At 70.7% G+C, this 57,220-nt stretch carries 52 protein-coding genes (2 of these 52 running past the window's edge); 41 read left to right on the top strand and 11 right to left on the bottom strand.

Translation table 11 applies throughout. The features are described 5' to 3' along the window. The 3 genes in view from AB0C16_RS14770 to AB0C16_RS14780 are tightly spaced (at most 11 nt apart) and all read right to left on the bottom strand, a layout consistent with a single transcriptional unit that may run on beyond the window. Window positions 1–67 carry the beginning of an ABC transporter permease subunit gene (locus AB0C16_RS14770; protein WP_357682702.1) on the bottom strand. The gene continues 1,310 nt to the left of window position 1, outside the view, so the window shows 67 of its 1,377 coding nt (coding positions 1–67); the start codon lies at window positions 65–67; the stop codon falls past the left edge of the window. Between the two features lie 11 nt (window positions 68–78). Next, entirely contained in the window at window positions 79–1,389 is a 1,311-nt protein-coding gene (locus AB0C16_RS14775) for an ABC transporter substrate-binding protein (RefSeq protein ID WP_357682704.1), read from the bottom strand. Between the two features lie 7 nt (window positions 1,390–1,396). Beyond that, on the bottom strand, window positions 1,397–2,644 hold the full coding sequence (locus tag AB0C16_RS14780) for an ABC transporter substrate-binding protein (protein WP_357682706.1): 1,248 nt from the start codon (window positions 2,642–2,644) through the stop codon (window positions 1,397–1,399). 128 nt (window positions 2,645–2,772) lie between these two features. Here AB0C16_RS14780 and AB0C16_RS14785 point away from each other — a divergent pair, with 128 nt between their 5' ends. The 3 genes from AB0C16_RS14785 (at window position 2,773) to AB0C16_RS14795 (ending at window position 6,338) form a co-directional block, all read left to right on the top strand. Then, window positions 2,773–3,279, top strand: a complete 507-nt coding sequence (locus AB0C16_RS14785) for a PadR family transcriptional regulator (protein ID WP_357682708.1) — start codon at window positions 2,773–2,775, stop codon at window positions 3,277–3,279. Next, complete coding sequence (locus AB0C16_RS14790) at window positions 3,276–4,004, top strand: ABC transporter ATP-binding protein (protein WP_357682710.1); 729 nt, start codon at window positions 3,276–3,278, stop codon at window positions 4,002–4,004. Before AB0C16_RS14785 ends, AB0C16_RS14790 begins: the two co-directional genes overlap by 4 nt. Before the next feature lie 66 nt (window positions 4,005–4,070). Continuing rightward, window positions 4,071–6,338, top strand: coding sequence for an FtsX-like permease family protein (locus AB0C16_RS14795; protein WP_357682712.1), 2,268 nt, complete (start codon window positions 4,071–4,073; stop codon window positions 6,336–6,338). Between the two features lie 147 nt (window positions 6,339–6,485). On the opposite strand, the gene treS is transcribed toward AB0C16_RS14795, so the two are convergent. Both treS and AB0C16_RS14805 read right to left on the bottom strand, forming a co-directional pair. Continuing rightward, the gene (treS, locus tag AB0C16_RS14800; RefSeq protein ID WP_357682714.1) at window positions 6,486–8,174 is read right to left on the bottom strand and encodes a maltose alpha-D-glucosyltransferase; all 1,689 of its coding nucleotides are present in this window, start codon (window positions 8,172–8,174) and stop codon (window positions 6,486–6,488) included. 262 nt (window positions 8,175–8,436) lie between these two features. Beyond that, window positions 8,437–10,071 (bottom strand): asparagine synthetase B family protein, encoded by a 1,635-nt coding sequence (locus tag AB0C16_RS14805; RefSeq protein ID WP_357682716.1) that lies wholly within the window; start codon window positions 10,069–10,071, stop codon window positions 8,437–8,439. A 71-nt stretch (window positions 10,072–10,142) separates the two neighbouring features. On the opposite strand from AB0C16_RS14805, the gene AB0C16_RS14810 reads away from it, so the two are divergent. From AB0C16_RS14810 to AB0C16_RS14855, 10 genes are all read left to right on the top strand, one after another. Continuing rightward, complete coding sequence (locus AB0C16_RS14810; protein WP_357682718.1) at window positions 10,143–11,993, top strand: hypothetical protein; 1,851 nt, start codon at window positions 10,143–10,145, stop codon at window positions 11,991–11,993. A gap of 103 nt (window positions 11,994–12,096) precedes the next feature. Further along, on the top strand, window positions 12,097–12,720 hold the full coding sequence (locus tag AB0C16_RS14815; protein ID WP_357682720.1) for an anticodon-binding protein: 624 nt from the start codon (window positions 12,097–12,099) through the stop codon (window positions 12,718–12,720). 124 nt (window positions 12,721–12,844) lie between these two features. After that, a complete protein-coding gene (gene lysA / locus AB0C16_RS14820) occupies window positions 12,845–14,227 on the top strand; it encodes a diaminopimelate decarboxylase (RefSeq protein WP_357682722.1) in 1,383 nt (460 codons plus the stop codon). After that, window positions 14,224–15,513, top strand: a complete 1,290-nt coding sequence (locus AB0C16_RS14825; protein WP_357682724.1) for a homoserine dehydrogenase — start codon at window positions 14,224–14,226, stop codon at window positions 15,511–15,513. Before lysA ends, AB0C16_RS14825 begins: the two co-directional genes overlap by 4 nt. 149 nt (window positions 15,514–15,662) lie before the next feature. Then, window positions 15,663–18,344 (top strand): LuxR family transcriptional regulator, encoded by a 2,682-nt coding sequence (locus AB0C16_RS14830; protein ID WP_357682726.1) that lies wholly within the window; start codon window positions 15,663–15,665, stop codon window positions 18,342–18,344. A 204-nt stretch (window positions 18,345–18,548) separates the two neighbouring features. Then, window positions 18,549–19,073, top strand: a complete 525-nt coding sequence (locus AB0C16_RS14835) for a hypothetical protein (protein WP_357682727.1) — start codon at window positions 18,549–18,551, stop codon at window positions 19,071–19,073. Then, entirely contained in the window at window positions 19,073–19,645 is a 573-nt protein-coding gene (locus AB0C16_RS14840; protein ID WP_357682729.1) for a MauE/DoxX family redox-associated membrane protein, read from the top strand. Before AB0C16_RS14835 ends, AB0C16_RS14840 begins: the two co-directional genes overlap by 1 nt. Then, complete coding sequence (locus AB0C16_RS14845; protein ID WP_357682730.1) at window positions 19,642–20,217, top strand: hypothetical protein; 576 nt, start codon at window positions 19,642–19,644, stop codon at window positions 20,215–20,217. Before AB0C16_RS14840 ends, AB0C16_RS14845 begins: the two co-directional genes overlap by 4 nt. Continuing rightward, window positions 20,214–20,609, top strand: a complete 396-nt coding sequence (locus AB0C16_RS14850; protein ID WP_357682731.1) for a hypothetical protein — start codon at window positions 20,214–20,216, stop codon at window positions 20,607–20,609. Before AB0C16_RS14845 ends, AB0C16_RS14850 begins: the two co-directional genes overlap by 4 nt. A gap of 85 nt (window positions 20,610–20,694) precedes the next feature. Beyond that, window positions 20,695–21,327 carry a hypothetical protein gene (locus AB0C16_RS14855; RefSeq protein ID WP_357682733.1) on the top strand — a complete coding sequence of 211 codons (633 nt, stop codon included), beginning with the start codon at window positions 20,695–20,697 and terminating at the stop codon, window positions 21,325–21,327. A gap of 21 nt (window positions 21,328–21,348) precedes the next feature. Here AB0C16_RS14855 and AB0C16_RS14860 read toward each other — a convergent pair whose 3' ends face one another. Genes AB0C16_RS14860 through AB0C16_RS14875 form a run of 4 tightly spaced genes read right to left on the bottom strand, consistent with a single transcriptional unit; the run spans window position 21,349 to window position 27,072 of the window. Continuing rightward, window positions 21,349–23,163, bottom strand: a complete 1,815-nt coding sequence (locus AB0C16_RS14860) for a glycosyltransferase (protein ID WP_357682735.1) — start codon at window positions 23,161–23,163, stop codon at window positions 21,349–21,351. Then, on the bottom strand, window positions 23,160–25,136 hold the full coding sequence (locus AB0C16_RS14865) for a glycosyltransferase family A protein (RefSeq protein WP_357682737.1): 1,977 nt from the start codon (window positions 25,134–25,136) through the stop codon (window positions 23,160–23,162). The genes AB0C16_RS14860 and AB0C16_RS14865 overlap by 4 nt, the downstream gene beginning before the upstream one ends. Next, window positions 25,133–26,638, bottom strand: coding sequence for a glycosyltransferase family 2 protein (locus AB0C16_RS14870; RefSeq protein WP_357682739.1), 1,506 nt, complete (start codon window positions 26,636–26,638; stop codon window positions 25,133–25,135). Before AB0C16_RS14870 ends, AB0C16_RS14865 begins: the two co-directional genes overlap by 4 nt. Continuing rightward, a complete protein-coding gene (locus tag AB0C16_RS14875; RefSeq protein ID WP_357682741.1) occupies window positions 26,635–27,072 on the bottom strand; it encodes a hypothetical protein in 438 nt (145 codons plus the stop codon). Before AB0C16_RS14875 ends, AB0C16_RS14870 begins: the two co-directional genes overlap by 4 nt. Window positions 27,073–27,301: 229 nt before the next feature. Here AB0C16_RS14875 and AB0C16_RS14880 point away from each other — a divergent pair, with 229 nt between their 5' ends. Together AB0C16_RS14880 and AB0C16_RS14885 are read left to right on the top strand one after the other, a co-directional pair. Continuing rightward, window positions 27,302–28,378: a glycosyltransferase gene (locus AB0C16_RS14880; RefSeq protein ID WP_357682743.1), complete on the top strand. Its 1,077-nt coding sequence runs from the start codon at window positions 27,302–27,304 to the stop codon at window positions 28,376–28,378. Beyond that, a complete protein-coding gene (locus AB0C16_RS14885) occupies window positions 28,375–29,991 on the top strand; it encodes a glycosyltransferase (RefSeq protein WP_357682745.1) in 1,617 nt (538 codons plus the stop codon). The genes AB0C16_RS14880 and AB0C16_RS14885 overlap by 4 nt, the downstream gene beginning before the upstream one ends. Before the next feature lie 4 nt (window positions 29,992–29,995). Here the strand turns inward: AB0C16_RS14885 and AB0C16_RS14890 are convergent, their stop codons facing one another. Further along, window positions 29,996–31,486, bottom strand: a complete 1,491-nt coding sequence (locus tag AB0C16_RS14890; protein WP_357682747.1) for a glycosyltransferase — start codon at window positions 31,484–31,486, stop codon at window positions 29,996–29,998. A gap of 168 nt (window positions 31,487–31,654) precedes the next feature. On the opposite strand from AB0C16_RS14890, the gene thrC reads away from it, so the two are divergent. The 22 genes from thrC to AB0C16_RS15000 all read left to right on the top strand — a co-directional run bounded on the left by thrC (window position 31,655) and on the right by AB0C16_RS15000 (window position 53,050). Next, window positions 31,655–32,713, top strand: coding sequence for a threonine synthase (thrC, locus tag AB0C16_RS14895; protein ID WP_357682749.1), 1,059 nt, complete (start codon window positions 31,655–31,657; stop codon window positions 32,711–32,713). Window positions 32,714–32,825: 112 nt separating this feature from the next. After that, window positions 32,826–33,734: a homoserine kinase gene (gene thrB, locus AB0C16_RS14900; RefSeq protein ID WP_357682751.1), complete on the top strand. Its 909-nt coding sequence runs from the start codon at window positions 32,826–32,828 to the stop codon at window positions 33,732–33,734. A 456-nt stretch (window positions 33,735–34,190) separates the two neighbouring features. Next, window positions 34,191–36,212, top strand: coding sequence for a transcription termination factor Rho (gene rho, locus AB0C16_RS14905; protein ID WP_357682753.1), 2,022 nt, complete (start codon window positions 34,191–34,193; stop codon window positions 36,210–36,212). 198 nt (window positions 36,213–36,410) lie between these two features. Then, window positions 36,411–36,629: a 50S ribosomal protein L31 gene (gene rpmE, locus AB0C16_RS14910; RefSeq protein ID WP_357682755.1), complete on the top strand. Its 219-nt coding sequence runs from the start codon at window positions 36,411–36,413 to the stop codon at window positions 36,627–36,629. A 90-nt stretch (window positions 36,630–36,719) separates the two neighbouring features. After that, window positions 36,720–37,772 carry a peptide chain release factor 1 gene (gene prfA / locus AB0C16_RS14915; protein ID WP_357682756.1) on the top strand — a complete coding sequence of 351 codons (1,053 nt, stop codon included), beginning with the start codon at window positions 36,720–36,722 and terminating at the stop codon, window positions 37,770–37,772. Further along, entirely contained in the window at window positions 37,769–38,623 is an 855-nt protein-coding gene (prmC, locus tag AB0C16_RS14920) for a peptide chain release factor N(5)-glutamine methyltransferase (RefSeq protein WP_357682758.1), read from the top strand. The genes prfA and prmC overlap by 4 nt, the downstream gene beginning before the upstream one ends. 10 nt (window positions 38,624–38,633) lie before the next feature. Beyond that, window positions 38,634–39,281 carry an L-threonylcarbamoyladenylate synthase gene (locus AB0C16_RS14925; protein ID WP_357682760.1) on the top strand — a complete coding sequence of 216 codons (648 nt, stop codon included), beginning with the start codon at window positions 38,634–38,636 and terminating at the stop codon, window positions 39,279–39,281. Window positions 39,282–39,370: 89 nt separating this feature from the next. Beyond that, the gene (locus AB0C16_RS14930) at window positions 39,371–41,638 is read left to right on the top strand and encodes a hypothetical protein (RefSeq protein ID WP_357682762.1); all 2,268 of its coding nucleotides are present in this window, start codon (window positions 39,371–39,373) and stop codon (window positions 41,636–41,638) included. Continuing rightward, entirely contained in the window at window positions 41,638–42,015 is a 378-nt protein-coding gene (locus tag AB0C16_RS14935; protein ID WP_357682764.1) for a hypothetical protein, read from the top strand. The genes AB0C16_RS14930 and AB0C16_RS14935 overlap by 1 nt, the downstream gene beginning before the upstream one ends. Window positions 42,016–42,124: 109 nt before the next feature. Then, a complete protein-coding gene (glyA, locus tag AB0C16_RS14940) occupies window positions 42,125–43,390 on the top strand; it encodes a serine hydroxymethyltransferase (protein ID WP_357682766.1) in 1,266 nt (421 codons plus the stop codon). Window positions 43,391–43,447: 57 nt separating this feature from the next. After that, window positions 43,448–44,731 carry an MraY family glycosyltransferase gene (locus AB0C16_RS14945; protein ID WP_357682768.1) on the top strand — a complete coding sequence of 428 codons (1,284 nt, stop codon included), beginning with the start codon at window positions 43,448–43,450 and terminating at the stop codon, window positions 44,729–44,731. A 129-nt stretch (window positions 44,732–44,860) separates the two neighbouring features. Continuing rightward, a complete protein-coding gene (locus AB0C16_RS14950) occupies window positions 44,861–45,280 on the top strand; it encodes a hypothetical protein (protein WP_357682770.1) in 420 nt (139 codons plus the stop codon). A 68-nt stretch (window positions 45,281–45,348) separates the two neighbouring features. Next, complete coding sequence (locus tag AB0C16_RS14955; protein WP_189126105.1) at window positions 45,349–45,564, top strand: AtpZ/AtpI family protein; 216 nt, start codon at window positions 45,349–45,351, stop codon at window positions 45,562–45,564. Between the two features lie 67 nt (window positions 45,565–45,631). After that, entirely contained in the window at window positions 45,632–46,423 is a 792-nt protein-coding gene (gene atpB / locus AB0C16_RS14960; protein ID WP_357682772.1) for a F0F1 ATP synthase subunit A, read from the top strand. A gap of 71 nt (window positions 46,424–46,494) precedes the next feature. Beyond that, window positions 46,495–46,725, top strand: a complete 231-nt coding sequence (gene atpE, locus AB0C16_RS14965; RefSeq protein WP_188190622.1) for an ATP synthase F0 subunit C — start codon at window positions 46,495–46,497, stop codon at window positions 46,723–46,725. Window positions 46,726–46,760: 35 nt separating this feature from the next. Then, the gene (locus AB0C16_RS14970; RefSeq protein ID WP_357682775.1) at window positions 46,761–47,312 is read left to right on the top strand and encodes a F0F1 ATP synthase subunit B; all 552 of its coding nucleotides are present in this window, start codon (window positions 46,761–46,763) and stop codon (window positions 47,310–47,312) included. Continuing rightward, entirely contained in the window at window positions 47,312–48,121 is an 810-nt protein-coding gene (locus AB0C16_RS14975; protein WP_357682777.1) for a F0F1 ATP synthase subunit delta, read from the top strand. The genes AB0C16_RS14970 and AB0C16_RS14975 overlap by 1 nt, the downstream gene beginning before the upstream one ends. A gap of 23 nt (window positions 48,122–48,144) precedes the next feature. Continuing rightward, window positions 48,145–49,794 (top strand): F0F1 ATP synthase subunit alpha, encoded by a 1,650-nt coding sequence (gene atpA, locus AB0C16_RS14980; RefSeq protein ID WP_357682779.1) that lies wholly within the window; start codon window positions 48,145–48,147, stop codon window positions 49,792–49,794. A 3-nt stretch (window positions 49,795–49,797) separates the two neighbouring features. Continuing rightward, window positions 49,798–50,700 (top strand): F0F1 ATP synthase subunit gamma, encoded by a 903-nt coding sequence (locus AB0C16_RS14985; protein WP_357682781.1) that lies wholly within the window; start codon window positions 49,798–49,800, stop codon window positions 50,698–50,700. Window position 50,701: 1 nt separating this feature from the next. Beyond that, a complete protein-coding gene (gene atpD / locus AB0C16_RS14990; protein ID WP_357682783.1) occupies window positions 50,702–52,150 on the top strand; it encodes a F0F1 ATP synthase subunit beta in 1,449 nt (482 codons plus the stop codon). 92 nt (window positions 52,151–52,242) lie between these two features. Further along, window positions 52,243–52,644 carry a F0F1 ATP synthase subunit epsilon gene (locus tag AB0C16_RS14995; protein ID WP_357682785.1) on the top strand — a complete coding sequence of 134 codons (402 nt, stop codon included), beginning with the start codon at window positions 52,243–52,245 and terminating at the stop codon, window positions 52,642–52,644. 49 nt (window positions 52,645–52,693) lie between these two features. Next, window positions 52,694–53,050, top strand: coding sequence for a DUF2550 domain-containing protein (locus AB0C16_RS15000; RefSeq protein WP_357683056.1), 357 nt, complete (start codon window positions 52,694–52,696; stop codon window positions 53,048–53,050). 111 nt (window positions 53,051–53,161) lie between these two features. Here AB0C16_RS15000 and AB0C16_RS15005 read toward each other — a convergent pair whose 3' ends face one another. Beyond that, the gene (locus AB0C16_RS15005) at window positions 53,162–53,752 is read right to left on the bottom strand and encodes a cob(I)yrinic acid a,c-diamide adenosyltransferase (protein WP_357682787.1); all 591 of its coding nucleotides are present in this window, start codon (window positions 53,750–53,752) and stop codon (window positions 53,162–53,164) included. A gap of 127 nt (window positions 53,753–53,879) precedes the next feature. Between AB0C16_RS15005 and AB0C16_RS15010 the strand changes: the two genes are divergently transcribed. The 4 genes from AB0C16_RS15010 to AB0C16_RS15025 form a co-directional block, all read left to right on the top strand. Next, window positions 53,880–54,776, top strand: a complete 897-nt coding sequence (locus tag AB0C16_RS15010) for an ATP-binding cassette domain-containing protein (RefSeq protein ID WP_357682789.1) — start codon at window positions 53,880–53,882, stop codon at window positions 54,774–54,776. Beyond that, window positions 54,773–55,882, top strand: a complete 1,110-nt coding sequence (locus AB0C16_RS15015; protein WP_357682791.1) for an ABC transporter permease — start codon at window positions 54,773–54,775, stop codon at window positions 55,880–55,882. The genes AB0C16_RS15010 and AB0C16_RS15015 overlap by 4 nt, the downstream gene beginning before the upstream one ends. A 10-nt stretch (window positions 55,883–55,892) precedes the next feature. Next, window positions 55,893–57,062 (top strand): histidine kinase, encoded by a 1,170-nt coding sequence (locus tag AB0C16_RS15020; protein ID WP_357682793.1) that lies wholly within the window; start codon window positions 55,893–55,895, stop codon window positions 57,060–57,062. Between the two features lie 90 nt (window positions 57,063–57,152). Continuing rightward, window positions 57,153–57,220, top strand: the beginning of a protein-coding gene (locus AB0C16_RS15025; protein ID WP_357682795.1) for an STAS domain-containing protein. Its footprint extends 250 nt past the window's final position; 68 of the gene's 318 nt are visible here — the first part of the coding sequence; its start codon is at window positions 57,153–57,155; its stop codon lies beyond the right edge, outside the window.

Here is a 57,220-nt window from a genome sequence, read left to right on the forward strand (position 1 = left end):
GTCCGGCGGGAGACCCGCCCGAGACTTGCTCGGACGGGTCCTGCGGGCCGTTGAACCGTTCGGTCACGGCCATACCTCTTACTTCCAGGCCTTCTTGGCCTCGGCCTCGAGCGCTTCCTGCGCGCCCTTGATGTCGCTCGGGTCGCGCAGGAAGTCCTGCAGGACCTTCCACTCACCCTTGCCGTCGGTGCCGCCGAAGGCGCTCGGCGCGAGGTCGGACATGTCGTAGCGGACGGCGTCGCCGGCCGAGACGATGGTCTGGCCGAGCGCCTTGGTCAGCGGGTCGGGGTAGTTGTCGGGGGAGACGTTCTTGTTGGGGGACAGGTAGCCGGGGAGCTTGGCCCAGATCTCGCCGCCCTCCTTGGAGGCCAGGAACTGCAGCAGCGCCATCGCGCCGGGAGAGTCCTTCATCGCCACCGCGACGTCGCCCCCGAGCACGACCGGGGAGGTGTCACCGGCCTTGGGGAACGGGAAGTACTTGGCCTCCTCGCCGACCTTGGCGCCTTCCTGGACGGCGGTGACCGCCACGAAGTCGGCCTCGATGACCATGGCCGCCTTCTTCTGGCCGTAGACCTTGCTCACACAGGTCGGGAAGTCCGTCTGCAGCGCGCCGTCGGCGACGAACTCCTTCTTGCCCGCGATCTGCGCGATCTTCTCCAGCGCGGTGGTCACGCTGGGGTCCGTCCACGGGATCTCGTGCTTGGAGAGCTGGTCGTACTTCTCCGGGCCGGCCGTCGAGAGGTAGACGTTCTCGAACAGGTCGGTCAGGGTCCAGCCGGAGGCGCCACAGAAGGAGAAGGGCGGGGTGCCGGAGTCGGCGACGGTCTGGGCGGCCTTGAGCAGCTCGTCCCAGTTCGTCGGCGGCTGCACGCCGGCGTCCTCGAACGCCTGCGACCGGTACCAGACCAGCGACTTGTGCGCGGCCTTGATGAGCACGCCGTACACCTGGCCGCCCGCTGAGCCGAGCTCCTTCCAGTAGGGGGTGTAGTTGGTGTCGATCTCCTTGGTGACGCCCTCGGTCAGCGGCTTGAGGGCGTTCTGGTCGGCGTACTGCTGAACCAGGCCGGGCTGCGGCAGAACCGCCACGTCGGGCGGGCTGCCGGCCTGGATGCGCGGGCCGAGGTAGGCGCCGGTGTCTTCACCCGTGGAGGCGTAGGTCACCTGCGCGCCGGTCTTGTCGGAGAAGGCCTTGAGCACCTGCTCGAAGTTCGCCTGCTCCTCACCGGTCCACTTGGCCGCGATCTCGAGCTTGACCCCCTCGAGCGTCTTGGCGTCGCCCGCCGGGGCGGAGCTCGACGCGGTGGGCTCGCTCGCTGTCGGCGCGTTGCCGCAGGCGGCGACGGCTACCGCGAGCCCCGCAAGGATGGCTGCTGCTCTGGCGTTTCGCATTGCTGCCTCACTGGGTTCTGATGATCTCTTCGAGTTCGGATTTCAGCGAGACCGCCACGTCGTCGGCGGACTCGCTGTAGGGAGGGCTGAGCGCCTTGGTGACCGAGCTGGCGATGACCAGGCTCAGTTGGTTGTAGTTGGCGCTCGCCGGCCGCGGCTTGGCGGCGAGGATGCTCTCCTTGAGCACGGGCAGGTAGGGGAAGCGCTTGATCAGCTCCGGATCGTCGTAGAGCTCGGTCCACACCGGGGGGAAGGAACCCTCGGTGAGGACCCGGCGCTCGTTCTCCAGGCCCGTGAAGTAGCGGATGAACTCCTGTGCGGTGTGCTGGTGCTTGGAGAAGGCGCTGACGGCCAGGTTGATCCCGCCCAGCGAGCTGGAGCCGGGACCGTCGAGGCCGGGCAGCCTGGTCACCGCGAACTTGTCGCCGAGTTCGGCCCTGGCCGGGCCGTACGCGTGCGGCCAGTTGCGGGCGAACGCCAGCCGGCCCTCCTGGAAGGCCAGGCGTGACTCCTCCTCCTTGTAGCTCAGCGATTCCTTCGGAATCCAGCCCTCGCGCAGCCCCTGCTGCAGGAAGGCCAGTGCCGTCGCCGCCTTGGCGGGGTCGAGGGTCACTCGCGTGCCGTCGGGGCTGACGACCTGCCCGCCCGCTGACTGCACGGCTTCGGAGAAGTTGACCGTCAACCCCTCGTAGGCGAGGAACTGTCCGGCGTACCCGTCAATGTCGTGCTTTTTTGTTACTTCTTGTGCTGCCTTGCGAAGTTCCGCCCAGGTGCGAGGCGGCTTCTTGATCAGGTCGGTGCGGTAGTACAGCAGTCCAGCGTTGCTCGTGTACGGCACCGCCCAGAGTTTGCCCTTGTAAACCGCGGTGTCCACGACGGGCGGCAGGAACCTGTCGAGCGGGAAGAGCCCGCGCTCCAGGGGGATGATCCAACCGTTCTCCGCGAACTCCGCGGTCTGCACCACGTCAAGCCCGAGGACGTCGTAGCGCCCGCTTCGAGCCTGGAGATTGGCCACCATCTGGGCGCGCTGCTCGTCGGCGGCCTCGGGCAGTTCCAGGAGCGTCACCTTCTCGGCCGGGTGGGCCTGGTTCCAGCGATCCAGCAGGGGTTGCAGGTACGCCGTGGTGTCGCGCCCGGTGGCGAAGGTGATCGGGCCTGTCCCGCCCGTCCCGGTGTCGCCACCGCCCTCGTCGCCCGTACCCGCGCATCCGGCCGCCAGCAGGACGGCCAGCACGATCGGCAGCGAGCGACGCACGCTGTTACCTCCATGTTTAAAGTGATTACATACGTGTTAGGTAGATGCATTCATGTTATGCACAGATGTAATCTTGGGGTCAACGGATTGCTTTGTAACGCATACGTAACAGAACGGGGAGGTGAGGCGTGCGGCCGCACCTGCTGGCGCTCCTGGCCAAGGAGCCTGCCCATGGATACGAGCTCAAGCAGGCGCTCGAACAGACCTTCGGCAGCGCCTATCCCTCTCCCAACATCGGCCAGATCTACGTCACTCTCGGTAGGTTAGAGAAGGACGGTCTGGTCAGGGCAGTCGACGTGGAGCAGTCCAACCGGCCCAACAAGAAGGTCTACTACCTGACCGCCAAAGGGCGCGACGCGCTCACCGCCTGGGTCGACGAGCCCACCGAGGGGCCGAGGGTCCGCGATGAGTTCTTCATGAAGCTCGTGCTGGCCCCGCTCACCGGCATCGCCGACCGCATGGCGCTGATCAGCCGGCAGCGACGACACTATCTTTCGCTCATGCGCGACCTTAATGACCTCCTGGTTCACACCGCGCCCGACGATCGGGTGGCGATTCTGCTCATCGAAGGTGCCATGCTGCATCTGCAAGCCGACCTCGACTGGCTGGAGCGGTGTCAGGAGGATCTCGCATGAACCCTGTGCTGAAGACCGTCAATCTGGTGAAGATCTACTCTGGCGGAGCCGTGCCCGTGCCGGCTGTGCGGGGCGTGGATCTGCAGGTGGAGCCGGGCGAGTTCGTCGCGATCATGGGGCCGTCGGGGTCCGGCAAGTCGACCCTCGTGCACATGCTCGGCGGCCTCGACGCCCGCACCAGCGGCGAGATCTGGCTCGACGGCCAGCGGGTCGACACCCTCTCCGAGAGTGCCTGGGCGCTGCTGCGGCGCAAGAAGGTCGGGTTCGTGTTCCAGTTCTTCAACCTGGTCGCCAACATGACCGTGGCCGACAACGTGGAGCTGCCCGCGCTGCTGGCCGGGGTCTCGCCCAAGGACGCCCGCGAGCGCCGCGAGAGCCTGCTGGGCGCGCTCAACCTCGCCGAACGCGCCGACGCGGCCCCCGGCCAGTTGTCGGGCGGTGAGCAGCAGCGGGTCGCGCTGGCCCGCGCGCTGGCCAACCAGCCGAGCGTGCTGCTGGCCGACGAGCCCACGGGCAACCTCGACAGCCGCAACACCCGCGACGTGCTCCGCCTGCTCAGCGACGTGCACAAGGAGGGCCAGACGATCGTCATGGTCACCCACGACGCCCGCGTGGCGAGCCTGGCCGACCGCCTGGTGTCGCTGTTCGACGGCGAGATCGTCGACGACGGCCGCATCGCGCGCCGCCGCACGGGCACCGCCGGTGCGGTGATCGACCTCAGATGAGCGCAGCGAGATGAGCACGGCGAGATGAGCACGGCGAGATGAGCACGGCGAGATGAGCACGGCGAGATGAGCACAGCGCTGGCCGGTGGCCGGTGGATCAGGGCCGACCTGCGGGCCAGGAAGGGCCAGGCGGCCCTGACCGTGCTGGCCGTGGCCGGGATCGTGGCCGCCCTGATCACCGCCGTCACCCTGCTCGAAGACGGCACCAACCCGTGGCGCAACCTGTCCGCCCAGACCGACGGCGCCCACGTGTGGCTCTACACCAAGGACAGCCCCCAGGCCGCGCTGGGCGCGATCGACGGCGTGACCGACACCGCGGGGCCCTACCGCTCGGCGCCCGTCACCGTCGCCCAGGACGGCAAGAAGGAGCCCGCGGCGCTGCGCGCGATGCCCGCCGCGCGCCCGAAGGTGGCCCACCCGGTGGTTGCCGAGGGCCGCTGGCTCGACTCCTCCCAGCTCGACGGCGTGGTGGTCGAGCGGTCGTTCGCCACCTCGCTGCGGCTGAAGATCGGCGCGCCGTTCACCATCATCGCGCTGAGCGGAGAGCGTCACACGCTGTACGTACGCGGCATCGCCGACTCCGCCGAGCAGGGCTTCTACCCCGAGTGGACCCCCGGCCTGGCCTGGGTCCTGCCGACCATGCTGGAGCGGATCGAGCCCATGCTCGGCCGCAGCGAGTGGGTGACCGGCCTGCGCCTGTCCGACCCCGACTCGGCCCAGCTCGTCTCGCAGCGCGTGGTCGTCATGCTGGAGGACCAACTGCAGCGGGTCTACACCTGGCGCGAGGTCCGGGCCGCGATGGAGCTCGACAACCGGCTGCTCGGCACGCTGCTGGCGCTGTTCGGCGTGGTCGGCATGGTGGCCGCCGCGCTCGCGCTGGCCAACGCCGCCGGCGGGCGGGTGCTCGGCCAGCTGCGTGATCTGGCCACGCTCAAGTCCATGGGCTTCACCAGGGGCCAGATCGCCCTGCTGCTCCTGGTCGAGCACGGCGCGCTCGGGCTGCTCGGCGTCGCGCTGGGCACGCTCTCGGGCTGGGTGGTGACGGCGGCCTTCCTGGGCGGCGTCTCGGTCGCGCCGGTGCCCATGCTCGCCATCGTGGCGGGCACCTCGCTGGTCGTGCTGGCCGCGGTGGGCGTGCCCGCCTGGCGCGGCGGCCGCACCCCGCCCATCCCCGGCGCCCCTGCCGCGCCGCCTCGGGGCCACCTGTCCAGGATGGCGAGGCTCGCCCTCCTCGTACGCCTGCCGCCCGCGCTGATCCTCGGCACCCGCGATGCCTTCACCAGGCGGGTGCCCGCCTTCCTGACCGTGTTCGGGCTGGCCGTGCCGATGATGATGATCACGATCGGGCTGGGCGTCTGGTCCACGCTCGACGGCTTCCTCCGCCATCCCGAGCAGGTCGGCCAGCATGCGTCGCTCTACGTCAAGCCGGGCAAGCTGGAGCCGGCCGAGGCCAAGGCCGTCACCGAGCGCGATCCCGACGTGCGCGCCGTCTACCCGGGCACCGACGTCAACGCCCTGGCGCCCGGAGAGGCCCGCTCGGTCCGGGTGCGGGCGCTCGGCACGACCAGCGAGCCCTACCCGTTCCCGGTGGTCGAAGGCCGCATGTACGCCCGGCCGGGGGAGGCGGTCGCCGGGCAGGGGCTGCTCGACCTGCTCGGCCTGAAGATCGGTGACCGGGTGCGGCTGACCGTGGGCGGCTCGCCGCTGATCGTGCGCATCGTCGGCCGGACCGTCGAGCCCGACCTCGACGGCGAGGTGCTGTCCGTGGGGCTCGACAGCCTGGCGGCCAAGGACTCGGTGCCGCCCGAGCACTACGCGCTGGCGCTGCGCCCCGGCGCCGACCCCGGCGAGGTGCGGGCCAGGCTGCTGGCCGAGTCGGGCGAGAGCCTGGAGGTGCAGCGGGTGGTCAACCCCGCCGATCGGCTGGCGGTCATCCGGGTGGTGATCGTGGCGCTGATCGTGGTGCTGTCGCTGATCGGCCTGGCCAATCTGCTCACGGCCAGCGCACTGGGCCTGCGCGACCACGCGCTGGACCTGGCCGTGCTCAAGGCGATGGGGCTGACGCCGCGTCAGGTGATGGCGACGCTCGTGACGGGCACCGGGCTGCTCGTCGTGCTGGGCGTGGCGGCGGGCACGGCGGCCGGGATCTCCATGGTGACCGGCCTGATCGACCTGCAAGGGCACACGAGCGGGGTGGGCGCCGGCATCGGCCGCGCGCCCTCGGCGCTGACGCTGACACTCGCCGTGCTGGCCGCCGTGGGCGCGGCGCTCGCGGTCGCGCTCATCCCGGCCCGCCGCGCCGCCCGCGCCCAGGTGCCCGTAACCGCTCGCTGAACGGGGTGCCCGTCAGCGCACGCTGAACGGGGTGCCCGTCAGCGAATGCTGGACCACGTGCCCGTTACCGCATGTTGAACCAGAGCCTCCGGCACCGCACGCCGAAACGGGCGTCCGGCACGGCCGTGCCGGAGAGCGCGAATCAGCTCAGGGCTTGAGCGCGAACCAGTAGAAGCCGTGGCCCGGCAACGTGAGCAGGTAGGGCAGCTCGCCGATCACCGGGAACCGCACCCCGCCCCGCGCCTCGACCGGCGTCATGCCGGTGAACCGGCGCAGGTCGAGCTCCACCGGCTGGGGATACTTCGACAGGTTGTTGACGCAGAGCATCACGTCGTCGCCCTCCTCACGGATGTAGGTGAGGACCGAGGCGTTGGACGACCACATCTCGGTGTAGGCGCCGGTGCCGAACACCGGGTGGTTGCGGCGGATCTCCAGCATGCGGCGGGTGAAGTGGAGCAGCGAGCCCGCGTTGCGCTGCTGGGCCTCGACGTTGACCGCCTGGTAGCCGTAGATCGGGTCCATGACGACGGGCAGGTAGAGGCGCCCGGGATCGGCCGCCGAGAACCCGGCGTTGCGGTCGGGGCTCCACTGCATCGGCGTGCGCACCGCGTCGCGGTCCTCAAGCCAGATGTTGTCGCCCATGCCGATCTCGTCGCCGTAGTACATGACCGGCGAGCCCGGCAGGCTCAGCAGCAGCGCGGTGAACAGCTCGATCCGGTCACGGTCGTTGTCGAGCAGGGGCGCCAGGCGCCGGCGGATGCCCAGGTAGGCGCGCATCCGCGGGTCCTTGGCGTACTCGTTGTGCATGTAGTCGCGCTCTTCCTCGGTCACCGTCTCGAGCGTGAGCTCGTCGTGGTTGCGAAGGAAGATGCCCCACTGCCCGGTGTCGGGCAGCTTGGGAGTGCGCGACATGATCTCGGAGATCGGCTCGCGGGTCTCCTTCTTGACCGCCATGTAGATGCGCGGCATCAGCGGGAAGTGGAAGGCCATGTGGCACTCGTCGCCGCCCGTGGTGGGGTCGCCGAAATACTCGACCACGTCCTCGGGCCACCCGTTGGCCTCCGCCAGCAGCACCCGGTCGGGATAGAGACGGTCGACCTCGGCGCGGACCTTCCGCAGGTAGGCGTGCGTCTCGGGCAGGCCGGAGCAGGCCGTGCCCTCCCGCTCGAACAGGTAGGGCACCGCGTCCAGCCGGAACCCGTCGATGCCGAGGTCCAGCCAGAACCGCAGGACCTCCAGCATGGCCTCCTGCACAGCCGGGTTGTCGTAGTTGAGGTCGGGCTGGTGGTGGAAGAAGCGATGCCAGTAGTGCTGCTTGCGCACCGGGTCGTAGGTCCAGTTGGACTCCTCCGCCCCGACGAAGATGATCGGCGCGTCCGGATAACCGGTGGGCTCGTCGGCCCAGACGTAGAAGTCGCCGTACGGCCCCTCGGGGTCGTGCCGGGAGGCCTGGAACCAGGGATGCCGGTCGCTCGTGTGGTTCATCACCAGGTCGGTGATGATCCGCAGGCCGCGCTCGTGGGCCGCCTCGATCAGCTGGACGAAGTCTCCGAGATCTCCGAAGTCAGGAAGGATCTTCATGTAGTCGGAGATGTCGTAGCCGCCGTCGCGCAGCGGAGACTCGTACAGCGGGAGCAGCCACAGGCAGTCGACGCCGAGCCACTCCAGATAGCCGAGCTTCTCGATGAGACCGCGAAGGTCTCCGGTGCCGTCGCCGTTGGAGTCCTTGAACCCTCGGACAAGAACCTCGTAGAACACCGCCCGTTTGTACCAAGAGGGATCCTCCGAGACGAACGCCTCGGAAATCGGCTCCGGTGATGGGGATGCGTTGATCATATGTCGCTCACAGAAGGAGATGTGGGCAGGACGAAGTCACCGGTTCCCCGGCGTTGTTATCTGGTGACCGCGCCGCCTGAGGTCGTCATCCCTGCGAACCTCATGCCCTTGACGAGACCGGATTTGTGATCCAGTGCCCGCTTGTGCGGCGCTTACGGGCCGAACACTACCAGCCCGCCGGCTTTCCGGAACCCGCTATTGCTGTGCAGCCATTACTACCCAGGAGATCACTGCGTAACCGCGATGTTACCCGCAGTTCATTTCAGAACGGCGGAGACAGCTCATCCAGGTCGTTCTCGAAGTCATTCAGCCACAGCCCGAACAACACCAGCCCACGCACCCAGAACCGGTCGTTCCAGCCGTGGAAACGCGTGAGGGCGTCGGGGCCGCCGCCGATCACCTCGTGCAGCTCCTCCGACAGCAGCGACGGCACCCGTTCGGCCACGGTGCGCAGCATGCGATGTGAGTAGGCGCGGGCGGGAGCGGCCGCCGAGCGCAGCGGGACCCGCCGCAGCGGCTGTTTGACCACGTTCGTGGACGGCAGCGCGGCCACGCGCGGGTTGGCCGCGTGGAGCAGCTCGCGGTAGAAGCGGCCCTGGTCCTTGCGGCTCACGCCGACCGACAGCGCCGCGTCGAAGAAGTCGGGATGGATGAACGGCGCCGCGAACGACGCCTCGGGGCCGACCAGGTTGACCGCCGAGCGGGCGATGCCGCGCACGGTGCGGGTGTGCAGGACCGACAGCGGCAGCTCGGCCCGGTGGCCGTGGAGCATCGAGGTCGCGGCGTCGAACTGCTCCCTGACGGTCTCCTCGATCCAGCCCTGCGCCCCGGGGGACAGGAACGGCTGCGACGGAGCGCCGAGGCTCAGCGAGCCGAGCACGGCCGCGGACCGCTCGGCCTGCGAGGTGGCCTCCAGCGCCGCGCCGCTGACCATGAAGTTCTTCAGCAGCGGCCCGCCCGCCAGGCCGTCGACCAGCATCCGGCCCGACCGGTGCACCTCCTGGGCGAACGGCGCGTACCAGGCGTGGTGCGGCGTCAGGTATTCGAGCCTGCGCGCCACCTCCTGGGCGTCGTCAGGATAGGCGCCGGGCTCTTGCGTGATCACCCGGTGCTCGACTCCCAGCTCGCGCGTGATCGCCCTGGCGAACGCGATGTCGGTGTCGGTGCCGTCGTCGGGGCTGGTGGTCCACGACTCCACGTCGGCGCCCCGGGCCACCGCGACCGAGCAGAGCAGCCGCGAGTCGTAGCCGCCGCTGACCGGCACGAGCAGCCGGCGCCCGTCGTAGTCCTTGTAGACCTCGTGCAGGATCTCGAGCAGCTCGCCCGCGGTGGTCCACGCCTCGTAGGGCTCGCGCCGCAGCCAGCGCGGCAACCTGCGCTCGGTGGCCGGCGCGCCCTGCTCGAAGGTCAGCGCGCTCGACCCCGGCAGCCGCTTGACCCGGGTGTAGGGGGTGGCGTCGCCGAGGGGGAAGGTCACCTGGATGATCGAGGCCCAGGCGGCCCAGTCGAGCTCGATCGGGACCAGCGACAGCAGCGGCTGGATCAGGGACGAGAAGTAGATCGCCTCGCCCAGGCGCACGTAGTAGACGTCGACCAGGCCGAGCGCGCCGGCGTGCAGCGTGATGCGCTCGCCGTCGCAGATCAGCCCCGGCGTCTCGTAGGTCTCGGCGACCGACATCCAGTCGTCGAGCGCCGGTGGCCGGCGCTCGCCCCAGGCGAACGCGAACGCGCCGTCGGCGCGGTGGTAGGGGGGCAACGGCGCCGAGCTGAACAGCGCGGCCTCGGCCGTCTGCAGGGCGGGGCGGACCCGGGGACCGGCCCCCGTCAGCTTGCCGACCATCACGGAGTCGATCCGGCCGAAAGCGCCGCAGACATAGGGCCGCACGTTGAACTGCACCGGAATCTCATCCCTTCGAGACGCTTCCCGCAAAAGAGTATCCTTTGCCGGGCTAAGAATCGGAGGTCTCGGTGAGCACTGAGCTGGAGAGCACGAGGCGCGCGCTGCGTGATGCGATCGCCCAGGCAGAGCACGCGGCCGAGCTGGCCAGGCTGCTGGAGGCCGCGCAGTCGCGGCTGGCCGGCGCCGAGAAGACCGCCGAGGAGGCCAGAGCGCTCGCCGAGCGACTGGGCGAGACCGAGGAGCGCCTGGAGGCCGAGCGGGCCGCGGCCGAGAAGCTGCGCAAGGAGCTGGCCGAGCAGCGCTACCAGGCCGAGGTGGCCAACTGGAAGCTCTCCTCGATCAAGGTGGCCCGCTGGAACCGTCTCGGCGACGCCATCAAGAGCGGCAAGAACAATCCGGTACGCCTGGCCAGGGGCCTCAAGGGCGCCGCCAAGCCGGTCAAGCGGCCCACGGCGCCCAAGCGCACCCCGGTCGCGGGCGGGCAGCGGGCCAAGGACGCCCGGCCCGGCGCCGCCTTCCAGGCCACCACCTCGATCAGAAAACTCGACGGCGCCTCCTTCCGGCTGAAGCCGTTCCGGGTGCCCACCGGGCCCAACACGCGCCCGCACCTGACGGCCGCGGTGATCGCCGACCCGCACGCCGAGGCGCTGCTGCGCTACGAGTGGCGGCAGACCACAGGCTTCACGCCGCGCGACTTCGCCCGGGTGCTCCCGCTGGAGGTGCCCCACCTGCTGGTGGTCGAGTCGGTCACGCGGGGGCCGTGGGCCGAGGAGCTCATCGGTGAGCCGGGCGAGGGGCTCAGGGCGCTGCTCGCCTGGTGCGCCGAGCGCGGCATCCGCACGGTCTTCTGGCACACGCAGGGCAACGTGGCCGACTACAGCGCCGCCGCCGAGCTGTTCGAGCACCGCTTCACCACCCACCCCGCCGAGGGCTGGCCCCGCCTGACGTTCGGCGTCCAGCCGCGGGTGCACAACCCGCTGCCGCTGTCCGGCGGCCGGGTCGACCGGGTGCTCACGCTGGAGCAGCTGCTGCCCGGCCACCTGGACTATCCCGACGTGCTGACCTCCTACCGCTGGCCCGCCGCCGTCGACTGCCCGCCCGGCACCCCGCAGTGGCGGCTGGCCGAGATCGCGGCCTGCGGCACTCCCATCGGCGACGAGCCCGACTCCCGCAGGGCGCACGTCGCGCTGCGCCGCGCCTACGGCACCGGCACGATGACGGAACGGGTCGACGACCTGCTGGAGGCGATCGGCCTGCCCAGCCATCGCGCCACGCTCAACATCTCGGTGCTGCTGCCGGTGCTCGACCGCTCGCTGCTGGAGCACGCCCTGGCCCAGGTGGCGCGGCAGTCCGCGCCGGTGTCGCAGCTGATCGTGTTCGGCCCGCCCGAGTCCGGGCTGCGCGCCCGCGACGTCGTGCCCGGCGTCGACGTGGTCTTCCGCGACCTCGACCCGGGGCTGTCGACCGGCGCGATGCTCAACCGGGGGCTCGACCTGTGCGAGTCCGACCTGGTCGCGGTGATGGACCCGCGTGACGTCTACGGCACCCACTACCTGGCCGACCTCAGCCGGGCCTTCCTGTTCAGCACGGCCGACATCGTCGGTAAGGCCGCCTACTACGCCCACCTGCGCAAGCCCCAGGCCACGCTGCTCAAGCAGCCCGACGCCGAATACTCCTACCTGCCGGAGATCGCCGGTGCCACGCTGCTGGCCCGGCGGGGCGCGCTGCGTGAGATCGGGTTCGCCGACCTCACCGAAGGGTGGGACGACGTGCTCATGCGGCAGTGCCGTGCCGACGGGGTGAAGGTGTTCTCCGCCGACCGGTTCGGCTACGTCCGGGTCCGCGACGAGGACCGCTGGCTGCTGGGCGCGGCCCACCTGGTCGAGTACGGCTCCGCCGAGCCGCACGCGCTCATCTGACCGGCGCCGTTGACCGGCGGCTCCGGGTGCCGGTTTCGACTGGTGGTCCTGACCGGTGTCGCGAGATCCGCGGTGTCGGCCGGGTGCCCGTAGGGTCGTGGCCATGACGGCGCGGCGGCTCGCCGGGGTGCTGGGTGAGCACCCGGTGCCGGAGGGGACCTGGGAGCGGGAGGCGGTCTACGTCTCGGCCGCCGCCCTGCGCCGCCGCGTGCCGCCGGGCGTGCTGGCCGCGCGGGTCCGCGAGGTGCCCGGGGTGTCCGGGGTGGACGTGCGGGCCGACGGGGTCCTGCGGATCACCGTGGCGGTGCCGGGGGCGCTGGTCGAGGAGGTGGAGCCGGTCGCCGGCCTGCCCGATCCCTGGCCCGACTTCCCGCGCACCTGGGACAACCCCGGGTTCGTGGTCCGCTACGCGCGGGCTCGCGCGGCGGCCGTGCGGCGCTGGGCCCAGGAGCTGGGGGTGCCGGGCGAGGGGTTTCGCCCGGAGCTGCTCGACGACCCCCGCGACCGGGCCGTGCTGCGCGTCCTGGCCGAGCTCCCGAGCCGGCTGGCGAGCGGTTCGCCCGGCTGGGAGTCCTTCCTGGTACGGCTCGCGCTCGCCTATCACGACGCCCACGAGCTGGCCCCGGCCGTGCCCGTGGGGGACGAGCCACCCGCACCGGTGCACACGGCCCGCGTGCGGCTGGCCCGGGCCGTGCACGAGGTGCTCGTCGGGCCGGAGCGGTTGTGATTGATCGCAAAATATCCGGTAAAACGGTTAAAAACCGTAAAAATATCCCTGCTGAGGCGGGATCCCGTCTCGATACGTGGGCAGTCGGTCCAGGGCGATGGACGGTTCCGATAGCCTCGTTCGGGTGAGTCGATTCGCCCATCCCGCCGGAGACCGCCACGCCGAGCCCCCGGCCCACGAGCGCCCGCCGCCGGCGCCCGCCGACCTCAACCGGATCAATCCCATGATCTGGCCCCGAACGTCCGGCCGCACCGATGGCGCGCTCACGATCGGCGACGTCGACGTCCGCGACCTGGTCCGCGAGCACGGCACCCCGCTGTTCGTGTACGACGAGCACGACGTGCGCTCGCGCATGCGCGACTACGCCACGGCGTTCGCCGGTTCCGAGGTCCACTACGCGGGCAAGGCGTTCCTCTGCAAGGAGATCGTCCGCTGGCTGCACGACGAGGGGCTCGGCCTCGACGTGGCCAGCGGCGGCGAGCTGGCCGTCGCGCTCAGCGTCGGCTTCCCGCCCGACCGCATCACCCTGCACGGCAACAACAAGTCCGTCGCCGAGCTGACCAGGGCCCTGGAGGCCGGGGTCGGCCACATCGTGGTCGACTCCTACGAGGAGATCGCCCGCCTCGGCTTCCTCGCCGAACGCCTCGGCCAGCGCCCCAAGGTGATGGTCCGGGTCACCACCGGCGTCGAGGCGCACACCCACGAGTTCATCGCCACGGCCCACGACGACCAGAAGTTCGGCCTGTCGCTCGGCTCCGGCGCCGCCGCCGAGGCGGTCCGCCGGATCCTCGCCCTGCCGTCGCTGGAGCTCGTCGGCCTGCACTCCCACATCGGCTCCCAGATCGTCGACACGGCCGGGTTCGAGGTGGCCGCGCGCCGCCTGGCCACGCTGCTCGTGCAGATCAAGGCCGAGCACGGCGTGCTGCTGCCCGAGCTCGACCTCGGCGGCGGCTACGGCATCGCCTACGTCGACGACGACGAGGCCCCCGACATCAAGCGGCTCGCCGACGCCCTGCGCGAGATCGTCGCCAAGGTCTGCGCCGACGCCGGGCTGCCGGTGCCGCGGCTGACCGTGGAGCCGGGCCGCACCATCGCCGGGCCCGGCGGGATCACCCTCTACGAGGTCGGCACCGTCAAGGACGTCGAGGGGCTGCGCACTTACGTGAGCGTCGACGGCGGCATGAGCGACAACCTGCGCACCGCCCTCTACGGCGCCGACTACACCGCGGTGCTGGCCAGCCGCGAGAGCTCGGCGGGGCCCATGCTCAGCCGTGTCGTCGGCAAGCACTGCGAGAGCGGCGACATCGTCGTCCGCGACTGCTTCCTGCCCGCCGACCTCGCTCCCGGCGACCTGATCGCCGTGGCCGCCACGGGCGCCTACTGCCGCTCGATGGCGCACAACTACAACTACCTGCCCAAGCCCGCCGTGGTCGCCGTCGCCGACGGCGAGGCGCGCGTGATCGTGCGGGGCGAGACCGAGGACGACCTGTTGAGGGGGCAGCTGTGAAACCGCTGAAGGTGGCGTTGCTGGGCTGCGGGGTCGTCGGCTCCCAGGTCATCCGCCTGATCCGCGAGCAGGGCGACGACCTGGCCGCCCGCATCGGCGCGCCCCTGGAGCTGGCCGGCGTCGCGGTGCGCCGCCTGGGCCGCAAGCGTGACGTCGAGATCGATCCCGAGCTGCTGACCACCGACGCCGAGTCGCTGGTCGCCCGCGACGACATCGACATCGTGATCGAGGTCATCGGCGGCATCGAGCCCGCCCGGTCGCTGATCGTGGCCGCCCTCTCGCGGGGCAAGTCGGTCGTCACCGCCAACAAGGCGCTGCTGGCCGAGGACGGCGCGACGCTGCACGAGGCGGCCCGCGCCGGCGACGGCGACCTCTACTTCGAGGCCAGCGTCGCCGGGGCCATCCCACTGCTGCGGCCCCTGCGGGAGTCGCTGGCCGGCGACCACGTCCAGCGGGTGCTGGGCATCGTCAACGGCACCACCAACTACATCCTCGACAAGATGGACTCGACCGGCGCGTCGTTCATCGACGCCCTGGAGGAGGCGCAGACCCTGGGCTACGCCGAGGCCGACCCCACGGCCGACGTCGAGGGCTTCGACGCCGCCGCCAAGGCCGCGATCGTGGCCGGGCTGGCCTTCCACAGCAGGGTGACGGCCGCCGAGGTGCACCGCGAGGGCATCACCGAGATCACCGCCACCGACGTGGCCTCGGCCAAGGCCATGGGCTACGTGATCAAGCTGCTGGCCATCTGCGCCCGGTCCGACGACGGCCGCTCGATCGGGGTGCGCGTGCATCCGGCGATGATCCCGCGCTCCCATCCGCTGGCCGGTGTGCGCGAGGCGTACAACGCGGTGTTCGTGGAGGCGGAGTCGGCGGGGCAGCTGATGTTCTACGGCAAGGGGGCGGGCGGCGCGCCGACGGCCTCCGCGGTGCTGGGCGACCTGGTGGCGGTGGCGCGCAACCGGCTCGCGGGCACCCGCGGGCCCGAGGAGTCGACCTACGCGTCCTTGGCCGTGCACCCGATGGGCGAGACGGTCACGCGCTGCCACGTGGCGCTCGACGTGGCCGACAAGCCCGGCGTGCTGGCCCGCGTGGCCGACCTGTTCGCCAAGCACGACGTCTCGATCCAGACCGTCCGCCAGGAGGGGCGCGGTGACGACGCGCAGCTCGTCATCGTCACCCACCGGGCGACCGACGCGGCGCTCACGGCCACCATGGAGGGGCTGCGCGACCTGGACATCGTCCGGGCCGTGGCCAGCGTGATGCGCGTCGAGGGCGACGAGTAGACGAGCCGTTCGCCGGAGCCGTGACGGCTTCCCGCACGTCGGCATGATCCTCTCTCTTGACTAGGTGACCGATCATCGAGATATGATCATTTGTCACCAAGTGTCTGGATCATGTGGACATGGGAAACATCCCGGCAAAAGGTGTTCTCGTGCTGTACGGCCGGAAGGCCGAACAGGCCCAGATCGGCCGCCTCCTCGCCGAGGCCATGAGTGGGGCCGGTGGCACGCTGGTCGTGAAGGGCGCGATGGGGGCCGGCAAATCCGCCCTGCTCCACGACGCCGCCACCGAAGCCGACGGGATGAGGGTGCTGTCGGCCGCCGGGTTCGAGTCGGAGGCCGGGCAGCCCTACGCCTCGCTCGGCCTCCTGTTGCGTCCCGTCCTCGCACGCGTCGACGATCTCCCCTCGGCGGACGCGCGTGCCCTGCGCGCCGCCCTCTCCGCCGCCTACCGCGCGGAGGATCACGCGGCCACGCGGGTGGCGTTGCTGTCGTTGCTGTCCGGGCTGGCGGCGGAGCGCCCGCTGCTCTGCCTGATCGACGACGCCCAGTGGCTCGACCGGCTCTCCGCGGACGCGCTGATGTTCGCCGCGCGCAGACTCGGATCGGAGCCGATCGCCCTCGTGGTGGCCACGCGTGACGGTGGTCCCTTCGCCGCCGCCAGGCTGCCGGAGTCACGCCTGCGCCCGCTGGACCGCGCGAGCGCGGCCGAGATGCTCGCGGCACGGCCTCAACGGCTGGCGCCGCAGGCCAGAGACAGGATCATCGGCGAGTCGCGGGGCAACCCGCTGGCCCTGGCCGAGCTGGCCGCCTGCCTGACGCCGGAGCAGCGGTCAGGCCGGCTCAACCCGTACGCCTTCCATGATGGCACTCGCGCGAATCCGGGGCAGGTCCTGGAGGATCTCGGCCGGGGGCTCCAGCGGATCCCCGCCTCCGTGAAGTCCCTGCTCCTGGTCGTGGCCGCCGATGACACGGGCGATCTCGCCCTGGTGACCGCGGCGGCCGCGAGGCTGGGCGCGGGGCCGGCGGAGCTCGAATACACCGAGCGGCACGGCCTGCTCGAGGCCGACGGCCTGACGGTGAGGTTCGCCCACCCGCTGACGCGGATGGCCGTCTACCACGAGGCGACCACGACCGGACGCCGAGCGGCGCACTGGGCCCTCGCCGAGAGCGCCGACGAAGGCCAGGCGGAGCTGCGGGTCTGGCACTCCGCGGCGGCGACGACGGGGCCCTGCCCGGAGCTCTCGGCCGAGCTGGAGCTGATCGCCGAACGCGCGGGAGACGCGTGGCCGGCCTGCGCCGCCTACGAACGCGCCGCGGGATTCGCCCAGCGACGGCACAGGGGACGGCTGCTGGCCGCCGCGGCGCGGGCGGCCGTCGACGCCGGGCTGCTGGACGCGGCGGCGGACCTGGCCCGCCGGGCGCTACGACTGGCGTCCGACGCGGACACGCGGGCCGAGGTGGCGCGCGTCGACGCCGAAGTGGACTTCGAGCGCGGCTCGCCGGCCACCGGGGCCGGCAAGCTGATCGAAGGCACCGTGCTGATCAGGGAGCGGGCTCCGGCGAAGGCGATGCTGATGCTGGCCGAGGCCTTCCGGTATGCCTGGGCCGTCGCCGACGCCGGCCTCCTCCGGGAGGTGGAGGCGGCGCTGCGAGCCGTTCCCCTGCCCGCGGACTCGCCGCTGACGTCGCTCACCGCGCAGTTGTGCGCCGTGGTGCGGTCGTGGGATGGACTCGGGCCGGTGGAGGTGCTCGCCGAAATCGCCCGGCAGGATCTGCTCGGCGATCAGCTCGTGGCCGCCTCGCTCGACCTGCGGATCGCCGTCACGGCCGAATGCGAGGCCGCCGAGGGTTACGTCGCGGAGTGCGGCAGGAACGGGATGGCGGGACGCCTGCCGTACGCGCTCCAGCTTCTCGCCCGGGCGCAGCTCCACCGTGGGATGCACGCCGAAGCGCGAGCCACGGCGGCGGCGGGGCTGGACCTCGCTGTGGAGTTCGGGCAGCCGCACCGGGCGAGTCACCTGAGCGGGCTGCTCGGCTGGCTGGCGGCGGTCGCCGGCGACGACGAACGCTGCGTCGCCCTGGTGAAGGACGCTCTGGGGCATGCCGAGGCCCAGGAGATCGCACCGGTCCGCGCGCTGTGCGCCTGGGCGCTCGCCCTGCTCGACCTGGGACACGGCCGCAACGTGGAGGCGCTGACCCGGCTGGAGGGCATCCCCCGGGACGGCGCGTGGATCGGCGCCGCCCGCCGCGCTCCCGACCAGGTCGAGGCGGCGGTGCGCAGCGGCCGGCCGGACCGGGCGGCCTTCCCGCTGTCGGTCCTGGAGGCATGGGCGCGAGCCCATCCCACCCCCGACGCGGAAGCGCTCGTCGAACGGTGCCGGGCGCTCACCGCCACGGGCGAGCAGGCGGAACGCCACTACGTGAACGCGCTGAGGGAGCACGAGAGGGGTGACCAGCCCTACGAGCACGCCCGCACCGAGCTGGCCTTCGGCGAATGGCTGCGCAGGGCTCGCCGGAGAGCGGAGTCGCGCGTCCACCTCGGCGCGTGCGCGACGGTGTTCGAGCGGGTGGGGGCCACGCCCTGGGCGGCCAGGGCGAGGGCCGAGCTGGAGGCCACCGGCCGCCCCGCACGGAACGCCCGGGGCGCCCTCACCCCCCAGCAGCTCCAGATCGTCCAGCTGGCCGCCACCGGAGCCAGCAACCGCGACATCGCGGACCGGCTGTTCCTCAGCCCTCGCACGGTCGGCAACCACCTCTACCGCGCGTTCCCCAAGCTGGGCATCCGATCGCGAGCGGAACTCGGCGACGTGAACCTCGACGACCTGATCTGACCGGGCCGACGCGGCTTCCCGCCTGAGTCGACGGCCCGCGTTGCTCAATCCGGTGTTCCGCCCGACTCATTCATGGGATCGCGCGGTCATCACGTAATGAGTAATCGCAACCCATGGACAGCCTGGGGTCCCATGTTACTTTCATGGGAGAAATCACCTGTTCTCCTTTTGGTCCGGTAATTCGCGGTGAGCGAAGGGGTCTATATGGCGATTCGACTATCCAGGCGTAGCCTTCTCAAAGGGTCGGCCGTCGCCGGGCTCGCGTCGACGGTCGTTTTCCACGGTGACGTGGCCAGAGCGGAGACGGCCGCCACCGGCGGCGCCCGCGTGGCGCGCGTGATCCGCCACGAGAAGGGCTCCGCCGACGTCGTCCTGGAGGGGTCGGGAGTCACCGTCTCCGGCCTGCCCGTCTCCGGCTTCCCCGACGGCTGGCAGCTCCAGCCGGGTGACCGGGTCCTGGTGAGCGGGCCGGACCATCCGATCGACCCGAGCACGGTCACACCGCTCGTGATCAGGCTGGTGGGCACGGTCGCCGCGCCGACCGACCGGGCCAGGGTCATGGCCCAGAAGGTCGGCGGCGTCGAGGTCTCGCTTCGTGACCAGACCATCGTCCAAACCGTCGCGGTGGATGGATCCGCGGTGCGCGGTTCGAGATACGAGGCGTATTGCATCGAGAACGCCAACGGGCGCGTTCTTTCGTGCGTCGCGTTCCGGCCGGCGAGAGACTAGTGTCAGCGATTTCGTTATTGGTCGCATTGGCGGCGTCGGGCGCGCTTCTCTGGGCCGGTCTCGAAAAGCTTCGTACACCGTCCGCATTCACCGCGACGCTCATGGCCCTCTCGATTCCCTCGCCTCTGGCGTGGATCGGCGCCGTCGCGATTCCCTGTGCGGAACTCGTCGTCGGCGGAGCGCTGATCGTCGTCCCCGGCGCCGTGTGGCCGGGATTCGGGGTCGCCGCCCTCGGCGTCCTGTTCGCCGGTGCGGGGCTGCTCGGTCTGCGGGCGGAGCGGCCGGTCCCGTGCGCGTGCCTCGGCGCGACCGGCCACTCGACCCTGGGGTGGCGCCAGATCCTGCTCCTGCCCGCCTGGGTGGGCGCCGCGATCGTCGTGACCTGGTCGCCCCAGACCTGGGAATGGCAGGTCGGCCTGGAATATCTCGCCGGCCTGATCATCGCGCTCGCCGCGGTGCGCGGCGTGGTGGTGGCCGGCAGCTGGCGGGCGGCCACGGGAGATCGACAGGCCATGCAGGAAGCGGCCGCACAGCCGATGCCGATGTTCAACGGAAGTGGGAGTAACGGATGACGATTATCCTCTCGGCCGCGGTCGTCGTGTTCGGAGCCCTCGTGTTCCTGCTTCTCGGATCGCAGGTCGAGATGTACCGGAGCATCGCCCAACTGCGCGAGCTCAGCGGGCTCATCGACCGGCCGAACACGATAGACCTGGCGGGCGCCGTCGGCGGCCGGCCCAGCGCGTTCGGGCTGCCGAAGCAGCTCGACGAGGCGACCGGAGCCGTCGTCCTGTTCCTGTCCGACAAGTGCGGGACGTGCCGCTCGATCGCGGCCGCCCTCCATGGCGACATGCCCGAGGGTCTCTGGCTGGTGCTGGATCCGGCCAACCCCGTGGCGGAGGCGGAGCTCTCGTTGACCTACGACTTCGATCTGGACAGGGTCCTGGTCGACGGCGATCACACCGTCGCCGAGGCGCTCAACGTCGCCGTCACACCGGCCGCCGTCGTCATCAGGGACGGCCGCGTCACACGCGGGACGACGATCCCGTCCAGTCGCCAGCTCTTCACCCTGCTTGAGAACATCCAGCCGGCGGGGCCCACGGACATCCAGCTCGAAGCCATGATCGCAGGGAAGGACCAGGCATGACGACCTCACCAGGCCGCGCGGGCCGGCCTGCCGACCTCGCCCTCACTGAGGACGGCACGGCGACCCCCCTCTTTGACCCGCCCGCCCGCCGCAGCGCCCTGGGCCTGCTCATGAAGGGAGGCACGGCGCTCGTCGCGGCCGTCGCGGGCGTGATCTCGATGACCCAGCCGGCGGCGGCCGACTGCCTGGGCTCCCCCTGCTGCTCCCTCGCGTCGTGCAGGCGATGCAGCGGCGGGTGCAACTACTCCTGCCCCAGCGGTTACTACCGGCGGTACTGGTCATGCCTCGCCGGTGTCCGCGTCATCTGGTGCGGAGAATGCACGTCTTCCTCCAGCAGTTGCTGGGCGGGCAGCTTCTACTGCTCGGTCTGGTGGGATGATGCCTACTGCTGAGCTGCTGGCGCCGGCGGTGCTGCTGCTCGCGGCCTGTGCCGGATTCGCCCAGCTGTTCAGCCCTTGAGGCGTGTCCTTCGTCGGCATGATCCGTCCCCTGGGCGGGACGGACATGTCGGGAGGCCCCCTCGGGCAGGGGGAGCGCATACGGCATCGCGCCGTCGTCGTCCCGGTCACGTCTCTCGCACTCGGCTTCCTGGCGTCCGCGTTCGTGATCATGAGCACCGCCTCCGTGGTCGGACGGGCATTCGGAGCGGCGCTGCTGCCGGAGACGTTCAGGCTGTGGTCGGCAGTGGTCCTGTGCGTGGCACTGTGCGCCTTCGACGTGGCGTCGTTGCGGGCCCGCGGCATGTGCCGCGTCACCTGGCGACGCCAGACGCCGAAGAACCTGCTCTACCAGTACGGCCCGCGCACCGGCCCGTTCCTGTGGGGCCTGGACACCGGGCTCGCCGTCACGACCTTCAGGGTCTCGGCCGCGACCTGGGGTGTTCTCGGTCTGGCCGTGCTGCAGGTGGCGCCTTGGTGGACGGGGGTGGCGTACGCGCTGGGGTTCGCGCTGCCGTTGGCCATCGCGACGATGGTCCCTCGCTGGGATCCGCCCCGCGAGCCGGGCTGGGTGTCCATGGGGCTTTCGAAGCGCCACGCGATCGGCCAGTTCGCCACCCTGGCGGCTCTGGTCAGCCTGCTGGTGCCGCTGCTGCTGACCGTTCTCCCGTGAGATCGACGGCGGGCGCCGGCGTCAGGCGTCCGGGAAGGCGAGGTCGCGGATCCGGCGTACGGCTCGCTTGAGCACCGTGCGGTCCCGGGCTCGGGACAGCCGGACCGCCTCCCGCCGCCAGGACTCGGCCTTCTCGCGCCACCGGGCGGCGTCCCGTTCCCGCTTGCCCGCCTCCCTGCGCAGTCGTGTCACCTCGGCGCGCAGGGCCGCCGCGCGGTCGCGGAGCTGGGTGAGCTCCTTCCGCTGCCGCTCGGCCAGCCGTTCGGCCTCCGGGACGGGTCGCCTGCGCGGCGGATAGACGCGCGGCCTGCGGGTGACGTCCCACGACGCGCCGTCCAGCCATTCGAGGCCGAACACCTCGTCGAGGACGTCGTCCAGGCGCTCGCCGGGCTCGGTCACCAGGGCGGCGCGCGACAGGGCCGCGACGCGTTCCAGCCGGGCGACCACCACCCCTTCGCGCGTCTCGTCCAGCGCCAGGCACAGCACGCCGCCGTCGTGCTTCTCCAGGTGGCCGACGAGCCGCTCCACCGAGTCACGGGCCGGCACCCAGCCCGGCGGCATCAGCAGCCGGAAGGGGGCCACGACGTGCCGTGCCGGATCGGCCGCGGACCGGACCGAGTCCACGGGACCGGCGACCGGCCACGCGGCATCGCCGGCCAGCCGGACCCGCGGGTCGTGCTCGAACGTGGCGTGGATGAGCCGCAGGTCCAGGTCCGCGTCGCGCAGCGGGGAGCGGCGGCCGGCGCCGAGAGACGCCCACGGCCCCGTGACGGTGACCCGGATGTCCGGAAGGCTGCTCGCCAGGAGGGCGTCGACCGTGGCGCGGACGTCCTCGTAGGCCCCGGCCGGGACGTAGGCGTCCACGTACGGCACGAGCCACTGGCGGCCGGGATCTGCGCGGAGATAGCGGCGATACGGCACCCGGTCCGCCACGTACGGGTCGTTGTAGCGCTTCAGGGCGGCGAAGTCCCGCATGGCCGTGGGCAGGCCGAGGTGCCAGGCCCGGGACTCGGGGTCGGGCACGAAGACCGCGCCCGCCTGGGTCAGCCGGTAGCCCAGCTCGGTGTCCTCGGCCAGCGCCAGGGAGGTGTCCAGGCCGCCGATCGAGCGCAGCAGCGCGGCGGGGTAGGACGCGGTGGCGCCGACGTGGATCCTGGTGGCCAGCGAGCTGGGCGCGGTGCGCAGGCCGTCGTGGTCGTGGATGATCTTCTCGGCCCAGTCGTGACGGTGCGGGGAGAGCGGGAAGAGGCCCTCCTCGGCGCCGGCCCGTACGGAGGCGGCGACGTCGGCGGGCGCGGGCGGCCGCTCGGCCGGGGTGAACGAGGTGAAGTCGATCCAGCCCAGCACCACCAGGTACGGCGCGAGGTGGTGCCAGCGGAGCTGCGCCTCGACGTGCTCCCGGTGCGGGACCATGTCGGCGTCCAGGACGAGGACGACGTCGCCGGTGGCCACGTCGAGGCCGGCCTGGACGGCCCAGGCGCGTCCCCAGCCGCCGGGCGGGGCGCAGATCAGCCGGGTGGCGGCCGGGGCGATCTCCGGCAGGCGCAGGGGAGGCGTGCTGCCGTCGTCCACCACGACGACGTCCGTCAGCTCCGCCGGATAGCTCTGCGCCGAGAGCGCCGCCAGGGTGAGGTCCAGGGTCTCCTGCCGGCCGTGGGCGGGGATGACGATCGTCACGCTCAGCGTGGGTTCCCAGTCGCCGAGCCGCGGCGGGGTCAGCACGCCGAAGTCCTGGCGCCGGACGCGCGGCACGGAGGCGCGGCCGGCGCCCGCCACGGGCCGCCGGTCCCGGCGGTCCTCGGGGCCGGAGAGGGCGGGGTGCTGGTCGAGGGTCACGGCCGATGGCTCCCGTCCAGCTCCATGAGAGCGCTGGGGCGGAAGCCGCGCCACTGCTCCCTGTTGCGCCGCAGGAACGTGCCGATCGGCTCCTGCCAGGTGTGGTTGGCGGCGGGGCCGCGACGCAGGACGTAGCCGAGGCCGTGGGTGCGGTAGATCTGACCACCCGCGGCCTGCATGGCCTCCTGGAACTGGGTGTCGACCGAGCGGGGCAGCGGCCGGAATCCGCCGACCGCCTGGAACGCCGACCGCTCGACCAGGATCGTGCCGCCCGCGACGAAGCTGGTGATCTGCTCGGTGACCTGCCCGCGGTGCACGGTGACGTCGATCGACGACAGGTAGACGAACTCGGGCACGGTCCCCACCACCTGCGCGCCGGAGTAGGAGTGGGCGAGCAGCAGGTCGGACAGGAAGTCGGGGCCGTACCAGTCGTCGTCGTCCATCTTGAGCAGGAACGAGCCCGAGGCCCGGGCGGCCGCGTTGTTCAGGACCTCGCCGAAGATCTCCTCGTGGCTCGCTTCGTAGACGGTCAGCGGCCGGTCGAAGGCGGCGATCGCCGAGGCGACGTCGGGATGGTCTTGGGGGACTCCGTGCAGGGCCAGGACGACCTCGAGCTGGACGCCGCGCTGTCGGGCGATCTGGCCGAGGGCGAAGGCCACCATGTCGGCCCGCCGGGTGGCGAGCAGCACGGAGGTCAGCGGCGGCGCGGGGGCGGGGGCGCCGAGCTGCTCCCAGCGGGCGGCCACGCCGTGGGTGCGCAGCGCCTCGCGGCGCAGCCTGATGCTGTGCTCCTCCCGCCGGAGATCGTCGGAAATATCGGGATCGTCGGTCAGAAGCGTGACCAGCCCGGCTCCGAGACCGCCCGCCCAGCGCGGCACGGTCTCCGCGACCAGCGGGACCCCCGCCGCCGCCAGCCCCGCGAGCACCCGCACGGCGGCCAGCGGCCCGCTGTGCGCGTGCCGCCAGTCGACCGTGAGGCCGCGGACCTGCCTCAGTCTGGACACGTCCGCGTCGGTCACCCCGCCCGACTCGGCGAACGCCGTCACCAGCCGCCCGTCGAGCACCACCGACCAGCGCCCGTCGCGCTCCTCCAGTGACGCCGTGCCGCGGGACGGGGTGGTGACGAAACCCTGCGGGTTCACCAGGCGCTCATCGACCGGCGGGACCATCGACGGCTCGCCCAGCACGTCGGGGTCGAGCAGCGGCAGGTCCGTCGCGCCGGGGCGGCCGAGCCGCGCCCAGGTGGCGGTCCGGAACGTGGGCCGCTCGACGGGGACCTCGTCGCCGCTCCACGACGGCTCCTCGGTGGGGTCCGTACGGAGTGCCGCCGCGGACGCCGTGCCACCGGTCGTGGCGGCCGCCGGCGCCGGGGAGGTGGCCGTCCCCGAGTCCAGCGTGCGCAGCACCACGTCACTGCCCGGCGCGCCGACCCGTTCGGGCACCGGCCCGCCGACCTCGGCGGGGGTCGCGTTGGGGTCGCCCGGCCGCCAGTCGGCCGAGCCGACGCCGGCGATCCCCGCCGCCGGCGCCGCGATCACGTCCAGCCGGTGCCCCGCGAAGGCCCGCGCCGTCGCGGCCACGGTACGGCCCGCCGGCGTGGGAGCCGAGAAGCGGGCGTCCACCACCCACACCCGGTCCTTGGGCCGGTGCACCCGCAGCTCCGTCAGGGAGCGCCACCGGTGCGCGGGAGTCGGCGTCGGCACCGGCGCCGGATGCGAGGCGGGGGTGTCGAGCACGGCCACGACCACGCGCCGCGCCTCCGGCAGCAGCTTGTGCAGGGTGGCCGCGCGCCGCAGGTCGGCGGGGGTGCGGGCGATCACGAGGACCTCGTGCACCCGCTCCGCCACGGACGACGGCTCCAGCAGGTCGCGGTCCAGATCGACCCCCTGGACCGCGCCGGGCAGCGCCTCCGCGTCGACCCCGGTCAGGAACACCCGCGCCTTGGGCAGGTCCTTCAGCAGGTCGCGGATCATCCCGCGCTCCGCAGGTGCCGAAGCAGCGAGCTCAGCCGCCGCCCGTCGGCGACGGGCTCGGCGGACGGCCGCTCCAGCCGCTGCGCCTCGGCCGACAGCCGCTCCACCTCCGCCCGCAACGCCTTGACCTCGTCCAGCCGCTTCGCGGCCACCGCGCGCCACTTGGCCACGTCGCTCGACGGCGGTTCGGCCTCGGCCACCGGAACGATCCCGTACTCGTCGCCGCTCACCCACAGCGAGCCGAACATCTCGTCCACCAGGTCGTCGGCCTGCCCGTGGAAGAACGCGGCCCGGGAGAACGCCGCGGTGCGTTCGAGCCGGGCCGTCACCACGCCGTCGGCGGACTCGGCCAGGGCGACGCAGACGAGGCCCAGCATGCCGGGCTCCGCGAGCCGTACCAGCCGGGAGAGCGTGTCGGCGCCCAGCGCCCAGCCGGGCGGGAGCGTGAGCAGGAACGGAGCGGGAGCCCCGGAGACGGGCGGGGTCTCGGCGAACGTGACGCGCGGCTCGTGCCGGTAGAGGTTGTGGACGAGGCGCAGGTCGAGCAGCGGGTCGTCGAGGCTGGAGCGGCGCTCGCCGGTCAGCCGCCCCCACGGCCCGACGACCGTGACGGCGATGTCGCCCAGGGTGCCCGCGAGCGCCGCGTCCACGCAGGCCCGGGTCTCCTCGTAGCCGGTGGCCGCCACGACGACCCGCACGTACGGCACCAGCCAGTGCCGCCGCGGGTGGTTGCGGAGCCAGCGCAGGTCGGGCACGAGGTCGCCGAGGAACGACCAGTTGTGCCGGTGGACGTCCTTCTCCCGGCGCATGACCGTGGACGGGCCGACGTGCCGGCCGCGGGCCTCCGGGTCGGGCACGAACACCGCTCCGGCCTGCGCCAGCCGGTAGCCGAGCTCGGTGTCCTCGGCCATGTCGAGGCGCGGGTCGACGCCGCCCGCCGCGCGCAGCAGGTCGGCGCGGACCGAGGTGGAGGCGCCGGTGTGCAGGAGGTACGCGCTGGATCCGGCGTCCTTGAGCATCCGGGTGGACTCGAGAGTCCTGCGCGTGTACTCCGTCTGGACGCCCTCCTCGCCCGGGGTCTCGACGAAGCGGGTCTCGCCGATCACGACCGCGTGGTCGATCAGGTGGTGCCAGCGCATGTGGGCTTCGAGATGGTCCGCGTCCAGGATCATGTCCGCGTCGAGCCAGTGGATCACCTCACCGGCGGCGGCGAGCTGCCCGGCCTGCCGGGCGGCGCCGCGTCCCCAGCCCTCGCCCACCCGCACGACGCGCGCGCCGGGCAGGCCGCGGAGCTCGATCGGCGGTTCGCTGCCGTCGTCGGCCACGACCACCTCGGTCAGCTCCGCGGGGTAGGTCTGGCGGGCCAGGGCGGCCAGGGTGCGCTCGAGCTCCCCCTGACAGTCGTAGGCCGGGATGACCACAGAAAGGGTCAAGATCGGATCCCAGCTCCCGATCGCGGGCGGCCGCAGCGAGCCGTAATCGTTGTGCCTGACCTTGGTCATACCCCGCCCTTGGCCAGCGCGCGGACCTCCTCGCGCAGTTCCTCCACCTCTCGCGCGCGGGTCATGGCATTCACCCGATCCTCACCGAGCGAGGCGAGGATCGCGCCGAGATCCTCGTCGCGCCGCACGGCCGACTTCTCGACGGCGGCGGCCAGCCGGTCCAGCCTCGACTCGATCCGGTCGAGGCCGGCGGCGACCTTGGCGAGCCCGGCTTCGTGTTTCTTGATCCGCTGATCCATGCGCTGCGCCTTGCCGTCCAGGCGGCGCACGCTCAGCACGAGCACGGCGAGGGCGGCCAGAGCGATCAGGAACGCTCCGGTGGCCCCCGCCGCGCCCAGGCTGATCAAGTCTCCGAGCAGCAGCGCCACGAGCGCGGCCACGACCAGGACCCCCAGGATCGCGGCGACCGCTGCCAGTCGGCGGGGCGAGAGCATCCGCGCATACCTTCCGTAGACATGATTAATCCGGCGTCAAGGGATATTGACACCTTAATCAACATTCGCCACTACCGTGCCATAAGTTCCTGTGTGATAACTGGCAATCACTCCCGGCGCGACCTGCGCCCCTTTCCTCGACGAAGGGAGACTCGCGGCATACGTGCCGGTAAAACCGGCGTAGGGTAGGCGCCGACTGAGTCCCCGCCGGTCGAGGAGCGCCACACGTATGTCCGTCACCCCTTGCGGCTTCACGCGTACGCCGGAGAAGGGGCTCGCCCGCCTGCACTGGAGCGAGGCCGGTTGGAAGGTCGACGGGCAGCCCCCCGATCCCGCCGCGCTCCGCCCGCTGCGCGGCCTGGAGATCGAGTGGCCGGCCGACGCGGTGCCCCTGGACGGGCTCACCCGGCTCGCCGCCGCCGGCGTGCCCCTCACCGCGACCGTCGCCCCCGCCTGGGCGCCCGCCGACCTGGCCGCCCTGCTCACCGACCGCGCCTGGCTCGACCACGCCGCCGACGGCACCGCGCGCTCGCTGGCCGACCTGCGGCGCGAGGAGCACAGCGTACGGCTGCGCCGCCTGGCCCACGGCTCCGCCCACACCCCCTCGATCAGTGTCGTCATGTCCACCAGGCGCCCCGACATGGTCGCCGGAGCCCTGGCCCAGATGGCCCGCCAGCGCGACGTCGAGGTGGAGGTCCTGCTCGGACTGCACGGGGTGACCTTCGAGCGGGTACGCCAGGCGGTCGAGGACCTGCCGCTGCCCGTGGCCTGGATCGAGGCCCCCGCCGAGGTGCCGTTCGGCCAGGTGCTCAACCAGGCGGCCGCTCTGGCCAGCGGCGACTACCTGGCCAAGTGGGACGACGACGACTGGTACGGCCCCCACCACCTCGCCGACCTGGTCATGGCGGCCGGCTACTCCGGAGCCGACGTCGTGGGCACCGCCGGGGAGTTCTTCTACCTGGAGCCGCTGCACGCCACGATCAGGCGCACCACGTTCGCCAGCGGCGCCGCCTACCGCAGCGAGGTCTGGTCCGACCACGTGGCGGGCGGCACGATCCTGCTCTCCCGGGCCAGGTTCGGCGACACCGGCGGATTCCCGGCCCAGCCCCGCGCGGTCGACCGCGACTTCCTCAAGGCCGCCTCCGAGGGCGGCGCCCGCGTCTACCGCACCCACGGCCTCGGCTACGTGCTGCGGCGCACGCTCAGCGACGAGCACACCTGGCGGCTTCCGCTCGCCCACTTCCTCAAGGTGGCCACCAACCAGTGGCGGGGTTTCCGCCCGAGCCTGCTGCTGGAAGCCGCATGAGGGTCCGCGGCAACGACTACCGTGTCCTGCGGCCGCCGGAGAGGTTCGAACCCTCCCTGCGCGTCAGCGTGATCGTGCCCGCCCACGGCGGCCAGGACGAACTCGACCTGGTGCTGGCCGCGCTGGCCCGCCAGACCTACCCGGGCGCCCTGACCGAGGTCATCGTCGTCGACAACGGCAGCGCGCCGCCGCTGCGGCTGCCCCGCGTCCACCCGCCCGGCACCCGGCTGCTCGTCTGCGAGGCGCCCGGCCGGGCCAGCGCCCGCAACGCCGGCCTGGCCGCGGCGACCGGCGACGTCATCCACTGGCTCGACTCCGACGTGCTGCTCACCCCGGGCGCGATCGAGGCCCACATGCGCTGGCACCACGTCGCGCCCTACCTGGTCGTGACCGGCTACATCAGGTTCACCGAGGCCCCGACACCCGCCGAGCTGCCCGACGACCTGGAGCGGGCGTTCGAGCCCGCCGAGCCGCACGCCTGGATCATCGACCTGGTGGAGCGCACCGACGGCCTCACCGACAACCCGCAGCGCCCGTTCAGCCTGCACATCGGCGGCGCCACCTCGGTCAACGCCCGGCTGGTCGAAGCCGCGGGCCCGATGGACGACGAGCTCATCCTCGGCCAGGACACCGAGATGGGCTACCGCCTGGCGCAGGCCGGAGCGGTGTTCGTGCCCGAGTCAGCGGCCCGCGCCTACCACCTCGGCCTCACCATGCGGATGCGCGACAAGCAGCCCATCGACCGGGTGAGCCACGCCTTCGTGGCCGACCGCATCCCCTCCTACCGGTGGCTGCGCTCCAACCCCGGACGCCAGTGGAAGGTCCCCTACGTCGCGGTCGTGCTGGACGGCACCGCGGGCTACGAGACCGTACGCGCCACCGTCGACGCCCTGCTGGGCGGCACCGTGCCGGACATCTCGGTCGTCCTGGTCGGCCCGTGGGACTCCCTCCGCCGCGAACACCGCGCCCCGCTGAAGGACCCCGCCCTCGACCTGGTGCTGGTCCACGGCCACTACCAGTACGAAGGCCGGGTACGGCTCGCGCTCACGGACGAGGTCGACCCCGCCGTCCCCTTCGTGCTGCGTCTGCCCCCCGGCTGGGTGCCGGGCGAGGACACCCTGGCCAGGCTGCTCGACCTGGCCCGCGACGAGGGCCTCGGGCTGGTCAACGTGCTGCTGCGTGAGTCGGCCGAAGGCGTGCGGGCCGCCCGGCTGGAGCGCGCCGCGGCCTTCGCCAGGGCCCGGATCGTCCTGCGGCCGGGCGAGTGCCTCGACGACGCGGTGGACGACGTGTCGGGCGTGTCGTGGGTGGAGGCCGAGACCTACCCGTTCGCCACGGAGCCCACCGCCCTCCTCGGCCGCCGCGGCGCCCTGCGCGCCAGGACCGAGGCCCAGGACGAGGCCGCGCGGCTGGCCAAGGAGGCCGAACGGCTGCGCGGCCAGGTGACCAAGTGGCGTGACGAGTCGGCCAAGTGGCGCAAGACCGCCGTCGAGCTCCGCCGCGAGGTCGGCTCCCTGCGGCGCCAGCTGGCCGCCGCCAAACGCGCCCAGCAGGGGCTGCGCGTCGTGCTGGCCACCACGGTGAAACGGGCGCTGGGCAAGGGACGCCGCTGAGCCGTCAGCCGGTGCGCAGCGCCGACTTCAGGCGGCCGAGGAGCGTCCTTCCGGCCGGCTCCGAGGCGACCGCGGCCGGGATCGTCACGGCCGGGGGCGTGGCCTGGGAGGGTGGGGGCGTGGCCTGGGCGGCCGGGGGCCAGTAGCGCTCCGGCGGCACGTGCCGCACCCCGTGGGTGGTGTCGATGACGGCGTCCAGGTCGTCGTCCGGCGCGGCGAGCAGCCGCGCGCGGCCCAGGGCGGAGGTGCGTTCGAGCCGGGCCGTGCGGCCGTCGGGCAGGTCCACGACGAGCACGCCCGTCAGGTCCTTCTGCGCCGTCTCCACCATGCGTTCGAGCGTCGCCCGGTGCAGCGGCACGTCCACCGGCCCCCGGTAGCGGAACGGCGTCGGCGCGGGCGTGGGCGCGGCCTCGTCGATCAGCCTGATCCGTTCGTCGTGGGCGAACAGGTCACGCATCAGCCGCAGCTCGAAGCACGGGTCGCCGAGGACCGAGCGCCGCCCGTCGCTCAGCCGCGACCACGGCCCCACCAGTGTCACGGCGACGTCCTGCAGCTTGCCGTCGAGCGCCGCCGTCACCGCCCGCCGGACGACCGCCTCGGAGGTGTCGGTGACGTCCAGCACGATCTCCACGTACGGCACCAGCCACCGCCGCCCGCGATCCTTGCGCAGGTCGCGCCGGAGCGGCACCCGGTGCGCGAGGTAGGGCTCGACGGCCCGTACGGCCCGCTCCCGGTCGCGGTGCTGCGCCGGCAGCCCGAGGTGCACCGCCTGCGCCTCCAGGTCGGGGACGAACACCACGCCGTGCATGGCCAGCCGGTAGGCGAACTCGGTGTCCTCGCCACGCGCCACGGTCGGGTCGAGACCTCCCACGGCGTGGAAGACCTCCCGGGGCAGCGCGAACGTCGGCCCCGTGCACACGTGGTAGGGATTGCGGCTCCCGCGCAGCCCGTCGGTCTTGGCGATCGTCGCCTCGGTGGAGCTCGCCACCGCGTTGTCCAGGTCGAACAGCTCGCCCAGGCGCCGCGCCCGGAACACCTCGCCCGCGGTGAGCGGCGGCACCTCGACGAACTTCTTCATGCCGATCGTGACCAGGTAGTCGGTCAGGTGATGCCAGCGGGCCAGCGCCTCGATGTGCTCGCGGCAGGCCACCATGTCGGCGTCGAGACGCTGGATGATCTCGCCGTCGGCGGCCTTGGCGCCGGTGTTGACGGCGTTGGAGATGCCCCAGCCGGTCTCGACCCTGACGACGCGGGTGTTGTCCGGTCTGATCTCCGGCAGCCGGATCGGCGGCTCGCTGCCGTCGTCGACGACCAGGACCTCCATGAGGTGGCCCGGATAGGTCTGCGCCGCCAGCGCGGCCAGCGTCAGCTCCAGGTGCGGCCCGCCGTGCGCCGGAATCACCACGCTCACGGACAGGGCAGGCGACCAGGCGCCAAGCTCGGGCGGCTGCAGTGGAGAAAAATCGTTCTGCGACATGGCAGGACGCGCGCTCATGATGGTGACCCCCTGCCGAGACTTTATCGGCAGTTGCTGAGATTTTCCTGAATTGAGGTATGTCGGTGTTCGCCGTGCCATTCCCGGCGGCTTCGGGCCCTCCGGCCGCTCCGGCCCTCCTGCGCACCCCGTACACTCTGTGCCCAACACCGCAGGTAGGGAGTCATCATGAGCAGGTCGTGGCGTGGCCTCATCGAGGAGTACCGTGAGCGTCTTCCGGTCACCACGAAGACGCCTGTCATCACGCTGCTGGAGGGCGGCACGCCGCTGGTGCCCGCGCACCGCGTCTCGGCCCTCACCGGGTGTGACGTCCACCTGAAGGTCGAGGGCGCCAACCCGACGGGCAGCTTCAAGGACCGTGGCATGACCATGGCCATCAGCAAGGCCGTCGAAGAGGGCGCCAAGGCGGTCATCTGCGCCTCCACCGGCAACACCTCGGCCTCGGCCGCCGCCTACGCCGTGCGCGCCGGGCTCACCTGCGCCGTCCTGGTGCCGCGCGGCAAGATCGCGATGGGCAAGCTGGCCCAGGCGCTCGTCCACGGGGCCACCCTGCTGCAGGTCGAGGGGTCGTTCGACGACTGCCTGGAGATGACCCGCAAGCTGTCCTCCAGCTACCCGATCGCGCTGGTCAACTCGGTCAACCCGTTCCGGCTGCAGGGCCAGAAGACGGCCGCCTTCGAGATCGTCGACACGCTGGGCGACGCCCCTGACATCCACTGCATTCCCGTGGGCAACGCGGGCAACATCTCGGCCTACTGGATGGGCTACCGCGAATACCTCACCGACGGGGTGTCGTCGAAGGCGCCGCGCATGTTCGGCTTCCAGGCCAGCGGCGCCGCGCCCATCGTCCACGGCGCCCCGGTCGCCCACCCCCACACGATCGCCACCGCCATCCGCATCGGCAACCCGGCCTCCTGGCAGCTCGCCATCGCCGCGCGTGACGAGTCGGGCGGCGACATCCAGTCGGTCACCGACCGCCAGATCGCCGCCGCCTACAAGCTGCTGGCCCAGGAGGAGGGCGTGTTCGTCGAGCTCGCCTCGGCGGCCAGCGTCGCCGGCCTGCTCCAGGCCCACGCGCGGGGCCTGATCGAGCCCGGCCAGCGCATCGTCTGCACGGTCACCGGCAACGGGCTCAAGGACCCCGACTGGGCCATCGCGGGCGCTCCGGCCCCGGTCACGATCCCCATCGACGTCCAGGCCGCGGCGGCCGCGCTCAACCTCGCCTAGCGCCTGGCACGTGCGCGAGGGCATTCAGCGGGACATTCATCTGCACGACCATCTGTACGATCCGGCGTGCCCAGGGCGCGCGGGAACGCGGACCGAGAGGGAAGTCTGACCGATGAGCACCGTGGTGATCCGCGTGCCGGCGACGTCGGCCAATCTGGGCCCGGGGTTCGACTCCCTCGGCCTGGCTCTGGGACTGTACGACGAGATCGAGGCGACGCTCACCGGTGAGCCGGGCGTCCGGGTGACCGTCGAGGGAGAGGGCGCGGGCGAGCTCGACCTCGGCGAGGGCCACCTGATCGTCAAGGCCATGCACAAGGCGTTCGACCGGATGGGCATCGCGCGGCCCGCCGGCATCCGCCTGCACTGCCGCAACCGGATCCCGCACGCCCGGGGGCTCGGCTCGTCGTCCGCGGCGATCTGCGCGGGCCTGCTCGCCGCACGCGCCCTGGCCCCCGAAGGAGAGCTGTCCGACGACGAGGTGTTCGCGCTCGCCACCGAGATGGAGGGCCACCCCGACAACGTGGCCCCGTGCCTGGCCGGAGGACTGACGATCGCCTGGACCGACCACTCCGGCGCACCGCGTATGGTGAAACTAATCCCCGATGCGCGCGTCCGGCCCGTCGCGATCGTTCCGGCGACACGACTGGCCACCGAGACCGCGCGAGGGCTTCTTCCGAAGGATGTGCCCCACAAGGACGCCTCTTTCAACGCCGGCCGGGCCGCGCTGCTGATCGCGGCGTTGATCCAGCGGCCGGATCGCGAGCTGTTGCTGGCCGCGACGGAAGACCGGCTTCATCAGGGATACCGCGCGCCTGCGATGCCGCGGAGCGCGGGTCTGGTAGAACGTCTCCGTGCAGTGGGTGTGCCCGCGGTCGTCTCGGGGGCGGGTCCCACGATTCTTGCGTTTTCGACACCGGATTCGCAGGATTTGATCGCTCCAGAAGTGGGTAATGACTGGCACATCCAGCTAATGGACGTCGACCCGGTTGGTGCGAACGTTCAGTTCCCCGAGACACGCTGATGCCACTTAGACCTTCAGGGAATAGTCGTGTGCGCTGGTGATGTTAGGCTGATAGCCGCACCAGATGCCCCCTTGGTGGGTGCGTGCTTGTCAGCCATGCATTGCTGCATTGTGCTTCACGCCGAGAGGCGTGGGCGGCGCGGCTGTCTCCCCGGAATCCGTTGCCTCCGGTTGGCCCACACCCGGTTGGCCCAATGTGAGGTGGCGACGACGGGGGCTTGCGCGTTCGAATCACCTCGACATCTGGCTGGCGACAGCAATCTGGGGGGTGTCTTCCACGCGTCACCGTCCTGTGACGGCCTGGACGAGCCCCTCCCCAAGAGTGGCGACCGTCCCCAGCGGCGGCCGAAGATCGCAAAGTGCACCCCGACCCGGTCTGTCCCGCCGGATCGCAAGCACCTCCGGGACGCCCGGCAGAACAAAACCGGCGCCCGACCCCTGGGAAGGACCTTTTAGTTGAGCGACACCACCGAACTCCTCTCCGACGCACCAGGCTCGCCTGCGCAGCCGGCGTCCGGCGACACCCCCACCCGCGCCGCGGCCAAGCCGCGTGCGCGTCGCTCCGGCACCGGCCTCTCCGCCAAGGTGCTGCCCGAGCTGCAGAAGATGGCCGCCGAGCTGGGCATCAGCGGCACCGGACGGATGCGGAAGAGCCAGCTCATCGCGGCCATCCAGGAGAAGCAGGGCGTCAGTCCCGCAGACAGCGCACCTGCTCCCGCGGCCGAGGCGGCGGCACCGGCAGCGGTCGCGGCCACCGCCGAGGCGGCGCCCGTGACCGAGCGCCCCACCCGTGCCCGCAGGGAGCGCACCCGCGCCAAGACCGTCGAGGACTCCGCTCCGCAGGCCGCCGAGCCGGTGGCCGTGGCGGCCGAGCCCGTCGTCGCACCGGTCGCACCGGTCGAGCCGGTCGTCGAGCAGACCTCCCAGCCCGCCGACGCGGGTCACGGTGACCCGCGCGGCGACCGTGGCGAGAGCCGACGCGAGCGCCGCAGCCGCGGCGAGCGCCGCGACCGTGGCGACCGCTCCGGCAACGACCGCGGTGAGAGCGGCCGTGACAGTGGCCGTGACGGCGGTCGTGAGGGCTCCCGCGGTGAGAGCGGGCGCTCCGACCAGCGGATCGACTCCGGGAGCCGCAACGACCAGCGCGGCGATCAGCGTGCCGATCAGCGCAGTGACCAGCGCAGTGATCAGCGCGGTGACCAGCGCAGTGATCAGCGTGCCGACCAGCGGGGCGATGACGACGACCGGGGCGGCCGTGGCCGCCGGGGCCGCTTCAGGGAGCGCAACCGTGGCCGCGGCCGCGACCGCTTCGACAGCAGCGAGCCCGTGATCGGCGATGACGACGTGCTCATCCCGATCGCCGGCATCCTCGACATCCTCGACAACTACGCGTTCGTCAGGACGAGCGGCTACCTTCCCGGCAGCAACGACGTCTACGTCTCGCTCGCCCAGATCCGCCGCAACGGCCTGCGCAAGGGCGACGTCATCACCGGCGCCGTCCGGCAGCCGCGCGACGGCGAGCGCCGCGAGAAGTTCAACGCCCTGGTCCGCCTCGACACCGTCAACGGCATGGACCCGGAGCAGGCCCGCAACCGGCCCGACTTCAACAAGCTGACGCCGCTCTACCCGCAGGAGCGCCTGCGCCTCGAGACCGAGCCGAACATCCTCACCACGCGGATCATCGACCTCGTCTCGCCGATCGGCAAGGGCCAGCGCGGCCTCATCGTCTCGCCGCCCAAGGCCGGTAAGACGATGGTGCTCCAGTCGATCGCCAACGCGATCACCCGCAACAACCCCGAGTGCCACCTCATGGTCGTGCTCGTGGACGAGCGGCCCGAAGAGGTCACCGACATGCAGCGGTCGGTCAAGGGCGAGGTCATCCACTCGACCTTCGACCGTCCCGCCGAGGACCACACCACGGTCGCCGAGCTCGCCATCGAGCGGGCCAAGCGCCTGGTGGAGCTGGGCCACGACGTGGTCGTCCTGCTCGACTCGATCACCCGCCTCGGCCGCGCCTACAACCTGGCGGCCCCGGCGTCCGGTCGCATCCTGTCGGGTGGTGTCGACTCCACGGCCCTCTACCCGCCCAAGCGCTTCTTCGGCGCCGCCCGCAACATCGAGAACGGCGGCTCGCTGACGATCCTCGCCACGGCCCTGGTCGAGACCGGGTCCAAGATGGACGAGGTCATCTTCGAGGAGTTCAAGGGCACCGGCAACATGGAGCTCAAGCTCAACCGCTCCCTGGCCGACAAGCGCATCTTCCCCGCGGTGGACGTCGACGCGTCCGGCACCCGTAAGGAAGAGATCCTGATGGCCAAGGACGAGCTCCAGATCGTCTGGAAGCTGCGCAGGGTGCTCCACGCGCTGGACATGCAGCAGGCTCTGGAGCTTCTCCTGGAGAAGATGAAGGAGACCAAGTCCAACGCCGAGTTCCTCCTGCAGGTCCAGAAGACCACGGTGAGCAACGACCGCGACTGAGGCACATCCGAAAGGGGCGGCTCGGTTTCCCCGGCCGTCCCTTTTCGCATGCCGGCCGACCCGCGAGGGAATGCCTCGTGGCCTGGGATGGTTTCAGTGTCTGGCACACTGGTAGCTGACCCGTAGCGGTTCCGGTTCCCGCCCCACGCGCGAGCGCGTCACATGGCGACCCGGCGACCGCACCCCGAAAGGACAGCGATGAAGCGCGATATTCACCCTGACTACAACGTGACCCAGGTGACCTGCACCTGTGGCAACACGTTCACCACCCGCAGCACCGCCAAGAACGGCAGCATCCACGCCGACGTGTGCTCGGCCTGCCACCCGTTCTACACGGGCAAGCAGAAGATCCTCGACACCGGTGGCCGGGTGGCCCGTTTCGAGAAGCGCTTCGGCAAGAAGACCTCGGGCAACTAGCTTCACCGACGCCGACCCGGATGCACCCACGGTGCGCCGGGTCGGCGTTGTTGGTGAACGGCCGCCCACATCCAAACAGAAGGACCCACGGTGAACCTCGACGAGTTGCTCAAGGAGTATTCCGAGCTGGAGCTGCAGCTCGCCGACCCCGCCGTGCACGCCGACCAGCACAGGGCACGCACCCTCGGCAGGCGCTACTCCCAGCTCACCCCGATCATCCAGACCTACCGCGAGCTCGAGTCCGTCCGCGACGATCTGAGCGCCGCCAAAGAGCTGGGCGGCGAGGACGAAGCGTTCGCGGCCGAGGCGGTCGAGCTCGAGGAGCGCGTCCCGCAGCTGGAGGAGCGCCTCAAGCACCTGCTGATCCCGCGCGATCCCAATGATGACAAGGACATCATCATGGAGATCAAGGCGGGCGAAGGAGGCGAGGAGTCCGCGCTGTTCTCGGGCGACCTGCTGCGCATGTACCTCCGCTACGCCGAGCGACTCGGCTGGAAGGCCGAGATCATCGACAGCCAGCCGTCCGACCTCGGCGGCTACAAGGACGTCACGGTCGCGATCAAGGCCAAGGGCGACGAGGGCGTCTGGTCCAGGCTCAAGTTCGAGGGCGGCGTCCACCGCGTGCAGCGGGTGCCCGTCACCGAGTCGCAGGGCCGCATCCACACCAGCGCCGCCGGCGTGCTCGTCTACCCGGAGGCCGAGGAGGTCGACGTCCAGGTCGACCCCAACGACCTGCGCATCGACGTCTACCGCTCCAGCGGCCCCGGCGGCCAGAGCGTCAACACCACCGACTCCGCGGTCCGCATCACCCACCTGCCCACCGGCACCGTGGTCTCCTGCCAGAACGAGAAGAGCCAGCTGCAGAACAAGGAGTCGGCGCTGCGCATCCTGCGCGCCCGGCTGCTGGCCATCGCCCAGGAGCAGGCCGACGCCGCCGCCCAGGCCGAACGCAAGTCGCAGGTCCGCACCGTCGACCGCTCCGAGCGGGTCCGCACCTACAACTTCCCCGAAAACCGCATCTCCGACCACCGCGTCGGCTTCAAGGCGTATAACCTCGACCAGGTCCTCGACGGTGAGCTCAGCGCCGTCACCCAGGCACTCATCGACGCCGAGATGGCGGAGAAGCTCGCACAACACTCATGACATTTCTGCTGGACGAGATCGCTCTCGCCACCGCTCGGCTGGCCGAGGCAGGTGTGCCGTCGCCGCGCACCGACGCCGAGGAGATCGCGGCATTCGTCCACGGCGTGCGCAGGAGCGAGCTCCACACGGTCAAGGACGGCGACTTCGACGCGCTGTTCTGGGAGGGCGTCGCCCGGCGTGAGGCCCGCGAGCCGTTGCAGCACATCACCGGCCACGCCTACTTCCGCTACCTGGAGCTGAAGGTGGGGCCCGGGGTGTTCGTGCCGCGCCCCGAGACCGAGGTCATGGCGGGCTGGGCCATCGAGACGCTGCGCGCGATGGACGTCGCCGCTCCGCTCGTCGTCGACCTCGGCACCGGCTCCGGCGCGATCGCGCTCTCCATCGCCCAGGAGGTCGCCCTCGCCGAGGTGCACGCCGTCGAGGTCGACCCCGACGCCTACGGCTGGGCCAAGCGCAACATCTCCGAGCACGGCCAGGGCCGCGTCCACCTGCACCCCGAAGACCTCGCCGAGGCGCTGCCCGAGCTCAACGGCAAGGTCGACCTGGTCATCTCCAACCCTCCCTACATCCCGCCCGGCGCGATCCCGCGCGACCCCGAGGTGCGCGACTACGACCCGTCCCGGGCGCTCTACGGCACCGGCGACGACGGGCTCGGCGAAGTGCGCGCGGTTGAGCGCACCGCCCGCCGCCTGCTCCGGCCCGGCGGCTGGGTCGCCGTCGAGCACGCCGACGAGCAGGGCCGATCGGTCTATCTCACGTTCCCCGAGGACAACGGCTGGCGAGACGTACGCCTGCGCCAGGATCTGACCCGCAGGGACCGCTTCGTCACCGCCAGGCTCGGCCAGGACTAGGATGCACGGCGTGGGCAAACGCTATGACTGCACCGACCTCGAGCAGCGCGCCGAGGGCCTGACCGAGGCCGCCGCCGCCGTGCGCCGCGGGGAGCTGGTCGTGCTGCCGACCGACACGGTCTACGGCCTCGGCGCCGACGCCTTCACCCCCGCGGCGGTCACCGCGCTGCTCGACGCCAAGGGACGCGGCCGTGACATGCCGCCGCCCGTCCTCGTCGGCACCGTACGCGCCGCCGGCGCGCTCGTCGAGGACATGGGCCCCTACGGCCAGGACCTCGTCGACGCCTTCTGGCCTGGGCCGCTCACGCTGGTGTTCAAGGCCAACCGGGCGCTCTCCTGGGACCTGGGCGACACCAAGGGCACGGTGGCGGTGCGCATGCCGCTCCATCCGGTCGCGCTCGACCTGCTCAAGGAGACCGGGCCGATGGCCGTCTCCAGCGCCAACCGCTCCGGCGCGCCCGCTGCCGTCACCGCCGAGGAGGCCGAGGAACAGCTCGGCGACGCGGTCGCCGTCTACCTCGACGGGGGCAAGACCACCGACAACACGCCGTCCACCATCCTCGACCTGACCTCGGCCGTGCCACGGCTGCTGAGGCGCGGGGCCATCCCCGTCGAGAAGCTGCGCGGCATCATCGGCTACGTCGCGACCGAAGACTGACGTATACCGTCTGCTTATCCCGGCTGCGGCGGCCCTCTCCGGATGCCTACGGTGATTCCCGGAGCGGCCACGACGTCCGGGAGTAGCCCATGGGCAAGTTCGACGGCATGGATCCCCAACTGGTCCGCGAACTGCTGGCCGAGGTGAAGCAGGCGGCCACACAACTGCGCACCACCGAGACGCGGGTCGCGCAGATCATGACCCGGGCGGGCCTGGCCACCCAGACCACGCACCGCCCCGTCCAGGTGGCCGAGGCCGCCGACTCCATGGTCAAGGACGTCAACGATCGGCTGGGGCTGCTGGAGAAGAAGGCCGACCGGCCCCGCGACGACTCCGCCCCCACGGTCGGCGCCGACACCAAGCCCACCGACGACCCCAAGGAACAACGCGACGACCGTACCCGGAACGAGAACCCCCGAGCCGACACCACCAAGCCGTCGGAAGATGTTCCGAAGTCCGGCGATGACGCGAAGTCGGGTGATCAGGCGAAGCGGTCGGAGGATGTTCCGAAAACTGGTGACGATGCGAAGTCGGGTGATCAGGCGAAGCGGTCGGAGGATGTTCCGAAAACTGGTGACGATGCGAAGTCGGGTGATCAGGCGAAGCCGTCCGAGGATGTTCCGAAGTCCGGCGATGACGCGAAGTCGGGTGATGGCAGGCCGTCTGAGGATGTTCCGAAAACCGGCGACGACGCGAAGTCGGGTGATCAGGCGAAGCCGTCCGAGGATGTTCCGAAGTCCGGCGATGACGCGAAGTCGGGTGATGGCAGGCCGTCTGAGGATGGTTCGAAGACGTGCGACGACGCCAGGAACGGTGAGCAGGCCAAGCCGTCTGAGGACGCGAGGACGGGTGACGACGCCAGGGCCGGTGACGACGTGGCGGTCGGCGACGAGCCGAAGGACGACGACCGGGACAGCAGGCGAGACCGCGGTGCCGAGACGAACGGGCAGCCGGTGGACACTCCGGCCAAGGACCATCCGGACGACCGCGACCCGCTCAAGCCGCAGGTTGTCGAGGTCGACGGGGTCAAGGTGCTTCAGGTCCCGATCGATCCGCCCACGGCCGAGCAACTACGTGAGCTGCTCGAGGACATCGACAACGTCCAGCCGATCGACATGCCGTCCCCGAGCGGCGACGGCCAGCCGGGCCCATCCACCGGCACCACCAACGGCACGGGCACGTCGGACATCATCACGTGGGCCGACGACGGCAGCGACGTGGTCTCGGCCGAGGCCGAACCGCTGGACATGGATGCGCTCAGAACGGTCGTCGACCACGCTCGCGACATCCAGCCGCTCGACATGCCCGGCGTGGAGGTCCCGGAGGGGGAGTACGGCAAGGGCGAGTGGGCGGCCAGAGACATCCGGGCGGACGGCCCGCCCGGCACGATCGTCCCCGGCACCCCAGCCGACACTTCTTCCACTTCCGGTGGCACCCCGCCCGTCACGGACGTGTCAGGTGGGCACGCGTCCACGCATGACGCGTCCGGTGGGTCTGTGACGAACGCGGTGTCGTCTGGGGGGCACGCCGATGCCACCGGCGGGTGGGCTGCGGCCACGGATTCGCCGGGCGGTTACACCGACGTCTCGGGCGGGCCGGCTCCTGCCGGAGGCCATCCAGGCGGTCACGCGGACACGTCGGGCGGCGGCACGTCGGCCCCGAACCCGGCGGGCGGCTCCGCCCCGATCGCCGACACCTCAGGCGGCACCACCGACGTCTCGACGGGCGGGGACGACTGCTCGCCTGCCGGCACCGCGCCCGACCGTGATACCGGTGTCCAGCCGGATCGTGGGTCTGGTGTCGATGGTGGCGTTCGGGATCGTGATGCGGGTGTGGACGCGCGGGCGGATCGGGATGGCGGTGTCCAGCCGGATCAGGGGTCGGATGCCGATGGCGGCAGGCTGCCGGATCGTGATGCGCGGACGGATCGGGATGGCGGTGGGCAGCCGGATCGGGGTTCCGATGGTGGCGGGGTGCCGGGGCAGGGGGAGCCGGTGGTGGTCGATCCGACTCCGCCGGCCGACTCCGGGGCCGCGCAGGCCGGTGGGGCCGGGAGTGCGGGGGAGGGCGGCGCGAACGGGCAGGGAGTCGCCGTGGCGGCCGCCAACGGTGGTGACGCGGGTGCCGGAGGGTGGGCGAGTGACGGGAGCGAGGTGGTGTCCGCCGATGCGAGGCCGCTCGACCTCGACGGGCTCAGGACGTTGATGGCCGACGTCAGGGATGTCCAGCCGCTCGACATGCCGGGGGTGGAGGTGCCGCCCGGCGAGTACGGCAGGGGCGAGTGGGCGCCCAGGCACATCGAGCCCGACGGCCCGCCCGGTTCGGTCGATCCCGGCCCGCGAGAGAGGAGCGAGTGATGTACGTCGACCCGCCCGCGCCCCAGCCCATGCGACCGGGGGAGAGGCCACCCGTCACGGCCGGCGCCGACCCGCTGAGCCCGCAGCCGAGGGCCTGGGAGTTCAATCCCGAGTACCAACGCCTGGTCAACGCCTGGCAGAGCGCGCTGCCGCTGCTGGAGAGCCTCACGACGGCCCTCGACAAGGCGTACCGGCTCGCCAGGAGCCCGCAGACGTGGGACGCCCCCGTGGGCGGGCGCTACGTCGAGGACATCGGCGAGTGGCGTTCCAGGCTCGCCCTGTACCGCCAGGCGGTGCTGACGTCGATCAGCGACGAGGCCGCCGACACGCCTCGCTGGATCCCGAGCGCCGCGGGCGCGCCCCACGCGTTCTCGTGACCTCCTGACCGCTCCCGACCGCTTCCACCGAACCGGGGTGTGACACTGGGCGAACGATGCGTCGACTGGGCATATGGGAAAAGCGGACACTCGGTCGTACAGTGGAGAAATGGGTGGACAGCCCTACTACGGTCCGGACTTCGGCCTGCTCCAGCGGCAGGACCCCGAACTGGCCCAGGTGCTCCTCGACGAGCTTGGGCGAGAACGCGGTGGGCTGCAGCTGATCGCGAGCGAGAACTTCACCTCGCCCGCCGTTCTCGCCGCGCTGGGCTCCACCCTCACCAACAAGTACGCCGAGGGCTACCCGGGCCGGCGCTACTACGGCGGCTGTGAGGTCGTCGACCGGGCCGAGCGACTGGCGATCGACCGGGCCCGGAAGTTGTTCGGCGCGGACCACGCCAACGTGCAGCCGCACTCCGGGGCGTCGGCCAACCTGGCGGTGTACGCCGCGTTGATGCAACCGGGCGACACGATGCTGGCGATGGCGCTGCCGCACGGCGGCCACCTCACCCACGGCTCCAAGGTGAACTTCTCGGGACGATGGTTCGACGTGGTGTCGTACGGTGTCCGCCGCGACACCGAGCTGATCGACTACGACGAGGTCCGGGAGCTGGCGCTGCGCCACCAGCCGAAGCTGATCGTCTGCGGGGCGACGGCCTACCCCCGGCTGATCGACTTCCCCGCCTTCCGCGGCATCGCCGACGAGGTGGGCGCCTGGATGCTGGCCGACGTGGCGCACCCGATCGGGCTGATGGCCGGCGGGGCGATCCCGTCCGCCGTGCCGTACGCGGACGTCGTGACGTTCACCACGCACAAGTCGCTGCGCGGACCGCGGGGCGGGGGCATCCTGTGCACGGCGGAGCTGGCGGCGCGGATCGACCGGGCGGTGTTCCCGTTCATCCAGGGCGGCCCGCTGATGCACGTCATCGCCGCGAAGGCGGTGGCGTTCGGCGAGGCGATGCGGCCCGAGTTCGCCGACTACGCCCGCAGGGTGATCGCCAACGCGCGGGCGCTGTGCGACGCGCTCGCCGCGGAGGGCATGCGGCCGGTCAGCGGCGGCACCGACACCCACCTGGGGCTGATCGACCTGCGCGCGCTGGGTGTGTCGGGAGCCGAGGCCGAACGGCGCTGCGCGGCGGCGGGGATCACGCTGAACCGCAACGCGATCCCGTATGATCCGGAGCCTCCGGCCGTCACCTCGGGGATCCGGGTGGGCACCCCGTGCGTCTCAACACAGGGGATGGGGCCCCAGGAGCTCAAGGAGGTGGGCACGCTGGTGGCCCAGGCGGTGCTCCGGCCCGGCTCCGCGGCCGACGTCAGGGAGAGGGTGTCGGCGCTTCTGGCCATCCGTCAGCCATATCTCAGCGAATATTAAGCTGGTCTGTGTCGTTTTCCGGTCACAGCTGGCCGGAGCATCCGGGAAACTAGGTCCGTGCGCGAATACCTGTTCATGGCGCTCATTGCGGCGGCGGTGACGTATCTCCTCGTCCCGCTCGTGCGCCGCTTCGCCATCCGCATCGGGGCGGCTCCGGAGATCCGCGAGCGCGACGTGCACACCACGCCCACGCCCCGGCTGGGCGGGCTGGCGATGTACGGCGGGCTGGTGGCGGGCCTGCTGGTGGCCAGCGAGCTGACCAACACGGGCAAGGCGCTCGCCGACTCCGAGGGCCATCCGGTCATGGCGCTCATCATCGCGGGCGGCCTCATCACGGTCACCGGGTTCCTCGACGACTGGTGGGGGATGGACCCGTTCATCAAGCTGGCCGGCCAGATCGCGGCGGCCGGCGTGCTGGTCTACTTCGGCCTGCGGCTCGTCTACATCCCGCTGCCCAAAGACTGGGGTGGCTCCACCAGCCTCGACTACACCCTGAGCACCATCATCACCATCCTGGTCGTGGTGGTGACGATCAACGCGGTCAACTTCGTCGACGGGCTCGACGGCCTGGCGGCCGGGATCGTGTGCATCGCGGGCATGGCCACCTGGGCCTACTCGATCTTCCTCAAGCAGAGCATCACCGGCGACCGCATCACCACGACCGCGGCAATCGCCGCCATCCTCATCGGCACCTGCCTGGGCTTCCTGCCGCACAACTTCCATCCGGCCAAGATCTTCATGGGTGACACGGGCGCGATGCTGATCGGGCTCGTGCTCGCCTCCTCGATCGTCACCGTGACCCCGGTCGACCCGTCGGTCATCGAGGGCATCAACCGGTTCGGCGTGCTGCTCCCGCTGCTCGTCCCCGCGGCGGTGCTGGTGTTGCCGCTCATCGACCTGATCACCGCCGTCGTGCGGCGCACCTCCTACGGCATGTCGCCGTTCGCGCCCGACCGCGGTCACCTGCACCACCGGCTGATGGACATCGGTCACTCCCACCGGCGATCCGTGCTGATCATGTACGCCTGGGCGTTCCTGTTCGCGTTCGGCATCGTCGCGATGTCCACGATCGGCGTGCCGGTCCTGTTGTTCCCGGTGGTCATCCTGCTCGCGATCGGCGTGCTGGTGCTGATGGCCGCCCCGCGCTGGCGCGGTCGCGGCGGCGCGCACACGCGTGGCAAGGAGCCGACCGATGACGACGGCCCGCCCACCGGTCCGATGCCGCCCATCCTGCCGGCGTCCGACGTCACGCGGCCGGTGCGCCGGGCCGGCGACCCTCCTCAGGAACGCGCGAGTGCCGAGGGTAAACCGGTCATTCCCGCCTTCCCTGGTAGTTCGTGATCGCGAACTAGAAACGGCAGGTAAAAGCGGTCTTCTGTGAGCTTGTGATATCTTTCACGAGCAGGGACTCCCATTGCCTAGGCTCTGGGAGTAGCAAACGCTCGCTTGACAATCGTTTCTGGAGCATCGATGCAGGCCAACGACGTGCGCGTCCTCAAGAGCGCCGCGCCCCCCACCCTTGTGGCAGGAGTGGTCGCCGTGGTCGTGGCCTTCGTGCTCGCCGGAGGCAAGGGAGCGCTCGGTGCGACGCTGGGCACGCTGCTCGTCGGAGTCTTCTTCAGCATCAGCGTGGTGGCCGTCAGCTACGCCGCACGCGTCTCGCCTCAGATCATGGCCATCGCGGCCATGGGCAGCTATCTCGTCAAAGTCATCGTCATCATGGTGATGTTGGCCACTTTCAGTGACACCACGGTGTGGAACACGAAGGCTTTCGCCTGGTCCGTCGTGGTCTGCACCATCGTCTGGACGGCCTTCGAGGTCCGCGCCTTCATCAAAACGAAGATGCTGTACGTCGACCCCGAAGCCAAGGTCCCCGGAAAGGGCGACTGATGTCGCTGGTAAAAGCCTGGGGTCCAATATGACTAGTCCTGCGCACGCCTGCTATCGTCAGGGCCGCGATGAGCGAACAGGAACGCCGACCGGAAGACGACGGTCAGGACTTCGCCAACGCCGCTTGGTCGATCCCCAGCTCCCTGCTCGCCGGGATGGCGATCTATGGCGGTGGCGGCTGGTTGCTGGACCGTTGGCTCGACACGTCCGCGTTCTTCCCCATAGGCGTCGTCCTGGGGGTCGTGCTATCCGTCTATCTGGTCTACCGGAAGTACGGTCGCTAGTCCTACGTAGCGATCGCTTCGCTGAGGAAACCCTTGTGATCCACTACGACGTTGAAGGGAACGCCGCGTGACTGCGCTGACGGTCCTCGCCGACGATCAGTTCGGGGCGCCCACGCCCGACGAGCTGTTCAATTTGCCCCCCATCATTGCCGGGGTCGACTGGTTCACCAAGCCGGTTCTGCTCGCGCTCCTCAGCTCGGTCCTCGTGATCGGCTTCTGCTGGGCGGCCTTCGCCAACCCGAAGGTCGTCCCCAGGGGTGTGCAGAACGTCGCCGAATACGGCTACATGTTCGTCCGCGACCAGGTCGCCCGGCCCTTCCTGGGCAAGGACGCCGACCGGTGGATGGGCCTGCTGGTGAGCGTCTTCTTCCTGGTGCTGATCTGGAACGTCATGGGCGTCATCCCGCTCGCGCAGTTCCCGGTGGCCTCGCACATCGCCTTCCCGGCCGTGCTCGCGATCTCGATCTACGTGCTCAAGCTTTACCTGGGTTTCAAGCACCAGGGGCCGATCGGCTACTTCAAGAACATGATGTTCCCCCCGGGACTGCCCAAGCCGATCTACGCCCTGCTCGCCCCGATCGAGTTCCTGTCGAACATGATCATCGCGCCGTTCACGCACGCGGTGCGACTGTTCGCCAACATGTTCGCGGGTCACATGCTCCTCGCGTTCTTCAGCATGGTGGGCTTCTGGTTCCTGTTCGAGAAGCTGACCCCCCTGGGTGCCGGTGTCGGCGTCATCGGTGTCGTCATGACGATCATCCTCACCGGGTTCGAGATGTTCATCCAGTTCCTGCAGGCATTCCTGTTCGCGATGCTGGCTGCGATGTACATCGGCGGCTCGCTGCACCCCGAGCACTGAGAACCACAGACCGGAATAGTCCAGACCGGTGAGACTCCGCTTCACCGGCCGTCCAGTAAAGGAAAACAGCAATGAGCGTTCTCGCTGAGGTCTCCGGCAACGTCACCGCCATCGGTTACGGTCTCGCCGCCATCGGCCCCGGCATCGGCGTCGGCATCATCTTCGGTCAGGGCGTGCAGGCCATCGCGCGTCAGCCCGAGGCTTACGGCCTGATCCGGCAGAACATGCTCCTCGGCTTCGTGCTCACCGAGGCCCTGGCCCTGATCGGTCTGGTCGCGCCGTTCATCTTCGCAGGCATCTGACGACCAGAAGAATCCCCTGACGAAAGGCTGCATCCATGACTATGGCAGCTACGCTCCTCGCGGCGGAGGAGGTCGCCAACCCTCTGCTCCCGCATGCCTACGAGCTCGTCGTCGGTATCTTCGCCTTCCTCGCGGTCGTCATCGTCGTCGGCAGGATGCTCGTCCCGCGTATACAGAAGACGCTGGCCGAGCGGACCGACGCCATCGAGGGCGGCATCAAGAGGGCGGAAGAGGCCCAGGCTGAGGCGCAGGCCCTGCAGCAGCAGTACCGAGACCAACTGGCTGAGGCCCGGCACGAAGCCGCGCGTCTCCGCGAGGAGGCTCGCGAGCAGGCCGCGCAGATCAAGGCGGAGCTCCGCGAGGAGGCGCAGGCCGAGGCCCGGCGCCTCATCGAGGCCGCGCACGCCCAGATCGAGGCCGACCGTCAGCAGGCGTTCGCCCAGCTCCGCACGGAGATCGGCCGCCTGTCGACCGACCTGGCCAGCCGCATCGTCGGCGAGTCCCTCGAGGACGAGGCCAGGCAGCGCCGCACCGTCGACCGGTTCCTCGACGAGCTCGAAGGCTCCAACGCGCAGGCGGTGCGTTAATGAGAGGGCTGAGCAGAAGCTCGCTGGCAGAGGTCGAGGAGCGCTTCAACGCGGTCGCCGGCAGTGCCGACCTCGGCACACTCTCCGACGAGCTGTTCGCGATCGCGGATCTGCTCGACCGTGAGCACGGCCTGCGCCGCGCGCTGTCCGACCCGGCCAGGGCCGGCGAACAGAAGGCGCGGACCGTGCGCGCGCTGCTCGACGGCAAGGTCAGCGAGGCCGCCATCGCCACCACCGAGGCCGCCGTGTCGGCCAGGTGGTCGCGCGCCGGTGACCTGGCCGACGTGCTGGAGCGGCTCGGAGTCGTGGCCGCGGCCGCCGAGGCCGAAGGCCAGGGCACGCTCGACGAGGTCGAGGACGAGATTTTCCGCTTCGGCCGCGTCGTCGCCGCCAACCCCGACCTCCGCCGCGCGCTCACCGACGCGGCGGCCCCCGAGGAGGGCAAGCGGCAGCTGCTGCGCGACCTGCTCGATGGCAAGGTCGCGCCGACCAGCCTGCGTCTCATCACGCAGCTGGCAGTGCACCCGCGAGGACGTAGCCTGGAGACAGGACTGCAGGAGGTCGGCCAGTTGGTGGCGCAGCAGCGCCAGCGCCTTGTCGCGGTGGTGCGCAGCGTCGTCGACCTGACCCAGGAGCAGAAGCGACGCCTGGCGGCGTGGCTGCGGTCCTCCTACGGTCGTGACGTGCACCTGAACGTCGAGGTGGATCCGCGAGTGCTCGGTGGCTTCTCGGTCCGCATCGGCGACGAGATCATCGACACCACCATTGTGGGACGAATCGAAGAAGTCCGCCGCCGGTTGGCCGGCTAGGCGAATAGGGAGACAGAGTAGAGATGGCGGAGCTTACGATCCGGCCGGACGAGATCCGGGACGCGCTTGAGCGCTTCGTCCAGGCGTACGAACCGGAAGGCGCCGCGCGCGAGGAGATCGGGACCGTCGTCGACTGTGGCGACGGCATCGCCCATGTCTCCGGCCTTCCCTCGGCGATGGCGAACGAGCTGCTCGAGTTCGAGGACGGCACGCGCGGCCTGGCACTGAACCTCGACACCCGTGAGATCGGTGTCGTCATCCTGGGTGACTTCAGCCACATCGAGGAGGGCCAGACGGTCCGGCGGACGGGCGAGGTCCTGTCCGTGCCCGTCGGCGACGCCTTCCTCGGCCGCGTGGTCGACCCCCTGGGCAAGCCGCTCGACGGCAAGGGCGCCATCGAGTCCGAGGGCCTGCGCGCCCTCGAGCTCCAGGCCCCCTCGGTCGTCCAGCGCCAGCCGGTGAAGCAGCCGCTGCAGACCGGCATCAAGGCGATCGACGCCATGACGCCGATCGGCCGCGGCCAGCGTCAGCTGATCATCGGTGACCGTGGCACCGGCAAGACCGCGATCGCCGTGGACACCATCCTCAACCAGCGCGACAACTGGGCCTCCGGTGACCCGGAGAAGCAGGTGCGCTGCGTCTACGTCGCGGTCGGCCAGAAGGGCTCGACGATCGCGCAGGTGCGGGCTCGCCTCGAGGAGGCGGGCGCGCTCGAATACACCACGATCGTCGCCGCCCCGGCGTCCGACTCGGCGGGTTACAAGTACATCGCCCCCTACACCGGTTCGGCCATCGGCCAGCACTGGATGTACCAGGGCAAGCACGTCCTCATCGTCTTCGACGACCTGACCAAGCAGGCCGACGCCTACCGGGCCGTGTCGCTGCTGCTGCGTCGCCCGCCGGGCCGCGAGGCCTTCCCAGGTGACGTGTTCTACCTACACTCCCGTCTGCTGGAGCGCTGCGCCAAGCTCTCCGACGACATGGGCGCCGGTTCGATGACCGGTCTGCCGATCATCGAGACCAAGGGCAACGACGTCTCGGCGTTCATCCCGACCAACGTCATCTCCATCACCGACGGCCAGTGCTTCCTGGAGACCGACTACTTCAACGCCGGTATCCGCCCTGCCATCAACGTCGGCATCTCGGTCTCCCGAGTCGGTGGCTCGGCGCAGATCAAGGCGATGCGGAAGGTCGCGGGCACGCTGCGCCTGTCGCTGTCGCAGTATCGCGACCTGGAGGCCTTCGCGGCCTTCGCCTCCGACCTGGACGCGGCGTCCAAGGCCCAGCTGGAGCGCGGTCAGCGCCTGACCGAGCTGCTCAAGCAGGCCCAGTACTCCCCGTTCTCGGTCGAGCGGGAGGTCGTGTCGGTCTGGGCCGGCACCACCGGCGAGCTCGACGAGGTGCCGGTGGAGGACGTCCGCCGCTTCGAGACGGAGTTCCTCGACTACCTGCAGACGAGCCACAAGGGCATCTTCGACGCCATCCGAGAGACCAACGATCTGTCGGACGACACGGTGACCGCCCTCAAGGACGCCGTCACGGAGTTCAAGAAGGGCTTCACCACCTCCTCGGGTGAGCTGCTGGTCAAGGACGAGCCGGTCGCGCCGCTCGAAGCCGAAGAGGTCGGCCAGGAGAAGATCCGCAAGGTCGTCCGCTCGGCGGAGAAGAAGTAGGCCATGGGTGCCCAGCTAAGGCTGCTGCGGCGGCGGATCAGGTCGGTCAAGTCGACGGCCAAGATCACGCGCGCCCAGGAGCTCATCGCCTCTTCGCGGATCGTGAAGGCGCAGATGCGGATGCAGGCGGCGCTGCCGTACGAGCGCGAGATCACTCGCGCCGTCACCGGCGTCGTCAGCAACGCGGCCAGCGTCGACCATCCGCTGACCGTGGCGAAGGAGAACCCCATCAAGGCGGGCGTCCTCGTCGTCACCAGTGACAGCGGCTTTTGCGGCGGCTTCAACGCCAACGTGCTGCGCGAGGCCGAGGCCCTGCGCGGGCTGCTGGAGAGCCGCGGCCTTTCCGTGGTGCCGTTCGTCACCGGGCGCAAGGGTGTCACCTGGCACTCCTTCCGCAACCGGGAGATGGGCGGGCAGTGGGTCGGGTTCTCCAGGGCGCCCTCCTACCGCGACGCCAAGGAGATCGCCGAGACGCTGATCGAGTCGTTCAAGGACGAGAACGGGATCGACGAGATCCACATCGTCTCGACCGAGTTCGTCTCGATGCTCACGCAGAACGTCGTGGTCAAGCGCATCCTGCCGCTGGAGGTCGAGGAGACCGAGGCGTCCGAGACCAACGCCATCCCGCCGTACTTCGAGTTCGAGCCGACCGCGGCGGACGTGCTGGAGTCGCTGCTGCCGCGTTACGTGGAGTCCCGCATCTTCACGGCACTGCTCGAGTCGGCGGCTTCGGAGGAGGCCGCCCGCCGTCGCGCGATGAAGTCCGCCACGGACAACGCCAACGAGCTGATCCGCGTGTTCACCATGCAGATGAACCAGGCTCGCCAGGCCGAGATCACCCAGGAAATCAGCGAGATCGTCGGTGGGGCCAGCGCCCTCGCTGACGCCGCAGCGGGGAAAGAGTGAAATGACTGCAGAGGCTGTTGAGACTGTTGAGACCCAGGCGGCCGGTGTCGGCCGCGTGGCTCGCGTCACAGGGGCCGTCGTCGACGTGGAGTTCCCCGTCGAGGCGATGCCCGAAATCTACAACGCGCTGAACGTCGACGTGACGCTCGGCGGAGACACCAAGGTGCTGACCCTCGAGGTCGCCCAGCACCTGGGCGACAACCTCGTCCGGGCCATCTCCATGCAGCCGACCGACGGCCTGGTCCGCGGTGTGGCCGTCACCGACTCCGGCGCGCCGATCTCGGTGCCCGTCGGTGACGTGGTCAAGGGCCACGTGTGGAACACACTGGGCGAGTCGCTCGACGTTCCCACCGCTTCCCTCAAGATCGAGGAGAAGTGGGGCATCCACCGGCCGTCGCCGCCGTTCGACCAGCTCGAGTCGCGTACCGAGCTGCTCGTCACGGGCATCAAGGTCATCGACCTGCTCACGCCGTACGTGCAGGGCGGCAAGATCGGCCTGTTCGGCGGCGCGGGTGTGGGCAAGACCGTCCTCATCCAGGAGATGATCCGTCGAGTCGCCCGCAACTTCGGTGGCACCTCGGTGTTCGCCGGCGTCGGCGAGCGCACCCGTGAGGGCAACGACCTCTGGCTGGAGATGGAGGAGGCCGACGTCCTCAAGGACACGGCGCTCGTCTTCGGTCAGATGGACGAGCCGCCGGGCACCCGTCTGCGGGTCGCCCTGTCCGCCCTGACGATGGCGGAGTACTTCCGCGACGTGCAGAAGCAGGACGTGCTGCTCTTCATCGACAACATCTTCCGCTTCACCCAGGCCGGTTCCGAGGTGTCCACGCTCCTCGGCCGTATGCCGTCCGCGGTGGGTTACCAGCCCACGCTGGCCGACGAGATGGGTGTGCTCCAGGAGCGCATCACCTCGACGCGTGGTCACTCGATCACCTCGATGCAGGCGATCTACGTGCCCGCCGACGACATCACCGACCCGGCGCCGCACAACGCGTTCGCGCACCTCGACGCGCAGACCGTGCTCTCGCGGCCGATCTCGGAGAAGGGCATCTACCCCGCGGTGGACCCGCTCGACTCCACGTCCCGGATCCTCGACCCGCAGATCGTCGGCGAGGAGCACTACCGGGTGGCCCAGGAGACCAAGCGGATCCTGCAGAAGTACCGCGAGCTCCAGGACATCATCGCGATCCTCGGTATCGACGAGCTCTCCGAAGAGGACAAGGTCACCGTCCAGCGGGCGCGCCGGATCGAGCGGTTCCTGTCTCACCCGATGTACGCCGCCGAGGCGTTCACCGGCCAGCCCGGCGAGAACGTGCCGCTGGACGAGACGATCGCCTCCTTCAAGGGCCTCTGCGCGGGCGAGTACGACCACCTGCCCGAGCAGGCGTTCTTCATGGTCGGTGGCATCGACCAGGCCATCGCCAAGGCCAAGGAACTCGAGCGTCACTAAATCGTCCCAGCCAGAGGGCGTCGCGAGCCCGGAGCTACGGTGGTGGTGCGGCCATGTCGCACCACCACCTGATCGGAAAGGAACCTACACCAGTGGCGAAGCTACGCGTAGGGGTTGTCTCACCAGAGCGTGAGATCTGGTCGGGCGACGCCGACATGGTGATTGCCAAGACCGTGGACGGCGAGATCGGTATTATGCCGCAACACGCACCCGTGCTCGGTGTCCTTGTCGAGGGCGGTGTGCTGCGCGTGAAGCGGGAGGGCGAGGGCGACCTGGTCGCGGCGGTGCACGGGGGGTTCATCTCCGTGGCCGACGACGAGGTGTCGGTGCTCGCCGAGGTGGCCGAGCTCGGTTCCGAGGTCGACGTCGCCGCTGCCCGTGACGCTCTCGACCGGGCCCAGGCCTCGATCGAGGCCAACCAGGAGGACGCCGACGCGGCGATCGAGGCCAAGCGGGCCAAGGCCCGGCTGCGTGCGGCGGGCGAAGAGGTCTGATTTTCATCGAGCCTAGGGGGCGGCTTTGGTAGCGACGGTTCTCTTCTGTGTGCTGCTGGCCGCCGTCCTGGTGGCCCTACGGGGCCTCACACTGGCCCGCTCGCGGGGCAGTGTGCCGTGCCGCCTTCAATCGGGCGGCAACGGCTGGCGGAGCGGGGTAGCCCGCTATGCCGACGGGGAGCTCCATTGGATCCCCCTCATGGGTCTGCGACTGAGGCCGCGCCACGCGATCGCGAGGCGCGGCCTCGTCGTTTCGGGCCGGCGGGTGCTGGACAACGGGCTCTACGCGATCGACTGCGGTGGCACGACGCGTGACATCTCGCTGGCCATGAGCGCCGACGCCCTGACGGGCTTCCTCGCCTGGCTCGAGTCCGCCCCTCCGAGCGCCTACCTCGACGTCGCCTGATCGCCGCGTCGCCTGCTCTCCGCGGCGGCTCGTCTCGATGTCGCCTGGTCTCCGCGTCGCCTGGTCTCCGTGGCGGCTCGTTTCGACGTCGCCTGGTCTCCGGGGCGTTTCCTAGCGGGTGCCGCCGGGCTTCCAGAGGATCTCGTTGCCGGCGTGTGCCACCCGGCAGAGGATGAACAGCAGGTCTGACAGGCGGTTGAGATAGGTGGCCGTCAGAGGGTTCATGTCGTCGTGGGCCCCCAGGGCCCCCCAGGTCGTGCGTTCGGCGCGGCGGACCGTGACCCTGGCCAGGTGGAGGGCGGCCGTCGCGGGGTCGCCGCCGGGCAGGATGAAGCTGCGCAGGGGCTTGAGCGACTCGTTGAAGCGGTCGCACTGGGCTTCGAGCCACTCGATGTAGGACGGCTCCACCCGCAGCGGCGGAAACTCCGGCTTCGCCACCACCGGCGTCGCCAGGTCGGCGCCCAGGTCGAACAGCTCGTTCTGGACGCGTACGAGCACGTCGGCGAGGTCGGCGGGCAGCGTGCCGTGGGACAGGGCGATGCCGAGGTGGGCGTTGGCCTCCTCGACGTCGGCGTAGGCGGCCAGCCGCGGGTCGGTCTTGGAGGTGCGGCTCATGTCGCTCAGCGCGGTGGTGCCGTCGTCGCCGGTGCGCGTGTAGATCCGAGAGAGAACGACCGGCTTGTCCTTGTCTGAGCGCGTCATGGTCCCAGCGTAATGACAAATGTCATCCGGAGCGGACGCGGGATGCACCTCGGGTTCGTGATTTCCACGACTACCTGGACGAATGCCTACAAGCCAGGATGGAGCCATGATGAAGGAGATGACCTAGATGCTTGAGATCAGCGAACTGCGCAAGCGCTTCGCCGGAGGGCCGGATTCGCCGGCGGGCACGCTGGCCCTGGACGGCATCGGATTCGCGGTGCGGCCGGGTGAGATGTTCGGGTTCGTGGGCGCCAACGGCGCGGGCAAGACCACGACGATGCGGATCGTGATGGGCGTGCTCCAGGCCGACTCCGGCTCGGTGAGCTGGCAGGGACGGCCGGTGTCGTACGCCGACCGGCGCGGGTTCGGCTACATGCCGGAGGAGCGCGGGCTCTACCAGAAGATGCGGGTTGCCGACCAGATCGAGTACTTCGGCCGGTTACACGGGCTGAGCGCGGCCGCGGCGGCGAAGGCCACCGGTGACCTGATCGAGCGGCTCGGGCTGGGCGAGCGCCGGACCGACGCGGTCGAGTCGTTGTCCCTGGGCAACCAGCAGCGGGTGCAGCTCGCGGTGGCGCTGGTGCACGACCCCGAGGTGCTGGTGCTGGACGAGCCCTTCTCCGGCCTGGACCCGCTGGCGGTCGACACGCTGGCCACGGCCCTGCAGGAGCGCTGCAGGGGCGGCGTGCCGGTGATCTTCTCCAGCCACCAGCTGGACCTGGTGGAGCGGTTGTGCGACTCGGTCGGCATCGTGTCCGCCGGCCGGATGGTGGCCACCGGCACGGTCGAGGAGCTGCGGGCGGCCGAGGGCGGCACGCTGCGCGTGGTAGTGCGCGACGCGGCTCCCGGCTGGGCCGACGGACTGCCGGGCGAGGTGACCGTCAACGGCGACCGGCACGTGCTGCTCGTACAGGGTGGCGACGACCAGGAGATCCTGCGCCGCGCCGTGAAGGCCGGCCACGTTGAGCACTTCGGCATGATGCGGCCGACCCTGACCCAGATCTTCAAGGAGGCCGTGGCGTGAACGCGTTGCTGCTGGTGGCGAGACGAGAGATCGCCACCCACATCCGGACCAAGGCGTTCGTCATCGGCCTGCTCATCACGGCGGCGCTGGTGGGGGCCGCCGCGTTCGCGCCGAAGGTGTTCGGCGGCCCCGACTCCTACACGCTGGGCACGGTCAACTCCCAGCAACTGCCGCTCCAGGCGGCGGCGCCGGACGCGGAGATCGAATGGCGGGCGTTCGCCGACGAGGAGGCCGCCAGGAAGGCGGTGCTCGACGGCGACGTGGACGCCGTGCTCGTCGACGGTGTCAGGGTGATCAGCGACGGTGAGATCGACTCGGAGCTGGGCGTGCTGCTGCAGAGCACGAACAGGGAGGTGAAGCTGGGCGCCGCGGGCGTGAACATCCCGCCGTTGCGGATGGAGTCGGTGGGCGCCGACACCCGCTACGAGGCGGCGCGCACCGGGATCGCCGTGGTGCTGGTCCTCGTGCTCTTCATGCTCGTCATCGGCCAGACGATGATGGTGGCGATGGGCGTGGTGGAGGAGAAGGGCAGCCGGATCGTGGAGATCCTGCTCACCTCGATCCGGCCGTGGCAACTGCTCGGCGGCAAGATCCTCGGCCTGGGCGCGCTCGGGATGATCAACCTGGTGACGATCCTCGGAGTGGGCGTCGCCGCCGCGATCGTCTCGGGGGTCGCGATGGACTTCCCGCCGGGGATGCCGGGCATCGTGGTGGGGGTGCTGATCTGGTTCGTGCTGGGTTACGCCTTCTTCGCCACGCTGGCGGCCGCGCTGAGCTCGCTGGTCTCGCGCCAGGAGGAGGTCGGCAACGTGATGTCGCCGCTGACGATGCTGATCATGGCGGCCTACTTCGTCGCCTTCTACGCGACCGCCGAGCCGACCGGCACGCTGGCCAGTGTCATGGCGATGGTCCCGCCGTTCTCCTCGATGGTGATGCCGGTGCGGATGGCCGCCACCGAGGTGCCGATCTGGCAGGTCGGCCTGTCGATGGCGCTCATGGTGCTGGCCGTGCTGGCCGTGCTCTCCGTCGCCGCGAAGGTCTACGAGCGGGCGGTGCTGCGCACCGGCGCCAGGGTCAGGCTCGGCGACGTCCTGCGCGCGAAGTAGCGCGAAGCGGATGGACGCGATCAAGCGGGCGCGCCTGCTCAGCAAGTGGGTGCTGGTCTCGCTGCTGGCGATGATGTGGTTCTGCCTCGCTCTGGTGCTCCTCGTCGAGGCCGCCACGGGCAGGGCGCAGTGGCTGCGCGTCGCGCCCGCCCTGATCGCCACCGTCTGCTTCTCCCGGCTCTACCTGCGCATCGTGGAGGCGGTGCTCGACTCCCGGTACGCCACCAGGCAGGTGGTGGCGGCCGGGGCGCTGGCCCTGTTCGCGGCGGTCGTGGGCGGGGCCGACCCGTTCGGCTGGGGCTTCACGCTGATGATCTGGCTGTCGGTCGCGACCGTGGGGATCGGGGGCCGGCGGGCCGTCGCGCTGTCGGCGGCGACCTTCGCCGTGGCGGTCCTGCTGGGCGCGGCGAACGTGGCGGTCGGCCGGAGCCTGACAGGTCTGGACGCGGGCGACGTGACCGGGAACATCGTGTTCGTGGTCATCGGCTACGCGCTGATGGCCGTGAGCTTCCCGGCGTCCAACCGGCTGTGGATCTGGATCTACGAGCTGGCCAGGCAGGCGCACGAGGGCAGGGAGGCCCACGCCCGGCTGGCCGTGGCCGAGGAACGGCTGCGCTTCGCCAGAGACCTGCACGATCTCGTGGGGCACCAGTTGTCCGTCATCGCGGTCAAGACCGAGCTGGCCGTGCGACTGTCCGGCGCCGACGAGCTCGCCGCGAAGGCCGAGATGACCGAGGTCAACACGCTGACCAGGAAGGCCCTGCGCGAGCTGCGGCAGGCCGTGCGCGGCTACCGCGACCTTGACTTGCCCGCCGAGCTGAATAGCGTGAAAAGTGTGCTCGAGGCGGCGGGTGTGCCCTGCCGGCTGCGTCTGCCCTACCGCGAGCTGCCCGACGGCGTGGCCCCTGTGTTCGCCTACGTCGTGCGCGAGGCGGTGACGAACGTGCTGAAGCACAGCTCGGCCAGCTTCTGTGACATCACGCTCCGCTTCACCGAAGAGGAGGCGGCGCTCCAGGTGCGCAACGACGGGGTGGTCCGGCGCCAGGTCGCCGATCTGGGGAGCGGGCTGACCGGCATGGGAGAGCGCATCGCCGCCGTGGGCGGCGAACTGACCGCCCGCCCGACGGGCGAGGGGGAGTTCACGCTGAACGCGGTCGTGTCTCTACCGTTTCGTGGGTAGGGGAGGTGTCGGGGACGACCCAGGCCATAGCTCTGTGACAGGGTATGGCTACGCCGCGTGATCCAGGCGCGGTGTGACTGAGGAGGTGGCATGCGGGTCCGAGGCAATCCGAAGGCCCAGGTGGTGCGGATCGGTGCTCGGCTCGACGCCGGCACGTC

Source organism: Nonomuraea sp. NPDC048916, from assembly GCF_040649575.1.
In the GTDB taxonomy this organism is placed as follows: Bacteria; Actinomycetota; Actinomycetes; order Streptosporangiales; family Streptosporangiaceae; genus Nonomuraea.

Excerpts from the sequence above, each read along its gene's own strand:
- treS (WP_357682714.1), bottom strand. The coding sequence starts at position 8,174 with ATGATCAACGCATCCCCATCACCGGAGCCGATTTCCGAGGCGTTCGTC.
- AB0C16_RS14850 (WP_357682731.1), top strand. The coding sequence starts at position 20,214 with ATGACGACCTCACCAGGCCGCGCGGGCCGGCCTGCCGACCTCGCCCTC.
- AB0C16_RS14955 (WP_189126105.1), top strand. The coding sequence starts at position 45,349 with ATGAGCGAACAGGAACGCCGACCGGAAGACGACGGTCAGGACTTCGCC.
- AB0C16_RS15010 (WP_357682789.1), top strand. The coding sequence starts at position 53,880 with ATGCTTGAGATCAGCGAACTGCGCAAGCGCTTCGCCGGAGGGCCGGAT.
- atpA (WP_357682779.1), top strand. The coding sequence starts at position 48,145 with ATGGCGGAGCTTACGATCCGGCCGGACGAGATCCGGGACGCGCTTGAG.
- AB0C16_RS14790 (WP_357682710.1), top strand. The coding sequence starts at position 3,276 with ATGAACCCTGTGCTGAAGACCGTCAATCTGGTGAAGATCTACTCTGGC.
- AB0C16_RS14950 (WP_357682770.1), top strand. The coding sequence starts at position 44,861 with ATGCAGGCCAACGACGTGCGCGTCCTCAAGAGCGCCGCGCCCCCCACC.
- AB0C16_RS14795 (WP_357682712.1), top strand. The coding sequence starts at position 4,071 with ATGAGCACAGCGCTGGCCGGTGGCCGGTGGATCAGGGCCGACCTGCGG.
- AB0C16_RS14845 (WP_357682730.1), top strand. The coding sequence starts at position 19,642 with ATGACGATTATCCTCTCGGCCGCGGTCGTCGTGTTCGGAGCCCTCGTG.
- AB0C16_RS14890 (WP_357682747.1), bottom strand. The coding sequence starts at position 31,486 with ATGAGCGCGCGTCCTGCCATGTCGCAGAACGATTTTTCTCCACTGCAG.
- AB0C16_RS15005 (WP_357682787.1), bottom strand. The coding sequence starts at position 53,752 with ATGACGCGCTCAGACAAGGACAAGCCGGTCGTTCTCTCTCGGATCTAC.
- prmC (WP_357682758.1), top strand. The coding sequence starts at position 37,769 with ATGACATTTCTGCTGGACGAGATCGCTCTCGCCACCGCTCGGCTGGCC.
- AB0C16_RS14880 (WP_357682743.1), top strand. The coding sequence starts at position 27,302 with ATGTCCGTCACCCCTTGCGGCTTCACGCGTACGCCGGAGAAGGGGCTC.
- AB0C16_RS14985 (WP_357682781.1), top strand. The coding sequence starts at position 49,798 with ATGGGTGCCCAGCTAAGGCTGCTGCGGCGGCGGATCAGGTCGGTCAAG.
- glyA (WP_357682766.1), top strand. The coding sequence starts at position 42,125 with ATGGGTGGACAGCCCTACTACGGTCCGGACTTCGGCCTGCTCCAGCGG.
- AB0C16_RS14865 (WP_357682737.1), bottom strand. The coding sequence starts at position 25,136 with ATGATCCGCGACCTGCTGAAGGACCTGCCCAAGGCGCGGGTGTTCCTG.
- AB0C16_RS14935 (WP_357682764.1), top strand. The coding sequence starts at position 41,638 with ATGTACGTCGACCCGCCCGCGCCCCAGCCCATGCGACCGGGGGAGAGG.
- AB0C16_RS14970 (WP_357682775.1), top strand. The coding sequence starts at position 46,761 with ATGACTATGGCAGCTACGCTCCTCGCGGCGGAGGAGGTCGCCAACCCT.
- AB0C16_RS14885 (WP_357682745.1), top strand. The coding sequence starts at position 28,375 with ATGAGGGTCCGCGGCAACGACTACCGTGTCCTGCGGCCGCCGGAGAGG.
- rpmE (WP_357682755.1), top strand. The coding sequence starts at position 36,411 with ATGAAGCGCGATATTCACCCTGACTACAACGTGACCCAGGTGACCTGC.
- AB0C16_RS14875 (WP_357682741.1), bottom strand. The coding sequence starts at position 27,072 with ATGCTCTCGCCCCGCCGACTGGCAGCGGTCGCCGCGATCCTGGGGGTC.
- AB0C16_RS14815 (WP_357682720.1), top strand. The coding sequence starts at position 12,097 with ATGACGGCGCGGCGGCTCGCCGGGGTGCTGGGTGAGCACCCGGTGCCG.
- AB0C16_RS14855 (WP_357682733.1), top strand. The coding sequence starts at position 20,695 with ATGATCCGTCCCCTGGGCGGGACGGACATGTCGGGAGGCCCCCTCGGG.
- AB0C16_RS14975 (WP_357682777.1), top strand. The coding sequence starts at position 47,312 with ATGAGAGGGCTGAGCAGAAGCTCGCTGGCAGAGGTCGAGGAGCGCTTC.
- atpE (WP_188190622.1), top strand. The coding sequence starts at position 46,495 with ATGAGCGTTCTCGCTGAGGTCTCCGGCAACGTCACCGCCATCGGTTAC.
- AB0C16_RS15020 (WP_357682793.1), top strand. The coding sequence starts at position 55,893 with ATGGACGCGATCAAGCGGGCGCGCCTGCTCAGCAAGTGGGTGCTGGTC.
- thrB (WP_357682751.1), top strand. The coding sequence starts at position 32,826 with ATGAGCACCGTGGTGATCCGCGTGCCGGCGACGTCGGCCAATCTGGGC.
- thrC (WP_357682749.1), top strand. The coding sequence starts at position 31,655 with ATGAGCAGGTCGTGGCGTGGCCTCATCGAGGAGTACCGTGAGCGTCTT.
- AB0C16_RS14930 (WP_357682762.1), top strand. The coding sequence starts at position 39,371 with ATGGGCAAGTTCGACGGCATGGATCCCCAACTGGTCCGCGAACTGCTG.
- atpD (WP_357682783.1), top strand. The coding sequence starts at position 50,702 with ATGACTGCAGAGGCTGTTGAGACTGTTGAGACCCAGGCGGCCGGTGTC.
- AB0C16_RS14775 (WP_357682704.1), bottom strand. The coding sequence starts at position 1,389 with ATGCGAAACGCCAGAGCAGCAGCCATCCTTGCGGGGCTCGCGGTAGCC.
- AB0C16_RS14870 (WP_357682739.1), bottom strand. The coding sequence starts at position 26,638 with ATGACCAAGGTCAGGCACAACGATTACGGCTCGCTGCGGCCGCCCGCG.
- AB0C16_RS14835 (WP_357682727.1), top strand. The coding sequence starts at position 18,549 with ATGGCGATTCGACTATCCAGGCGTAGCCTTCTCAAAGGGTCGGCCGTC.